The 57,671-nt window shown below is 43.2% G+C and carries 53 protein-coding genes and 1 other RNA gene (1 of these 54 running past the window's edge); 44 read left to right on the top strand and 10 right to left on the bottom strand.

Annotation, left to right across the window (positions count from 1 at the left end):
* The 3 genes from Q8O20_RS06665 to Q8O20_RS06655 form a co-directional block, all read right to left on the bottom strand.
* A protein-coding gene (locus Q8O20_RS06665; protein ID WP_305530526.1) for an ArsS family sensor histidine kinase crosses the window boundary here: on the bottom strand, window positions 1-979 show its 5' portion. The gene continues 281 nt to the left of window position 1, outside the view; the window shows 979 of its 1,260 coding nt (coding positions 1-979); it begins with the start codon at window positions 977-979; its stop codon lies beyond the left edge, outside the window.
* Complete coding sequence (locus Q8O20_RS06660; RefSeq protein WP_305530525.1) at window positions 972-1,640, bottom strand: response regulator transcription factor; 669 nt, start codon at window positions 1,638-1,640, stop codon at window positions 972-974. Before Q8O20_RS06660 ends, Q8O20_RS06665 begins: the two co-directional genes overlap by 8 nt.
* Window positions 1,641-1,701: 61 nt before the next feature.
* A complete protein-coding gene (locus tag Q8O20_RS06655) occupies window positions 1,702-2,346 on the bottom strand; it encodes an EF-hand domain-containing protein (protein ID WP_305530524.1) in 645 nt (214 codons plus the stop codon).
* A 145-nt stretch (window positions 2,347-2,491) separates the two neighbouring features.
* Between Q8O20_RS06655 and Q8O20_RS06650 the strand changes: the two genes are divergently transcribed.
* Window positions 2,492-3,409 (top strand): cation diffusion facilitator family transporter, encoded by a 918-nt coding sequence (locus Q8O20_RS06650; RefSeq protein ID WP_305530523.1) that lies wholly within the window; start codon window positions 2,492-2,494, stop codon window positions 3,407-3,409.
* On the opposite strand, the gene lolA is transcribed toward Q8O20_RS06650, so the two are convergent.
* Window positions 3,406-3,921 (bottom strand): LolA-like outer membrane lipoprotein chaperone, encoded by a 516-nt coding sequence (gene lolA, locus Q8O20_RS06645; RefSeq protein WP_305530522.1) that lies wholly within the window; start codon window positions 3,919-3,921, stop codon window positions 3,406-3,408. The genes Q8O20_RS06650 and lolA overlap by 4 nt on opposite strands.
* Window positions 3,922-4,039: 118 nt before the next feature.
* On the opposite strand from lolA, the gene secA reads away from it, so the two are divergent.
* Both secA and Q8O20_RS06635 read left to right on the top strand, forming a co-directional pair.
* Window positions 4,040-6,607 (top strand): preprotein translocase subunit SecA, encoded by a 2,568-nt coding sequence (gene secA / locus Q8O20_RS06640; RefSeq protein WP_305530521.1) that lies wholly within the window; start codon window positions 4,040-4,042, stop codon window positions 6,605-6,607.
* Entirely contained in the window at window positions 6,604-7,800 is a 1,197-nt protein-coding gene (locus tag Q8O20_RS06635; RefSeq protein ID WP_305530520.1) for an ABC transporter permease, read from the top strand. Before secA ends, Q8O20_RS06635 begins: the two co-directional genes overlap by 4 nt.
* Before the next feature lies 1 nt (window position 7,801).
* Here Q8O20_RS06635 and Q8O20_RS06630 read toward each other — a convergent pair whose 3' ends face one another.
* Window positions 7,802-10,972, bottom strand: a complete 3,171-nt coding sequence (locus Q8O20_RS06630; RefSeq protein WP_305530519.1) for an AsmA-like C-terminal domain-containing protein — start codon at window positions 10,970-10,972, stop codon at window positions 7,802-7,804.
* Here Q8O20_RS06630 and mltG point away from each other — a divergent pair.
* The 20 genes from mltG (at window position 10,971) to Q8O20_RS06530 (ending at window position 29,826) form a co-directional block, all read left to right on the top strand.
* Window positions 10,971-11,846, top strand: a complete 876-nt coding sequence (gene mltG / locus Q8O20_RS06625; RefSeq protein WP_305530518.1) for an endolytic transglycosylase MltG — start codon at window positions 10,971-10,973, stop codon at window positions 11,844-11,846. The two genes, Q8O20_RS06630 and mltG, sit on opposite strands and share 2 nt — an antisense overlap.
* Before the next feature lie 101 nt (window positions 11,847-11,947).
* On the top strand, window positions 11,948-14,143 hold the full coding sequence (locus Q8O20_RS06620; protein WP_305530517.1) for an NADP-dependent isocitrate dehydrogenase: 2,196 nt from the start codon (window positions 11,948-11,950) through the stop codon (window positions 14,141-14,143).
* A 138-nt stretch (window positions 14,144-14,281) separates the two neighbouring features.
* A complete protein-coding gene (mdh, locus tag Q8O20_RS06615) occupies window positions 14,282-15,241 on the top strand; it encodes a malate dehydrogenase (protein WP_304739670.1) in 960 nt (319 codons plus the stop codon).
* Window positions 15,241-16,632 (top strand): class II fumarate hydratase, encoded by a 1,392-nt coding sequence (fumC, locus tag Q8O20_RS06610; RefSeq protein WP_305530516.1) that lies wholly within the window; start codon window positions 15,241-15,243, stop codon window positions 16,630-16,632. The genes mdh and fumC overlap by 1 nt, the downstream gene beginning before the upstream one ends.
* A gap of 20 nt (window positions 16,633-16,652) precedes the next feature.
* Entirely contained in the window at window positions 16,653-17,822 is a 1,170-nt protein-coding gene (sucC, locus tag Q8O20_RS06605) for an ADP-forming succinate--CoA ligase subunit beta (protein ID WP_304742150.1), read from the top strand.
* Window positions 17,823-17,825: 3 nt separating this feature from the next.
* On the top strand, window positions 17,826-18,698 hold the full coding sequence (sucD, locus tag Q8O20_RS06600; protein ID WP_304742147.1) for a succinate--CoA ligase subunit alpha: 873 nt from the start codon (window positions 17,826-17,828) through the stop codon (window positions 18,696-18,698).
* Between the two features lie 2 nt (window positions 18,699-18,700).
* Entirely contained in the window at window positions 18,701-19,000 is a 300-nt protein-coding gene (locus Q8O20_RS06595; RefSeq protein ID WP_304742144.1) for a heavy-metal-associated domain-containing protein, read from the top strand.
* Between the two features lie 23 nt (window positions 19,001-19,023).
* The gene (locus tag Q8O20_RS06590) at window positions 19,024-19,353 is read left to right on the top strand and encodes a 4Fe-4S dicluster domain-containing protein (RefSeq protein ID WP_294895712.1); all 330 of its coding nucleotides are present in this window, start codon (window positions 19,024-19,026) and stop codon (window positions 19,351-19,353) included.
* Entirely contained in the window at window positions 19,353-20,504 is a 1,152-nt protein-coding gene (locus Q8O20_RS06585; RefSeq protein ID WP_304742139.1) for a 2-oxoglutarate synthase subunit alpha, read from the top strand. The genes Q8O20_RS06590 and Q8O20_RS06585 overlap by 1 nt, the downstream gene beginning before the upstream one ends.
* Window positions 20,504-21,358, top strand: a complete 855-nt coding sequence (locus tag Q8O20_RS06580) for a 2-oxoglutarate ferredoxin oxidoreductase subunit beta (protein WP_305530515.1) — start codon at window positions 20,504-20,506, stop codon at window positions 21,356-21,358. Before Q8O20_RS06585 ends, Q8O20_RS06580 begins: the two co-directional genes overlap by 1 nt.
* Before the next feature lie 9 nt (window positions 21,359-21,367).
* A complete protein-coding gene (locus Q8O20_RS06575) occupies window positions 21,368-21,931 on the top strand; it encodes a 2-oxoacid:acceptor oxidoreductase family protein (RefSeq protein ID WP_295051400.1) in 564 nt (187 codons plus the stop codon).
* Between the two features lie 127 nt (window positions 21,932-22,058).
* A complete protein-coding gene (locus Q8O20_RS06570; protein WP_305530514.1) occupies window positions 22,059-23,258 on the top strand; it encodes an ABC transporter substrate-binding protein in 1,200 nt (399 codons plus the stop codon).
* The gene (locus Q8O20_RS06565) at window positions 23,251-23,829 is read left to right on the top strand and encodes an SCO family protein (RefSeq protein WP_305530513.1); all 579 of its coding nucleotides are present in this window, start codon (window positions 23,251-23,253) and stop codon (window positions 23,827-23,829) included. Before Q8O20_RS06570 ends, Q8O20_RS06565 begins: the two co-directional genes overlap by 8 nt.
* Window positions 23,829-25,787 carry a bifunctional diguanylate cyclase/phosphodiesterase gene (locus Q8O20_RS06560; protein WP_305530512.1) on the top strand — a complete coding sequence of 653 codons (1,959 nt, stop codon included), beginning with the start codon at window positions 23,829-23,831 and terminating at the stop codon, window positions 25,785-25,787. The genes Q8O20_RS06565 and Q8O20_RS06560 overlap by 1 nt, the downstream gene beginning before the upstream one ends.
* Window positions 25,788-25,804: 17 nt before the next feature.
* Window positions 25,805-26,136: RNase P RNA component class A (gene rnpB / locus Q8O20_RS06555), an RNA gene on the top strand.
* Between the two features lie 50 nt (window positions 26,137-26,186).
* Complete coding sequence (locus tag Q8O20_RS06550) at window positions 26,187-26,852, top strand: hypothetical protein (protein ID WP_305530511.1); 666 nt, start codon at window positions 26,187-26,189, stop codon at window positions 26,850-26,852.
* 216 nt (window positions 26,853-27,068) lie between these two features.
* The gene (locus Q8O20_RS06545) at window positions 27,069-27,425 is read left to right on the top strand and encodes a helix-turn-helix transcriptional regulator (protein ID WP_305530510.1); all 357 of its coding nucleotides are present in this window, start codon (window positions 27,069-27,071) and stop codon (window positions 27,423-27,425) included.
* A 163-nt stretch (window positions 27,426-27,588) separates the two neighbouring features.
* Window positions 27,589-28,830, top strand: coding sequence for an EAL and HDOD domain-containing protein (locus tag Q8O20_RS06540; RefSeq protein ID WP_305530509.1), 1,242 nt, complete (start codon window positions 27,589-27,591; stop codon window positions 28,828-28,830).
* A gap of 86 nt (window positions 28,831-28,916) precedes the next feature.
* A complete protein-coding gene (locus tag Q8O20_RS06535; protein WP_305530508.1) occupies window positions 28,917-29,168 on the top strand; it encodes a hypothetical protein in 252 nt (83 codons plus the stop codon).
* A gap of 205 nt (window positions 29,169-29,373) precedes the next feature.
* On the top strand, window positions 29,374-29,826 hold the full coding sequence (locus Q8O20_RS06530; protein ID WP_305530507.1) for a globin: 453 nt from the start codon (window positions 29,374-29,376) through the stop codon (window positions 29,824-29,826).
* Here Q8O20_RS06530 and Q8O20_RS06525 read toward each other — a convergent pair whose 3' ends face one another.
* Entirely contained in the window at window positions 29,827-31,332 is a 1,506-nt protein-coding gene (locus Q8O20_RS06525; RefSeq protein ID WP_305530506.1) for an FAD-dependent oxidoreductase, read from the bottom strand.
* The gene (locus Q8O20_RS06520; protein WP_305530505.1) at window positions 31,329-33,998 is read right to left on the bottom strand and encodes a PAS domain S-box protein; all 2,670 of its coding nucleotides are present in this window, start codon (window positions 33,996-33,998) and stop codon (window positions 31,329-31,331) included. Before Q8O20_RS06520 ends, Q8O20_RS06525 begins: the two co-directional genes overlap by 4 nt.
* 138 nt (window positions 33,999-34,136) lie before the next feature.
* On the opposite strand from Q8O20_RS06520, the gene Q8O20_RS06515 reads away from it, so the two are divergent.
* Genes Q8O20_RS06515 through mrdA form a run of 19 tightly spaced genes read left to right on the top strand, consistent with a single transcriptional unit; the run spans window position 34,137 to window position 52,901 of the window.
* Complete coding sequence (locus Q8O20_RS06515; RefSeq protein WP_305530504.1) at window positions 34,137-35,405, top strand: citrate synthase; 1,269 nt, start codon at window positions 34,137-34,139, stop codon at window positions 35,403-35,405.
* Window positions 35,406-35,449: 44 nt separating this feature from the next.
* Entirely contained in the window at window positions 35,450-35,881 is a 432-nt protein-coding gene (locus Q8O20_RS06510; protein ID WP_304742107.1) for a CoA-binding protein, read from the top strand.
* 9 nt (window positions 35,882-35,890) lie between these two features.
* Entirely contained in the window at window positions 35,891-37,102 is a 1,212-nt protein-coding gene (ilvA, locus tag Q8O20_RS06505; RefSeq protein WP_305530503.1) for a threonine ammonia-lyase, read from the top strand.
* Window positions 37,103-37,113: 11 nt separating this feature from the next.
* Window positions 37,114-39,243, top strand: coding sequence for a WD40 repeat domain-containing protein (locus Q8O20_RS06500; RefSeq protein ID WP_305530502.1), 2,130 nt, complete (start codon window positions 37,114-37,116; stop codon window positions 39,241-39,243).
* A gap of 34 nt (window positions 39,244-39,277) precedes the next feature.
* Window positions 39,278-41,407 (top strand): WD40 repeat domain-containing protein, encoded by a 2,130-nt coding sequence (locus tag Q8O20_RS06495; protein WP_305530501.1) that lies wholly within the window; start codon window positions 39,278-39,280, stop codon window positions 41,405-41,407.
* The gene (locus Q8O20_RS06490; RefSeq protein ID WP_305530500.1) at window positions 41,408-42,277 is read left to right on the top strand and encodes a phosphatase; all 870 of its coding nucleotides are present in this window, start codon (window positions 41,408-41,410) and stop codon (window positions 42,275-42,277) included.
* 55 nt (window positions 42,278-42,332) lie between these two features.
* Window positions 42,333-43,190: an NAD(+)/NADH kinase gene (locus Q8O20_RS06485; RefSeq protein ID WP_370688084.1), complete on the top strand. Its 858-nt coding sequence runs from the start codon at window positions 42,333-42,335 to the stop codon at window positions 43,188-43,190.
* A 3-nt stretch (window positions 43,191-43,193) separates the two neighbouring features.
* Window positions 43,194-44,735 (top strand): AAA family ATPase, encoded by a 1,542-nt coding sequence (locus Q8O20_RS06480; RefSeq protein WP_305530499.1) that lies wholly within the window; start codon window positions 43,194-43,196, stop codon window positions 44,733-44,735.
* A complete protein-coding gene (locus Q8O20_RS06475) occupies window positions 44,732-45,508 on the top strand; it encodes a TatD family hydrolase (protein WP_305530498.1) in 777 nt (258 codons plus the stop codon). The genes Q8O20_RS06480 and Q8O20_RS06475 overlap by 4 nt, the downstream gene beginning before the upstream one ends.
* Before the next feature lie 15 nt (window positions 45,509-45,523).
* Entirely contained in the window at window positions 45,524-46,741 is a 1,218-nt protein-coding gene (locus Q8O20_RS06470; protein ID WP_305530497.1) for a lytic transglycosylase domain-containing protein, read from the top strand.
* A complete protein-coding gene (locus Q8O20_RS06465) occupies window positions 46,734-47,537 on the top strand; it encodes a septal ring lytic transglycosylase RlpA family protein (protein ID WP_305530496.1) in 804 nt (267 codons plus the stop codon). Before Q8O20_RS06470 ends, Q8O20_RS06465 begins: the two co-directional genes overlap by 8 nt.
* 1 nt (window position 47,538) lies before the next feature.
* Window positions 47,539-48,111 carry an imidazoleglycerol-phosphate dehydratase HisB gene (gene hisB, locus Q8O20_RS06460; protein WP_304742262.1) on the top strand — a complete coding sequence of 191 codons (573 nt, stop codon included), beginning with the start codon at window positions 47,539-47,541 and terminating at the stop codon, window positions 48,109-48,111.
* On the top strand, window positions 48,108-48,599 hold the full coding sequence (locus tag Q8O20_RS06455) for an HAD family hydrolase (RefSeq protein ID WP_305530495.1): 492 nt from the start codon (window positions 48,108-48,110) through the stop codon (window positions 48,597-48,599). The genes hisB and Q8O20_RS06455 overlap by 4 nt, the downstream gene beginning before the upstream one ends.
* Complete coding sequence (gene lptC, locus Q8O20_RS06450; protein WP_305530494.1) at window positions 48,600-49,109, top strand: LPS export ABC transporter periplasmic protein LptC; 510 nt, start codon at window positions 48,600-48,602, stop codon at window positions 49,107-49,109.
* Window positions 49,110-49,116: 7 nt separating this feature from the next.
* Window positions 49,117-49,611, top strand: a complete 495-nt coding sequence (gene lptA, locus Q8O20_RS06445; RefSeq protein WP_305530493.1) for a lipopolysaccharide transport periplasmic protein LptA — start codon at window positions 49,117-49,119, stop codon at window positions 49,609-49,611.
* Window positions 49,608-50,219, top strand: coding sequence for a ribosome biogenesis GTP-binding protein YihA/YsxC (gene yihA / locus Q8O20_RS06440; RefSeq protein ID WP_305530492.1), 612 nt, complete (start codon window positions 49,608-49,610; stop codon window positions 50,217-50,219). Before lptA ends, yihA begins: the two co-directional genes overlap by 4 nt.
* Entirely contained in the window at window positions 50,216-50,677 is a 462-nt protein-coding gene (locus Q8O20_RS06435; protein WP_305530491.1) for an N-acetyltransferase, read from the top strand. Before yihA ends, Q8O20_RS06435 begins: the two co-directional genes overlap by 4 nt.
* Window positions 50,678-50,727: 50 nt before the next feature.
* Window positions 50,728-51,099, top strand: coding sequence for a hypothetical protein (locus Q8O20_RS06430; RefSeq protein WP_305530490.1), 372 nt, complete (start codon window positions 50,728-50,730; stop codon window positions 51,097-51,099).
* Entirely contained in the window at window positions 51,096-52,901 is a 1,806-nt protein-coding gene (mrdA, locus tag Q8O20_RS06425) for a penicillin-binding protein 2 (protein ID WP_304742245.1), read from the top strand. The genes Q8O20_RS06430 and mrdA overlap by 4 nt, the downstream gene beginning before the upstream one ends.
* Here mrdA and ybeY read toward each other — a convergent pair whose 3' ends face one another.
* The gene (ybeY, locus tag Q8O20_RS06420; protein ID WP_305530489.1) at window positions 52,902-53,324 is read right to left on the bottom strand and encodes an rRNA maturation RNase YbeY; all 423 of its coding nucleotides are present in this window, start codon (window positions 53,322-53,324) and stop codon (window positions 52,902-52,904) included.
* Window positions 53,325-53,377: 53 nt separating this feature from the next.
* On the opposite strand from ybeY, the gene queC reads away from it, so the two are divergent.
* Both queC and Q8O20_RS06410 read left to right on the top strand, forming a co-directional pair.
* Window positions 53,378-54,043 carry a 7-cyano-7-deazaguanine synthase QueC gene (queC, locus tag Q8O20_RS06415; RefSeq protein ID WP_305530488.1) on the top strand — a complete coding sequence of 222 codons (666 nt, stop codon included), beginning with the start codon at window positions 53,378-53,380 and terminating at the stop codon, window positions 54,041-54,043.
* Window positions 54,036-54,674, top strand: a complete 639-nt coding sequence (locus Q8O20_RS06410) for a M48 family metallopeptidase (protein WP_305530487.1) — start codon at window positions 54,036-54,038, stop codon at window positions 54,672-54,674. Before queC ends, Q8O20_RS06410 begins: the two co-directional genes overlap by 8 nt.
* On the opposite strand, the gene Q8O20_RS06405 is transcribed toward Q8O20_RS06410, so the two are convergent.
* A complete protein-coding gene (locus Q8O20_RS06405) occupies window positions 54,671-55,675 on the bottom strand; it encodes a hypothetical protein (protein WP_305530486.1) in 1,005 nt (334 codons plus the stop codon). The genes Q8O20_RS06410 and Q8O20_RS06405 overlap by 4 nt on opposite strands.
* On the bottom strand, window positions 55,672-57,621 hold the full coding sequence (gene metG / locus Q8O20_RS06400) for a methionine--tRNA ligase (RefSeq protein WP_305530485.1): 1,950 nt from the start codon (window positions 57,619-57,621) through the stop codon (window positions 55,672-55,674). The genes Q8O20_RS06405 and metG overlap by 4 nt, the downstream gene beginning before the upstream one ends.
* Window positions 57,622-57,671: the final 50 nt, after the last annotated feature.

Here is a 57,671-nt window from a genome sequence, read left to right as displayed (position 1 = left end):
ATGCAATCGCAAACAGTTCAAAATCGACGTTGATAAGGAGGGCGGAATCTTCCCCTTTGATCGTAATGTTTTTTTTGTCGCACATTAAAATATCGCAGGTATGATCGAGGATATCGACGAAACGATACTCTCGGGCATTGATGTTGATCTCTCCGCTGCTAAAACGCTCCATTTTCGAAAATTCCCCGAGCAGATAATCCATACGGTTAAATATCCTCTTGAGCCTCTCTTGATTCTCAGAGGCTTCAAAGCAATCAGTCGTGAGAGAGCCTTTCATAATAGGTGTTTTAAGCTCATGCAAAATATTGCGCAGAAAAAGGGAACGTGCCTCTTTCATCGACGCGATTTTCTCTAATGCGAGGTTGAATTCCTGTGTGATTTGGGATATTTCGTCTTTCCCCTCTATCGGCACATCCAGATGGGTATCCCCCTCTTTAAAATTGATGATGGCATTTTTGAGACGGTGCAGGGGAGTGAGCTTTTTGAGTATGAAGCCGAAAAAGAGCAAAACAAGAATATCAATAACGATCATAACGCTCCACACACTGATTGACGATTCTTTTTTTAGGTCTTCTAAGACGATAGGAGAAAAATCACCCATAGGAGGCGGAGGCGGTAAAACGTGATCGAACATCGGAGGAGGGGGAAACGGAAATCTTGGTGGCAATGATTTTACAAAATAGACGTTACCGTTATAGCGGAGCATTTTTCCGAAGGGAAATTCCGCCATATTCTTTCCGTGAGATCGGAGGAAATCGGGTGAGAGAGATGAGGGAGCGATCATTAACTGCCGCAGTTCGGCATCAAAATTTCCGCTTTTATGATGTATAAGCCGCTCCGCCAAAGCAAAACGTCTCATTCTGTCCTCTTCCTGCTCTTTGGAGAAATGTTGATCTGCAATCCAAAATAACCCATTTATCAAGGCAAAAATGAGGAGAAAGAAGAGGGAAATTAGCCGTATAATGGAGTGATTATTCATTGACAAATTTGTATCCTACACCTCGTACCGAGACTATGTAATGGGGATTTTTGGGATCATCACCGATTTTTTGGCGGATACGTCCCATAATGACATCGATACTTTTGAGACTGCTCTCAAATTTAATCGAGCCGATATTCATCAGCAGCTCTTCGCGTGAAATAGCGTAGCGATCTTTTTTAATCATATATAAAACGATATCGTATTCGGCTTGTGTCAGGCGCAAGAGTATGCCGTGGCGGGTAATCTCGTGCCTGTTCTCATCCACTTCGAAAGGGGCAAACTTTTTAGGGAGTGTGGGGTGAAGACGCCGCATAATGGCATCGATCCGAAATATAAGCTCTTGCGGATCGTAAGGCTTGGGGAGATAATCATCCGCACCGCGTGAGAATCCCATCATTTTATCCCGTATGTCGGAGCGTGCGGAGGAGATGATTATAGGGATGGCACTCTCTTGGCGGATCAGGCGGCAAATCTCCATCCCGTCCATCTGCGGGAGTGAGAGATCAAGTACCAAAAGATCAAACTGCTTTGTTTGGAAAAGGGTGAGTCCCTCCAGCGGAGTGGGGGCGATGGTAACCTCAATCTCATCTTTATAGAGGCGTGATTGTAACAGCTGTGCTAGCTCAACATCATCTTCGATCATTAAAACCTGTATCATAAATCGATTATATCGGGGAGTAAGTAAATAAAAAGTAACATGCCCAATAGGGCATGTTTGCTTAAGCACTGATGCTTAAGAGGGAGGTGGAGTTGCTTGAAGAGGCATTACTGCCATAGTAGGAGAGAATTTTTTGAAGCATATCATTACGCATCGTTTTAAATGCGTCATCGGTTTCTGTCTCTGTCGAGGCAGTTGAGGCCGTTTCTGTAGAAGCGGTTGTACTCTCAGAAGATTTCTCTTCAAACAGTGCCATAAACTCCTCAGAACTGATCGTTCCGTCTTGATTGGTATCGAGTGCGGAGAAAATCTCATTTGTGCTTTCACTCTCTGAGGAAGAGGATGATGATTCACTCGGTGGTGGTGGAGGGGGCATTCCGCCAGACGGTGGAGGTGGCATTCCCCCTTCACTTTCCCCCTGAGACTGTTCAGGCGGCTTCATGTTTTTAAGTGCCGTTACAAACTCTTCGGTACTCATACTGCCGCTGCTGTCGGTATCGAGCAGAGAAAAGATATCGCCGGCATTTGAGTTGTTGGAAGCTGCAGTAGTAAACTCAGTGGAGCTAATAGAACCGTCACCATCTGTATCCATGCTGCTTAGCATCTCTGCCGCGATCTCTTCAAAATTCGGTTTAGACGTTTTTTCAGTTGAAGAGGTCGAAGAACCGTATGACGTGTATGAACTGTAATTCGTTCCGACTGTCATGGGAGACTCCTTATCAGGTGTAGCAAGAAAAAGTTTCTTACTCAGTTGAAAGGATAATTTTTATACAGTAACTATTGGGTAACATTTAGGCAAATACAAGCTACTTATGATAAAGTTTCTCAATTTCAATTTGGACAGTTTATTTATGGAACATCATCACCATCATCATCACCACGACAGTAGCATTAGCGGAGGAAAGCTTCTTTTTAGCGTTGTCCTTAACCTTCTTATTACGGTAGCGCAGTTTATAGGCGGAATACTCTCAGGGTCATTGGCATTGCTGAGCGACGCATTGCATAACTTTAGTGATGTGATGAGCCTCATCATCAGCTATTATGCCCATCGACTTTCACATCGACCTCAAAGTCTCACTCAAACATTCGGTTTTAAACGTGCCGAAATCCTTGCCGCTCTCTTCAATGCTTCGGTACTGATTGCTGTTTCGATTTACCTCATTATTGAATCGATTCAACGTTTTATTACACCTCAAGCGATTGAGTCTACCTGGGTGATGGGGCTTGCGGCATTGGGAATTGCGGTTAACGGACTATCGGCTTGGCTCCTTCACCGCGATGCGGGTCATAACCTTAATATCCGATCGGCCTATTTGCATCTGATGGGGGATTTGATGACCTCTTTTGCCGTATTGGCGGGTGGGGCTATGATCTATTTTTACGGTTGGTATTGGATCGATCCGCTGTTATCGCTCTTGATTTCGTTTTACCTTATCCGCTCATCGTACGGGATTGTGCGTGAATCAGGGGGGATGCTGATGCAGTTTTCACCTGAGCATATTAGTGTGGAAGCGATTGTCGAAAAAGTAAAAGAGTTTGACGCGATCGAGAGTATTCATCATATCCATCTGTGGCAGTTGGACGATGAGACGGTATTTCTCGAAGCACGACTCAATTTTCATCAGGACTTAATGCTAAGCGAAACGAACTGTATTCTCCATGATTTGACGCATGCGCTAGAAGATATCGGGATTGCTCATACAACGTTTCAATGCGAAGTAGGCAGAGACGGCAGAGATACGGTATTGGAGCGTTGCCGCCACCATTAACCTTTGATAATGTCGTACTCTGAGGGGATAGAGGGCTTGAATTTGCCCGAGTCAATCGGTTTGTTTTGTGTAGGGTTGTTAAAAAGGATCGTAACACGGTTATCGTATCCATCGGTGTAACTGATAGAATTTAAGAGGTCATTTTTAAAAGTAACCGTATAGGTTTGCCCTTTTACCGTAGCGGAATATTTTTCGTTATCCACTTTTTTAGCTTTTTGAATTATCTGCAAAAAGTCGATCTCCTCATCCAGAGTTCGGAGGGTGACTTGCTCGATACTCGGTTCAATAACGGTGATTTTCTGAGCGTTGATGTAAACACTTTTTTGGATCGGCTTTTGATAGACCCAAAGGGCATTTTGTGGCTTGCTTGCCCAAAGTTCACCGCTGTACACAATCTTTTTTCCGTTATCGTCGATAATGGTTTGAACAAATTTTCCGTTAAAAGAGTTGATCTCTTTCGGTGACGCCGCAAGGGTGAGGCTCAGAGCAAAAAGAAGTGGTAAAAAACGCACATAAATTCCTTCAATTGTGTAATATTGACATTGTACCCTAAGCTCATTAACCAAAACAATAGATTTCGTATGCTAAAATCAGCGACTTTTTCAATACTGTTCATAATGAAGGCTTTTAATGCTCCAAACGTTCCTCGGAAAAATTTTCGGTACCAAGAATGATCACGAAATCAAAAAATATATCAAACGTGTAGCTCAAATCAACGCTCGCGAATCCCATTTCTCAGCCTTAAGTGACAGTGAGCTCCAAGAAGCGTTTAGTGCACTCAGAGAGTCCGTACGGAGTCATGCGAAAACATTAGATGCCGTATTGGTTGATTCGTTTGCGATTACCCGTGAAGCGAGTAAACGTGTTTTGGGGATGCGTCATTTTGACGTTCAGCTCATCGGTGGAATGGTACTGCACGAGGGGCGCATTGCCGAGATGAAAACGGGGGAGGGGAAAACTCTTGTTGCTACTCTCGCGGTTATCTTGAACGCTATGACCGCCAATGGGGTTCATGTCGTCACCGTTAATGATTATCTCGCTTCGCGTGATGGAACTCAGATGTCTGAGCTTTACTCCTTTTTAGGCTACTCCACCGGTATTTTGGTAGAGAGCGGTTACAATCCGGCCTCGAAGCGTGAGCAGTACGGATGCGATATTACCTACGGTACGAATAATGAGTTCGGATTCGATTATCTTCGCGATAACATGACTTACAGTAAAGAGCATATGGTTCAGCGTGGTCATGCGTATGTTATCGTCGATGAAGTTGACTCGATTCTGATCGATGAAGCCCGCACACCGCTTATTATCTCAGGGCCGACAAACCGTACGTTGGAAAACTATACTCGTGCCGATGCGGTAGCGAAAGCACTTGTTATAGAGGAACACTTCACCGTTGATGAAAAAGACCGTCTAATCCTCATTACCGAAGAGGGGATAGGGCGTGCCGAAGAGCTTTTCGGAGTGGACAACCTCTACAGTATTGAAAATTCAGGTCTCTCACACCATCTCGATCAGGCGTTAAAAGCAAACTACATTTTTGAATGTGACGTCGATTACGTTATTCAAGAGGGTCAAATCGTAATTGTCGATGAGTTTACGGGACGTCTCTCTGAAGGGCGTCGCTACTCTGAGGGGCTTCATCAGGCATTAGAGGCGAAAGAGGGGGTCATCATCAAAGAAGAGACTCAAACTCTCGCCGATATCACTTATCAAAACTATTTCCGTATGTACTCCAAAATCGGCGGTATGACAGGGACGGCACAAACCGAAGCGACCGAGTTTGCCCAAATTTATAACCTCGATGTTATCTCCATTCCGACAAACGTTCCCGTTATCCGTCAAGATTTGAATGATTTGATTTACAAAACGGAAGCCGAAAAATTTGAAGCAGTTATTATCAAAGTAAAAGAGTTGCATGCCAAAGGTCAGCCGATCTTGATCGGTACGGCATCGATTGAAAAATCGGAAAAACTTCACCACCTTATCAAAGCGGAGAAAATTCCCCATACGGTATTGAATGCGAAAAATCATGCCCAAGAGGGTGAGATTATCAAAAATGCCGGTGAGAAGGGGGCAATTACCATTGCGACCAACATGGCAGGTCGTGGGGTCGATATCAAAGTCAGTGATGAGATCAAAGCCCTCGGCGGACTTTATATTCTCGGAACGGAGCGGCATGAAAATCGCCGTATCGACAACCAGCTGCGCGGTCGTGCAGGGCGTCAGGGCGATCCGGGAACGTCTCAATTTTATCTTTCACTCGAAGACAGCCTTTTACGTATTTTCGGCTCTGACAAGATCAAATCGATTATGGAACGTTTGGGTGTTGAAGACGGTGAGTACATCGAATCGTCTATGGTTACCCGTGCCGTTGAAAAAGCGCAGAAAAAAGTGGAAAACATGCACTTCGAAGGGCGTAAAAATATTGTTGAATATGATGATGTCGCTAACGAGCAACGTAAAATTGTCTATAAATTCCGTGGAGAGCTGCTTGACCCGACGTTTGCAATTGCGGATAAAATTGATCTGATCCGTCGTGACTATGTTGATCGTACGTTGACTTATTGCGGTATTTTTGAGGGGATTTCGGAAGAAGAGATCGATCTTGAGCGCCTTGTATTGACGATCAAAGAGGAGATGAATGCCGATATCGATGTTTCACTCTTTGGTGAGAAATCATTCGATCCGATTCACGATATTTTACTCTCTGCATTAAAAACTCAATACGACGCAAAAATGTCGGTGGTCGATGAGAAACTACGAAGCGAGATCGAGCGGGAGATTTACCTAAAAACCCTCGACACTGCGTGGCGTGAACACTTGTATCAAATGGACAGTATGAAAACAGGTATCCGCCTTCGTGCCTACAACCAAAAAGATCCGTTGGTCGAGTACAAAAAAGAGAGTTATAACCTCTTTAGCGAGCTGGTCGAGACAATCAAATACGATACGATTAAAACCCTTCATATTATCCGTTTTAAAGTGGATAATGCAGAAGAAGAGGCCGAAGCGTTTGCCCGTCAAATGGAGCTTGAAAAGAAGCAAGAAGCGTTTCGAATGAGCCTCAATCACCAAGAGCATGAGGGTGAAGAGAAAAAAATTGCCCGTAATGAAGAGTGTCCTTGCGGAAGCGGTCTCAAATACAAAAACTGCTGCGGTAAGTCAGGACCAAAAAAAGGGGTATTTGCCTCTTGAATATCGTCTCCTACCTTGTCAAACGGTTTTTACGCTTTGACAAAGAGCAGCCTTTTATCTTCCTCTCCGCACTCCTTGCATTCTCCGGAATCGCCCTTGGAGTGATGGTTCTTATCATCGCTATGGCACTTATGAACGGTTTTGACAACGAGTTCAAGAAAAAACTCACCGTTATGAACTATCCCCTCACGATTCAGCCCAAATTTTACGGTACCTGCGACACGGCTTTACTTGAAAATCTCCGAACCCAGTTTCCTGATCTCTCTTTCAGCCCCTATGTTACCTCTGCGGTACTTTCCCGCAACGGCGATCAGATGGAGGGGGGATATCTCTTCGGTGTCGATTTCGCCCAGGAAGCGAAGGTGAACCGTATCGTAGCCGAAGGGTTGCAATCGGGAGTACCCGATACATTTCAGGTTATGGTGGGGCAAACGCTCAAAGAGCAATTTGGTGTTAACGATGGGGATAAACTCACCTATATATTCACCCAAATGGAGCCGGGCGGTTTAGCCCTCACTCCGAAGATTAAACGTTTTGAAGTCGTTTCGACGTTTAATTCGGGTCTCAGTGCTTATGACAAAGGGTTCTCTTATACCTCTTTGGAATCGCTGCAGCGTATTTTAGGGATACCTGAAAACCTTTACGACGGTATTCATATCCACTCATCTAACCCTGAGGCTGATATCACACGGGTTGCGGCGGTTTTACCCGATACCGTATCGATTCGGGGATGGTGGGAAGACAACGCTAACTTCTTTGCCGCGTTGAAAATGGAGAAGATGTCACTCTTCATCGTTCTGATGCTCATCATCCTGATCGCCGCGATCAATATTATCTCCTCACTATTGATGACAGTGATGAACCGACGAAGCGAAATCGCTCTCTTGATATCATTGGGTGCCTCCAAGCAAGAGGTGAAGCGGGTCTTTTTGGTTCTTGGGATCGTGATCGGTGTTTTAGGGATTACGACGGGGGCAATTTTAGGCTTCTTAGGGATGTGGGTTCTCGGAACCTTTGAGATTATCTCCCTTCCTGCCGATGTCTATCCTACCTCGACGTTGCCGCTTGATTTGAGCGTGATTGATTTCTTCTCGATTATTATCGGTGCGTTTGTGATTGTTCTTCTCTCTGCATGGTATCCCGCGAAAAAAGCCTCTGAAGTAGATGTTCTGACCGTTTTACGAAACGAATAGCCTACTTTTCCTTCTTATCGTCCATCATCCATAAAAACGGATAAACCAACGTTCGCTTCAAAATGTTGAAGGGGGCGGTAACGATCTCTTTGGCGATAGCCGTATCTACTTTTGGATCATCCAGCTTTCCACTGAGGGTGAGGGTAGTAGAAAGTGAGCCGTCATCTCCTAGGAGAATGTATCCCACCATAGGTATTTTTCCAAGAGCTGAGCCCAAATCGGTTTTGAGCATTAAGACCCCGTCGAGCTGATTGGTATTGAAATCGGCACGTCCTGTACCGGTTATTTTTATCTCAGGAGAATTCAGGGTGAAGTTATCCACCGAAACGACCCCTTTTTGGTAGGCAAAGTGAGCGTATCCCTCATCTACGGGAAGTCCTTTTGAGTTATAGTTCGGAAGAGAAAACGTGGTTAAAGAGGGGACGGTATTAACAAATGCCAATACGTTATTGAGCACTTTATAATCTTTCATAATCGTATTTTCAACCCGCATCAATCCATCAAAAGAATCGGTTCTCCCTTTTGCGGCAAATGAAAATGTCCCTCCGCTGAAATCGCTTAATGCAAAGAGATGCTCCATAAATTTGTCGTTAAACCCTTGTCCGTCAATTGAAAAAAGATCATTGCGTATTTTGAGAATAGCAGATCCGTTCATATGATGGAGTGACGCGTCAAAATTATCATTTTGCAATGTCGCATCGAAGAGATCGGCGACGATTTTTCTCCCTTTCATCAAATACAAGTAGGAATTGGTCGCATGTATACGGACAGGGGTCGGAGCCTCTTTTTTAGATGAGGGCTCACTCTCTTCTTTGTGGGCAGAGAGAAATTTGAACAGTGCGGGCATATTAAGGCCGGTATTGTTGGCTCGGATATAAATATTATCCGGTGTATGGTTGATGATGAGGCGGTCATTTACCCGTATGGAGGAGATATTATTTTGATGAGATCCGCTAAATCGATAATGCGATACAGGTTCATCATTTACGAGCATAAGAGGATACGCATAGTCGATTTCTCCATTAAAGTGATAGCGGGAGCTCTCTCCGGTATAGTAAAGGTTCAAATATCCGTTGTTGATGTTGTAATGGCGTAAAATCGGGGATTTTTTAGAGAGACGCGAAATGTCGTCGAGGCCGATTTTCCACCCCTTTGGAACGGTTGAAAAATGGGCTTTTAGAGAGGGGGCATCGATTTTAATCGACTCATTTTTGGTATCGACTAAGAGCTCTAACGACTCTTTTGCTTCCATGATCGGTACCATTTTTGGGGTAAGGGGTATCATATTACTAAGCTGAATTGCCCCTTTTTCGGTATCGATATGGTAGGTACCGGAAAAATTTCCTTTGAAAAGATCGCCGAGTACCGTTTCGATATGTTCAAACGTTATAAGATCATTTTTAAGAGTCGCGTTGAAAGGGGAAATCAGTAATGGAAGTTGATGTACCGACCATGCTGAAGGATTTTTTACCTCCAATTGAGCCGTTTTATTACTGTAATGCAAATCGACATCAAAGGTAGATTGATGAAGTTCGACTTCACCGAGTTTAAAGCTATGTAACCGCATTGAGACATCCGTTTGTTTCTTGGTACCGTCAAATGTGGCATTGATTCTCCCTTTGACACTGTCTGAGAGGTTAAAAGGGACGGAACGGATGGCAGAGTAAGCACGATGATAATCAAACGGCGCGTGGAACGCATCAATCGTTAATTTTTCACCTAAAAGGTTCCATCGGGACTTGTTAACCTGCAAGGCATCTCCATCGGGCGCGATGATGTAAGTAACACGTAGCGGATCGAGGGGATCATAGAGGGTTAAATCTCCTGTTGTCGGAGAGATGGCATACGCATCGATAGAAACAATACCCCGCTCTGTTGCGGCATTGTATTCACCCCCCACCCGAGCATGCGCTACATCCTCTCCGTAATGGGCTATGAAGTTTTCAAATGTCACATGGTTACGATCAACTTTGACAATTCCCCCCTCGGTTTTGAGGGGGATTTGATCGAGAAGAATTTCAGAATTTCCCGGTTTAAAGACCCCATTTACTGAGGTATCAAAATTGTGCAAATTAACGGAGAGACGTAAATCTACGTCACACTCCCCCTTGAGTTGCTTGATCGGCAAATGGATAGTGTAGAACTCTAAAAGGGATAAAATCGGATCACTTAGTTTAGCATGAGCGGTTTTAATATAGACATCTAACATCGTATGGGGTGTCGTAAAATCGATAATGACACGACTCGCTTCGGTCGGAAGAGTATAAAAAATACCGTTTTGCGGGAATATGTGAAGTTTACCTTGGGCAAAACGGAGATCAATCCGTGGTGAACGGATCGGTTCAAAACCGGTTGCAAAAGTGTACTCACCCTCTATAAGGGTAGCATCGGCTCTGAGACTTTTAATAAGCTCTTCAGGCTGATCATAATGAAACAGACCCTCAAATCGGCTAATACGAATAGATGAAGCTTTGGCATAGTCGATTATCCACGGGGTCACTTCGGGGTCCAGATGTAAAAAGTCAATTAACGGCTTGATCGTACTTAACGTTGTCTGTGGTTTTGCAGAAAAACGGAGTGTGTCGATGTCACCTAACGCGGAGAGGGTAATAAGAGGTGTGTCGGGGAGATTCAGAGCGATATCAGAACGAAGGCTCTGATCGGTTAGGTTGATCGAGAGAACGGCGGATAAATTTGCCTCTTTTACGCGGCAAGAGGGCAATACAAGGCGAAAATCGGTCTCATTGAGATCAAGGGTCCCTTCACATCGAGTCGTGTCGTCTCCTAGGGTTACTTTACCGATACTATTTTTTTCAAAATGCAATGACCCTCTGAAACTTTTATATTGAATAACATTGACTTGAATGGAATCGACCCACCCCTCCATCCATTGGATGTAACGAGGCAATTTTGAGAGGGGCTTAAGCGTCAGAGGGGTATCGTCGCCGACGACATCGCTAAAATCTAATTTAGCAGCTTTAATATGGAGGGCTTTGTCCCATTTTAGGTATAATTTCTCAACTTTGACCCCTCCAAATCTGAGATGGTCAATACTAAATCCCTCTAGTAAAGCGACAAACGTGAAAAAGCCAAGAAAAAAAGTAAAAACTAAAAAAAGCAGAACACTCTTATGGGTTTTTGGAATTATTTTAGTGGTGATTGTATCTTTCATGACCTACCTATTCTCATCCGTTACATCACCCAAAATCGTCTACATACCCCAAGGTTCCGTCTTTAAAAGTATATCACACCTCCAAAGTGAAGGGGTAAATCTTTATAAAATTGATGCATTTATTTTACGTCTGATAGGGCAGCCGCAACAAGGATGGATTGATGTGAAAGAGGAAAAGATGTCTCGGATAGAGTATCTTTATCGCCTCACGACGGCAAAAGCGGCAACACGTCAGATTACATTAATTCCCGGTGAGACGAGTATTGTTTTCTTAGAACAGCTCTCAGAAACACTCTCCCTTGATAAAGAGAAATTAGTATCGGCGTATGAGACTCATGCCCCTTATAAAGAGGGAAATTTTGTCCCCGATACCTATAGTATCCCCAACGGAATCAGCGAAGAGGATTTGATTCTCCACCTGTTAAATGAATCTGAAAAGAAAATGCAAAGATGGGCAGAAGAACATAATACCCGCTTTGAGAAGGAAAAATGGTTACAAATCGTAACAAAAGCATCCGTTATTCAAAAAGAAGCGGCATCGCTCAGCGATATGCCCTATGTAAGCTCCGTTATTGATAATCGGATCAAAGAGGGGATGCGTCTCCAAATGGACGGGACGTTAAATTACGGAGAATACTCACATCAAAAAGTAACCGCTCGTCGAATTCGAACGGATAGAACTCCCTATAATACGTATAAGAACAAAGGTTTGCCTCAATACCCTGTCTGCAATGTTTCCAAAGAAGCTATCGATGCCGCACTCAACCCTGCACGGACGGATTACCTCTATTTCGTACGTGGCAAGAATGGGGAGCATATTTACAGTAGTTACTTTTCTACACACCGTAAAAACATAGTAAATGCTACAAAATGAAACACATTTGGAACTTCTTCGCCCCTTTAGAGCGTTAAATACAAAAAAACTCTCGTGAGAGTGTTATGATGCTCGTATAAAAAAAATGACAGGAGAACCTGATGGCAAAAATCATTTGGTCAGTAATTGATGAAGCTCCGGCGCTAGCGACATACTCGCTACTTCCGATCGTAAACGCATTCACACAAGCAGCAGGTGTAGAAGTCATAACAAGTGATATTTCACTTGCAGGTCGTGTTATTGCAACTTTTCCGGAAAGAATGAGCGACGCTCAACGCATCCCGGATAATCTTGCACAGTTGGGTGTTATTGCAACTCAGCCTGATGGCAATATCATCAAACTTCCAAATATCTCTGCTTCAATTCCACAGCTTAAAGCGTGTATTGAAGAGCTTCAATCTCAAGGTTACGATCTTCCTAACTATCCGGAAGAGCCTAAAACAGATGAAGAAAAAGAGATTTTTGCGCGTTATGCTACATGTCTGGGTTCTGCCGTTAATCCGGTTCTTCGTGAAGGTAACTCAGATCGTCGTGCGGCCGTTGCGGTTAAAAACTTTGCTAAGAATAACCCGCATAAACTTCGTGCATGGGATGAGGGTTCTAAAACTCGCGTTGCACACATGAATAGCGGCGATTTCTTTGCAAATGAGCAATCAATCACTAAAAAAGGTGATGGCAAAGTAACTATCGCTCTTAATGGTAAAGTTCTTAAAGAGATTAATACATTTGATAAAGAAGTTCTTGACGGTACATTCATGTCTGCAAAAGCACTTCGTGCATTTTTGGCTGAATCTATCGCGGAAGCGAAAGAAAAAAATATTCTTTGGTCGATTCACCTCAAAGCAACCATGATGAAGGTTTCTGACCCTATCATGTTCGGTCATGCAGTTTCTGTGTTCTTTAAAGATGTGTTTGAAAAATATGCGGCAGATTTCAAAGAGATTGGTGTTAATCCGAATCTTGGTCTTGGTGATCTTTACAAAAAGCTTGCTAAATTGCCAGCGGATAAAAAAGCAGAAATCGAAGCGGCTATTATGGCGGTTTATCCGACACAACCTTCAATGGCGATGGTTGACTCTGACAAAGGGATTACAAACCTTCATGCGTCTAACGACGTAATCATTGACGCTTCATTGCCGGTTGTCGTACGTGACGGCGGTAAAATGTGGAATCCGGCTGGTAAAGTTGAACAGTGTGTTGTGACTATTCCGGATCGTTGTTACGCAACCATGTACTCAGAGTGTATTGAAGATTGTAAGAAAAACGGACAATTCGACGTTACGACTATGGGTTCAGTATCGAATGTCGGTTTGATGGCTCAAAAAGCGGAAGAGTACGGCTCACATCCGACAACGTTTGAAATCGCAGAAGACGGTGTTGTAACGGTTAGCGATGATAGCGGCGTATTGATGACTTTCAACGTAGAAAAAGGTGATATTTGGCGTATGTCTCGTGCTAAAGATATCCCGATCAAAGACTGGGTACGTCTTGCGGTTGAGCGTGCAGAGATCGAAAATGTTCCGGTTGTGTTCTGGTTGGATGAAAACCGTGCACACGATGCTGAAATTATCAAAAAAGTGAACGCATACCTTCCTGAATTCAACAAATCAGGGATCGAGTACCACATTTTGGCGCCGGAAAAAGCGATGGCGTTCTCTTTGAAACGTGTACGTGCGGGTCAAAACACCATTTCAGCAACGGGTAACGTTCTTCGTGACTATTTGACCGACTTGTTCCCTATCTTAGAACTTGGAACATCGGCTAAAATGCTCTCTATCGTTCCATTACTTGCAGGCGGTGGATTGTTTGAAACAGGTGCGGGCGGATCGGCTCCGAAACACGTTGAGCAATTCGTAAACGAGGGTCACCTTCGTTGGGATTCATTGGGTGAGTTCTTGGCTCTTGCTGAGTCACTACGTCACATCAATAAAACGAAAAAAGACAACAAATTGAGCGCTCTTACTGCGGCTCTCGATGTTGCAAACGCGGCATATTTAGATAACAACAAAGAGCCTTCACGTAAAGCGGGTGAACCGGATAACAAAGCGAGTCACTTCTTCTTGGCTCAATACTGGGCAAAAGCGTTGGCTGAGCAAACTGTGGATGCAGAACTTGCATCAAAATTTGCTAACGTAGCTAAAGCATTGACTGAAAATGAAGCTAAAATCATGGAAGAACTTCTATCAGTAGAAGGGAAACCACAGGATATCGGCGGTTACTTCCATCCGGATGCTGTAAAAACTGAAAATGCAATGCGCCCAAGTGCAACACTAAACGCAATTATTGCCGCTATCTGAAGATAGTAACGATTGGGGATTTCCCCAGTCGCTTTTTATCTGTAGAAATATTTTCTATAGATAAAAGGCGATTCTATCGTCTTGTAGTTATCTTTTTTTTGGAGAGGATAATAGCAATATGACACAAGGAGTAGGAACATGGTAAAAGGAAAACGCGTCGGAATCGTAGGGGCGGGAAATGTCGGATCGACGATCGCCTACTCTCTTGCAATGCTTGGTTCGTGCCATGAGATTATTTTGCGTGATAACAAAATTGAAATCGCACGTGGTAAAGCGCTTGATATGTCTCAAGCAGCAGCGGCAGTCCGAAGCCACTCAACCGTCACCGTTGCGGAGACAATGGCGGATATGACCGATTGTGATGTCGTCGTTATCACCGCAGGTAGTCCTCGTCTTCCGGGAATGAGCCGAGATGATTTGTTGATGATTAACGCTAAAGTAACCCGTGAAGTGATCGAGGGAGTTGCAAAATATTCTCCGAATGCGATCGTAATCATGGTTTCCAATCCGTTGGATGCAATGACGTATGTGGCATTGCGTGAGAGTGGTTTTGACCGCAGCCGTGTTATTGGTATGGCGGGAGTATTGGACAGTGCACGTATGGCGGCATTTATTCAAGAAAAACTCGGATACGGCGGCGGTCAGATTCGTGCATCGGTTATGGGCGGACATGGGGATGACATGGTTCCTCTTCCGCGCTATTCGACGGTTGCGGGGGTTCCTCTCTCCGATGTCTTAACACAAAATGAGATCGATGAGATTGTTCAACGCACACGCAAAGGGGGAGCGGAAATCGTAGCGCTTCTCCAAACGGGATCAGCCTATTATGCTCCGGCAAAAGCAACTGCGATTATGGTAGAAGCGATCTTGAAAGACACCAAACAAATTCATCCGTGTGCCGTTTACCTCGAAGGGGAATACGGTTTTCATGATGTGGTGAGCGGAGTTCCTGTTATGTTGGGAGCCAACGGTGCCGAGAAAATTATCGAAGTAACTCTGAATGAGACGGAAAAGGCAATGTTCGCCGCATCATGTGCCTCGGTTCAAGGGTTGATCGATACGCTCAATACCAATAAATTTTTTGAAGGAGCCAAATAATGAGTTATCGCATCGAAAAAGATACGATGGGTGAAGTTCGAGTACCGAATGACACTTACTGGGGAGCGCAAACACAGCGTTCACTTGAGAACTTTCAAATCGGTGAAGAGAAAATGCCGTATGAAATTACAAGAGCATTTTCTCTTCTCAAAAAAGCGGTAGCGTTGGTTAACTGCGATCTTGGAATGTTGAGTAAAGAAAAAGCGGATGCTATCGCTCAGGCGGCAGATGAGATGCTCTTGGGAAAACTTGACGCTCATTATCCTCTTGTGGTATGGCAAACCGGTTCAGGTACACAGTCAAACATGAACAACAATGAAGTGTTGGCAAGCCGTGCAACCGAGATTCTCGGTGGGGACTTCCGTACTCAAAAATTGGTTCACCCGAACGATGACGTTAACAAATCACAAAGCTCAAACGATACCTATCCTACTGCATTGCACGTAGCGGCGGTTATCGCGGTAGAAACGCGTCTATTACCTGCAATCGATCATTTGCGTAAAACCTTGATCGCTAAAAGCGAAGCGTTCAGCGATATCGTCAAAATCGGACGTACCCACCTCCAAGACGCAACACCGCTCACTCTCGGTCAAGAGATCAGCGGTTGGGTAGAGATGCTTAACAAATGTGAAAAAATGGCAAAAGATTCTCTCGAATCGGTGCGTGAACTCGCTCTAGGCGGTACAGCGGTCGGAACGGGATTGAATGCGCACCCTGAGTTGGGGATGCGTGTAGCGGCAAAACTGACTGAATTAACAGGTCATAAATTTGTAACGGCACCTAATAAATTCCATGCGTTGACCTCTCATGACGCTCTTGTATTTGCACACGGTGCCCTCAAAGCACTTGCGGCGGATATGATGAAAATCGCCAACGACGTCCGTTGGTTGGCTTCAGGGCCGCGTTGTGGAATCGGCGAGATCACTATTCCTGAAAACGAGCCGGGTTCATCCATTATGCCGGGTAAAGTCAATCCGACGCAATCGGAAGCGGTGACGATGGTGACGTGCCAAGTTATGGGGAACGATGCCTGTATCGGTTTTGCAGCAAGTCAAGGTAATTTTGAGCTTAACGTCTTCAAACCGGTAATCGCTTACAACTTCTTGCAATCGGTTCGTTTGTTGGCTGATTCTATCGTCTCATTCAACGATAATTGTGCCGTCGGCATTGAGCCTGTACGTGATCAGATCGATGCGTATTTGAACAACTCATTGATGCTCGTTACGGCATTGAACCCGTACATCGGGTATGAAAATGCGGCAAAAATTGCTAAAACAGCACATAAAGAGAACTCTACACTGAAAGAGACCGCCATCAAACTCGGTCTCCTGAGTGCCGAAGAGTTCGATAAATACGTCATCCCTGAAGAGATGACAAGACCAATAGCGTAAACTTATAACAGGAGGAATTAATGAATATTCACGAATATCAAGCTAAAGAATTATTCAAAAAATACAATGTACCGACCTTGCGCGGTCACATTGCGTTTACACCAGACGAGGCGGTTAAAGCGGCTCAAGAACTCGGTGGAAATATCTGGGTTGTTAAAGCTCAAATCCATGCGGGTGGGCGTGGTTTAGGAGGCGGTGTTAAACTTGCTAAATCAACGTCTGAAGTACGTGAAATGGCAGCTCAGATTTTGGGTATGCAGCTCGTAACGCACCAAACAGGCCCAGAGGGTAAATTGGTTCAAAAAGTCTATATCGAAGAGGGTGCCGATATCAAAAAAGAGTACTATCTCGGACTCTTGCTTGATCGTGCACTTGAAATGCCGATCATGATGGCATCGACTGAGGGCGGTATGGCGATTGAAGAGGTTGCACACAATACTCCTGAAAAAATTATCAAAGTTTCGATCGATCCGTTGACAGGTTTCCAAAGCTTCCACGGCCGTAAATTAGCATTCGGTTTGGGTCTTCCGGTGGAAGAGATCAACACGTTTATCAAATTTGCATCTGCCCTATATAAAGTCTATATGGATCACGATGCGGAGATGATCGAGATCAATCCGTTGGTCAAAACGGGTGACGGTAAATTTTTGGCACTCGATGCAAAAATGGGATTTGATAATAACGCCCTTTACCGTCAGTCACAAGTGAACGAAATGCGTGATTTGAGTGAAGAAGAACCGACGGAGATCGAAGCGGGCAAATTCGGTCTTAGCTATATCAAACTTGACGGTGATGTCGGTTGTATGGTTAACGGTGCGGGACTTGCTATGGGAACGATGGATACCATCAACTACGAGGGCGGTAAACCGGCTAACTTCCTTGACGTCGGCGGAAGTGCGAGTGCGGAAACGGTGGCCAAAGGATTTGAAATTATCCTCAAAGATCCGAATGTTAAAGCGATTTTCGTCAACATTTTCGGTGGTATCGTACGATGTGATCGTGTTGCTAACGGGATTATCGAAGCAACAAAAATCACCAATGTTAATGTACCTGTTATCGTACGACTTGACGGTACGAATGCTATCGAAGCGGCAGAGATTTTAAACAATGCCGGTATCGCTAACATCGTAGCGGCAACCGATCTTGCAGACGGTGCACGTAAAGCCGTTGCAGCAGCTAAGGGAGAGTAATTAATGTCTATTTTGGTTAATAAAGATACAAAAGTTATCGTTCAAGGTTTCACAGGTAAAGAGGGTACATTCCATGCAGAACAGTGTATTGCATACGGAACAAAAATCGTCGGCGGCGTAACACCGGGTAAAGGGGGGCAAGAGCACCTCGGTCAACCGGTATTCAATACGGTAGCCGAAGCGGTCGCTAGTACCGGTGCTACGGTTTCTATGATTTTCGTTCCGCCGGCATTCGTTTCCGATGCGGTTATGGAAGCGGCAGATGCGGGAATCAGCCTTGCGGTTATTATTACCGAAGGAGCACCCGTAAAAGATATGATGTTTGCAAAAGCGTATGCGGTTAAAAAAGATATGATGACTATCGGGCCGAACTGTCCGGGAATTATCACGGCGGATGAGTGTAAAATCGGAATCATGCCGGGATTCATTTTCAAAAAAGGGAACATCGGTCTTATCTCTAAATCAGGCACGTTGACCTATGAATCAGCGAATCAGGTTGTTAAAGAGGGCTTCGGTATCACGACGGCAGTCGGTATCGGCGGTGACCCGATCATCGGTTTGAGCTACAAACAGCTCCTTCCGATGTTTGAAGCAGATCCGGAAACGCATGCGATTGTCATGATCGGTGAGATCGGGGGAGATTTGGAGATTCAAGCGGCGGCGTATATCAAAGAGCACATCACGAAACCGGTAGTTGCTTTTATCGCGGGTCAAACGGCACCTGCGGGGAAACGTATGGGCCACGCTGGGGCAATTATCTCCGGTGGCGCAGGGACTGCAGCTGAAAAAATGGCGGCTCTCGAAGCGGCAGGGGTAAAAGTTGTTGTTTCTCCGGCAGATATCGGTAAAGCTATTGCTGAAGTGATGGGGAAATAACGATGGAACAGAGCTTTGAGTTTGCCAATATACGATGTGGCGGATGTTCTGCCACTATCACCAAAGCGCTCAAAGAAGCAGGATTCGAGGGGGTCAGTGTTGACCTTTCGTGCGAGCCTCGTAAAGTAACAGCTGTTATTTCCGATGAGGCGCAACTAGCACAGTTTAAATCAATATTAAGAAACCTCGGTTATCCTCTAGTCGGTGAGGAAGAGGGTGTTATTGATAATGCCGCTCTTAAGCTCAAGAGTTTTGTCTCTTGTGCCGTTGGTAAATTTTCAACTGATAAAGAATCAGATTAATTTCAAAATTGTGAGGAGAACAGATGTTTAAAACGACCAATCCCGGTAACGTACCTGTATGGGTAAATACCGATAACTGTAAAGCATGTGATATTTGTGTATCGGTATGCCCATCGGGTGTACTCGGTATGCGTTATGAGCCGACATCAACCTTGGGTGCTATGATCTCGATCAATCATCCTGAGAGTTGCATCGGCTGTAATGAGTGCGAACTCACATGTCCTGACTTCGCTATTTATGTTGCAGATAAAGCAGATTATAAATTTGCAAAACTGACTGATGAAGCAAAAGCGCGTCAAGCGGCTATTATCGCTAATAAGTATATGTCACTAGACCAAGCAGGAGTGAAATAATGGCAAGAGAAGTAATTTCAACAGGTAACGAATTATCAGCACTCGGTGCTTTTGATGCGGGTTGTATGTTTTTCGGCGGATATCCGATTACTCCATCATCGGAAGTAATGCACGAGATGTCTGATCTTCTACCGACTGTCGGTGGTAAATTCATCCAAATGGAAGATGAGATCGCGGGTATCTCCGTTGCTCTCGGTGCATCCATGGCGGGTACAAAATCGATGACGGCAACCTCAGGTCCGGGGATTTCACTTAAGGCGGAACAGATCGGTTTGGCGTTTATCGCTGAAGTTCCTTTGGTTATCGTCAACGTAATGCGCGGAGGCCCATCAACCGGTCTTCCGACTCGTGTATCCCAAGCGGATATCGGTCAAGCGCAATATCCGACCCATGGAGATTACGCTTCTATCACGTTGTGTGCGGGATCACTCGAAGAGTGTTACACACAAACCGTACGCGGATTTAACTTGGCTGAGCGATACATGACTCCGGTATTCGTCCTTTTGGATGAGACGGTAGGTCACATGCACGGTAAAGCGATGCTCCCGGATCTCGAAGAGGTCAAAGCTTCAATCGTTACTCGTAAACGATTTGACGGAAAACCGGAAGATTATCGTCCGTACGACGTTCCGATGAACGAAGCGGCAGTACTTAATCCGATGTTCGAAGGGTACCGTTTCCACTTTACGGGACTTCATCACGGACCGACAGGTTTCCCTACGGAAGATGCGGCACAATGCCAATTCAATATCGAGCGTCTTGTCGGTAAAATCAACACGGTTGCGGCAGAAAACGACGGTTTGGATGATGAAGCCGATTATGAAGAATTTATGATGGAGGATGCCGAAGTATGTATGATCGCATACGGAAGTATCTCTCGCGGTGCTAAAGAAGCGGTTATGAAACTTCGTAATGACGGCATCAAAGCGGGTCTTTTCAGACCAATCGTATTGTGGCCGAGTCCGGCTAAAAAGCTCAAAGAGATCGGTCAAAAATTTGACAAAATTTTCGTTACTGAGCTCAATATGGGTCAATACCTCAAAGAGATTGAACGTGTAATGGGACGTAGCGATTTCGGTACGCTTCACAAAGCAAACGGTCGTCCAATCGCACCACTTGAAATGGTAGCAAAAGTTAAGGAGATGTTCTAATGGCTTTCAATTACGATCAATATTTACGTGTAGATAAAATGCCGACACTTTGGTGTTGGGGCTGTGGTGACGGTGTTATCCTTAAATCGGTTATCCGTGCTATCGACAAAATGGGCTGGGATATGGACAAAGTATGTGTCGTTTCCGGTATCGGATGCTCAGGCCGCTTTAGCTCATACATCAACTGTAATACGGTTCATACAACGCACGGTCGTACGATTGCGTATGCTACGGGGATTAAACTTACTCGTCCGGATGCACACGTTATTGTTGTAGCAGGTGACGGTGACGGACTTGCAATCGGTGGTAACCACACGATTCACGGATGCCGACGTAATATCGATTTGAATTTCATTCTTATCAATAACTTCATCTACGGTTTGACTAACTCTCAAATTTCTCCGACGACTCCGCAGGGTATGTGGTGTGTATCGGCGCAAAACGGGAATATCGATCCGACGTTCGATGCGTGTAAACTTGCTATCGGTGCGGGTGCGTCATTCGTAGCGCGTGAGACGATGCTAGATCCGAAAAAATTGGAAAAAATCCTTGTAAAAGGGTTCTCACACAGAGGGTTCTCTTTCTTTGATATTATGTCTAACTGCCATATCAACCTTGGCCGTAAAAACAAAATGTTGAGTGCTATGGAAAACCTTGAATGGATCGACAGTATTACGACTCCGTTGAAAAAATGGGAAGCGTTACCTGCGGAAGAGCAAATGAACAAATTCCCGACGGGTGTATTGCGTGAAGTTGAGCAAGCCGAGTATTGTGATATGTATGACATGGTCATCGAAGCGGCACAAGGCAAACGCGGAAAAATCACGCAAGACGACTTTGCGAAAAAAATCTAAGGAGAAACCATGAGACATACGATACGATTTACAGGCGTCGGTGGACAAGGGGTTCTTCTCGCCGGTGAGATTATGGCAGCAGCCAAGATCAAAATGGGTGGTCACGGGCTTAAAACAGCTACCTATACGTCACAAGTTCGCGGCGGTGCAACGGTTGTTGATATTACCCTTGATGACAATGAGATTTTTTACCCGTATGCGAATGAGGGTGAGATCGATTTTATGCTCTCGGTTGCTAACGTGAGTTATCAACAATTCAAAAACGGTGTAAAACCGGGCGGAATCATCGTTGTTGAGCCAAATTTGGTTCACCCAACCGAAGAAGATCGTCAAAAATGGATCATTGTAGAGATTCCGATCATCACCATTGCAAAAGAAGAAGTGGGTAATGTTATTACCCAATCGGTTGTTGCATTGGGTATTACCAATGAATTTACCGGTGTACTTGAGCCGGAAACATTGAAAGAAGTCATGCTTTCAAAAGTTCCTAAAAAAGTACACGAAGTTAACAATAAAGCTTGGGATTTGGGTATCAAATACGCCAAGGAAGCAAAAGCAAAAATTGGGATGTAAATCCCTCTTCCCGTTTCGACGGGAAAAACACTATATTTTACCTCTGCCCTATCTTTTTAGCGCAATAATTTTTCCTATTTCAACACTTTTGTGTTACTATAATTGTATTAGGCAAAGGTAAGATTTCATGTTTAAGTTTATCATTTTTCTTGCTGTCTCATTTTTCTTACTTCAGGCAGATACTCATCCAAAAAAGTCTATTTTTATCCTGCACTCGTATTCACAGGAGTATGGTTGGACTAAATTACAGCATGAGGGTTTCGTCGACAAGATAGAGAAGGACTCCTCCTCTGCGCTTGAAATTTCTGTCGAATATTTGGATACCAAACGGCTTGCTTTTTCGAAAGAGTATCAAACTTTCTTTGTGGCTTATTTGCAAAAAAAATATAAAAACTATCAACCCGATGCGATTTATGTCACCGATGATAATGCATTGAATTTTTTTGTACATCATAGCGGATCGTTATTTTCGGATGCTCCCCTCTTTTTTTCCGGTATCAATAATATTGCTTTATCACGTTCCCTTGATCCCCATAAATATGCAGGGGTCTATGAAACCAAAGATATTGTCCCCAATATTGAACTTATACGTCAATTCTCACCTCAAACCCGAGATATATGGATTGTGGGAGACGATTCAACAACCTACCGTTCGATTGAAGCGGATATCAGGTCTCAGATTTTTAAATACCCTAACCATACATTTCATTTTATTGCATCCCCACGAATCGATGCTATTAGGGCAAAACTTCCAAAGAGTACTAAATCCTTTGTTGTATTGACAACAATCGGCGGCCTAAGCGATGCAAGCGGGCGAAATTTAACACTGCAAGAGTCGATCGCACAACTGAAACAGAATAAGAATCTTATTTTATGCAGTATGGAAGATGCTTATGTATTCGGGGGTGTTATCGGAGGATATGTCACCAGCGGGAAACTTCAGGGAGAACGTGCGGCAGAACTGGCCATTCGTCATTTAAACGGTGAGCCTTTAAAAGATATTCATTCCGTTCTCAAAAGTCCGAATACTTATATGTTTGACCGCCACTCTTTGGTTGAATCGAGGTTAATACTTTCGGAGTATACGGCGCGTAATGCGATTATTTTATATGAGGATAAAACTTTTTTTGAAAAGTATCAAGGGGTAATTTTAAATTCTATGTTTATCTTTTTTATTTTCTTTTTTATCTTCTTGATCATAGTCTTTTTTCTGTTCATTCAAAAAAATGATCAGTTGAAAAAACTAAAAAAGGAGTTAGATGATACCTCCGCTGAATTATCGAGCGCCCCAAAAAGATTAGATTCGAGTGATGATGTCAATGAATAAAAAAATAATTCTGGGTACTCTTTTTTTCATTCTTTTGATCTTTATCCTTCCCTTGGGACACTCTTTATTATTCGCCGCACACTCTACGGGTAAAATAGAGATTAATCAGAAGATAAATGCTCCTTATTTGCAGAGTTCACAGCAGGAGCTGATGTTGGTATTTTTCGGATACGTAGGATGCGTCAAAGTATGTACGCCGATTTTGCATCAATTGGATGACTTGTATGATTCGAACTCTTTTGAACCGTATAAATCGTCGATCGGATTTAATTTTATCAATCTGATGCCGGAACTGGAGCCTCTCCAACCGGATATTTTCGCTAAGTCATTTAATCCACAGTTCCGCGGAGTCTATCTGCCTCAAAAAGAGTTGATGAACATTGATCGAGAATTGGGCGTGTTTTTTTCTAAAAATCTGACTGCCCCGGGTGAGATAGATCATAGCGACAATTTGTATTTAGTAAAGCGTGAGAAAAATGGTACACTGGTATTAAAATCTATTTATACTATGCACCCTTTGAATCATGACATGCTGATCCATGATATTTCTGAGCTACTAAAGGAAAAATAGTGAGTCATACTACGTTGGAAAATTTGTTCCGATTCCCAAAAGTACCTGAATTTGCCCAGAAAAATTTTACCGAGCATTTTTTGCATGCCGATAAAGTGATGTTGGTTTTGATCGTGATGCAGTGGGTCATTGCCACCTTCATTACCTCGATTAGCTACGGTACCTATCTTTACGGATTTGTGGGGGGAGGGCTGATCACCCTTGTTTTACTCTTGGCATACCGCACCTTCAAGGGTACGCAAGTTATGCGTGCATTGGTAGGGGTAGGGATGATGCTTTTTTCCCTGATTTATATCCAACAACATCTCGGCCGTATCGAGATGCATTTCCATGTATTTATTGCGTTAGCAATCCTTTCACTTTATAAAGATATTGTCCCTATTTTTGTAGCCGCAATCACAACGATTCTTCACCATGGCGTTTTTAATTTTTTGCAGTTGTCTGAAGTATCCCTTTTCGGAATGCCGGTCATGGTATTCAATTACGGATGCGGAATGGATATCGTTATTTTGCACGGTATTTTCGTCGTTGCTGAAGCTTTGGTCATCGGGTACATCGTAAAACTGCAGATTGAATACGGTGTCGAATTGAATCGTTCTGAGAATCAGGTACTTGGGCTCAATGAAGAACTCAGTTTTACCTCGCTCCATGATTCACTGACCGGTTTACCGAACCGTCACAATCTCTATACGCAGCTTAGACTTATGGTGGCCAATGCTAACCGATATGATCGTAAATTTGCGGTGTTGTTTTTGGATTTGGATCATTTTAAAAATATCAACGATACCCTTGGACATAATGTCGGCGATGCACTTTTAAAAGCGGTAGCACGTAAATTAAAATCAATCATTCGTGAAAATGACATTGTCGCACGGATCGGCGGTGATGAATTTATTATTATCTTGAATGATTTTACCGATACGGGGGCGATAGAGCCGGTAATTTCAAAAATTCTCGATATGTTCCATAAAGAGTGGAACATACAAAATCATTTCCTCCGTCTCTCAACCAGTATCGGAGTCGCTATCTATCCGGATGATTCCAAAGAGATTAATGAACTGATGAAATATGCGGATATCGCTATGTACAAAGCCAAAACAGAAGGGAGAGATCAATTTAGCTTCTTTACGGCAACGTTGAATGCCAAGGTACACGAAGAGGTTGATATTGCCAATGATATGCATCGCGCTTTCAATGCAAATGAATTTGAATTGTATTATCAACCCAAAATCCATATAGAGAGCGGAAAGATCATCGGTGCAGAGGCGTTGATTCGATGGAACCATTATGAGAAAGGGCTTATTCCTCCGGATCATTTTATCCATATTGCTGAGAATACAGGATTCATTTTAAAACTGGGGAAATGGGTTATCGAGGAGACTGTACGGGCGATTAAGCGATTGAGTGAGAGTGGATATGAGGATATTCATATCTCCTGTAATGTATCGACACGACAGTTTCAGAACATTAATCTTTATGCGGATATCGAGAATGCTGTTCACGATAGCGGCATTGATGCCAAGCTCTTGGCGATCGAAATTACCGAAAGCGTTATGCTGGAATATCTTGAAGTGACGTTGGAAGTATTAAAAAAGATTAAAAATCTCGGCGTACATATCTGTATGGATGATTTCGGTACCGGATACTCCTCTTTGTCCTATTTGCGCCATTTTCCTATAGACTCGTTAAAGATCGATAAGAGTTTTGTGGATGATATTACTCACAACAGCACGAATGAGCATATTTTGCTCAATACTATTATCGCGATGGGGCAGACGCTAAACTTGAAGGTTGTTGCCGAAGGGGTTGAAGAGATGTATCAGATGGAGTATTTGCGAGATCGCGGATGTGAGTTTTATCAAGGGTACTATTTTTCCAAACCGATTCCGGAGAAATTCTTTTTTGATTTACTCCTAAAAAATTGTGCTTCAAGCGGTACTGATAGGGATTTAATCTAATATCCCTTATAATTCGACAGGTACAACAGGTGATAGCTTGGAACTAGTAATCCCAAGAGGCAAAGTCCGGGCTGCCGTAGGACACGGTTCCATCTAACTGATGGCCATGGTAACATGAGGGATAGTGCAACAGAGAATAGACCGCCTCGCAAGAGGTAAGGGTGAAACGGCGGGGTAAGAGCCCACCAGTCTCTTAGGCAACTAGGAGAGCTATGTAAACCCAACCGCGCAGCAAGAAACAGATGGTTAGCGTCCTACATCGCTATTGTTTCGCTAGAGGCCTAGAGTAATCTAGGCAGTAGATTAATTATCACTTCATCCAGAACCCGGCTTACGTTGTACCTACCTTCATTTTCTGCTACACTCTCATTACATAATTTTTACCAAAGTCTGTTAAATATGAAAGAACATAAACCTTTTAGCATGAGGATATTTGTCTATCCCGCTTTGTTCATATTAGCCGTTGCGGTCTACAAAAACCACACGGCAAACAGTAATGTCATCCCCGTAAATAAGAATGTATCGCAGGTTCAAACGATCACAGTGCCACCGCCTAATGCGATCAAAGTCGGGGAGTTTTATGCACCGTATTACATCGATGAAAACAGCAAGCTCAACACGATCATAGAAAATTTAAAAGAGCGATGCAGTCGTGATGAAGTGTGTGAGGTCACTCAGGCATTTAAGTATGTATCTCAAATACCCTACATACGATCAGAAACGCATAGAACACCTGTCGATGTAATCGTAAAAAACGGTGGTGATTGTGATGAGAAAGCTCAGTTGTTCGCCATGATTCTTATAGAAACGAACCATAACTGCGTAGTAGTGTATACAAAAGATCATGCATTTATAGCGGTAGAGATAGAGAATACATCCAAAATCAATCGAAACAATGCACGGTTAAAAATCGAAAACAAAGACTATTTTTATGCCGAAACAACGGATAAAAATGGATACGTAGGAAAATTTAATGGGGTATATCCTGATGAAATACAAGGGATATATCACATCAATGAAAAAAGAAATATTCCAAAGGAAGAAATAGAATTTCTTTCGCTCTGAGATTAGATTTCTGTCAATCCCCCTTTCTTCATTATCTCAGTAATGCAACGTAGATGCAACACTACGGTACTACAATTAGAGAATATCAATAGGCAAATTATTTTTAATTGAACTTAAATTTTTAGAGTCAATGAATATAACCTTTGCTTCTACTACAAATGTGATATACAATCATGTTATGCATTAGCACAAGCATTAGGAAACCAAAGGGGGAATATGTCTTTTATTGATAAAAGAAAAATTACGTTTGAAGAAAGAGTAGAAGTTTATAAAGCTCTAGGAAATAAAACAAGACTTGAAATTTTCGAACAAATATTATCGAACGGTGATAAAAGCGTTCATGAAAACGGGATGATGTGTATCACCGATATCGCTTCATTGTTTACCTATTCTATGCCAACTATTTCGGCACATGTTGACATACTCAGAAAAGCCGGTTTGATCAAGAGTTATAAAGAAGGAAAAAAGATTTATGTCGATGTCGATATCGAAAAATGCAAAAAGCAATATGACGCATTTAGTAGTTTGATTTTGTCTTATGAAGAAAAAAAATTGAAACAAGACGTAATGTAAGTGTGATTTTCAAAAAAACCTACTTAACCCCGCGCCTCTAAAAATACCAAAAAATACCAAAAAAGTTACTATTCTATTACATTAAGTCAATTAGCTAACTAATTAAGTGATAATTTTCATTCCTTTTGATATGCTACAAATCAAATTTACTCATAGGCCCTATATGCAAAATATCTTTATCGGAAGACAACCTATTATTGACTTGAACGGAGATATCCACGGTTATGAATTATTGTTCCGTCATAGTTTCGATAATTATGCCCCCACAATTTCCTGCAATACACAGGCTACTTGTCGTGTTTTAGTCAATTCGCTCAATAACTTCGGTTCACGAAAACTTCTTGGAAAACATTACGGCTTTATTAATATCGATCATACTTTTTTTGAAACTCCTCTTTTTAGTGCGATACCGGCTGATAAATTTGTATTGGAAATTTTAGAGAATACTCTTGTTAATGATGTATTTGTGTCTAAAGTAAAAATCCTCAAAGAGCAAGGGTACACATTCGCATTGGATGATATGGATCTTAGTGAAGAGATGATTGAACGTTTTGAACCTCTCTTTGAGTATTTGTCCTATGTAAAAATCGATTTATTCTCTGCTACCAAAGAAAAAATACATGAAAAAATAAATTTATTTGAAGCGTATGATGAGATTAAACTGCTTGCAGAAAAAGTAGAAACAATCGAGGAGTACGAGTATTACAAAAAACTTGGATTTACCTATTTTCAAGGCTACTTTTACGAAAAGCCTACAGTGTTTGCACAAAAAAGATTTGATCCGTCTCATAGAGTCCTCTTAGAGGTTATTGCGCTGATAGATGCCAATGCGGATATGAAAGAGTTGGAAGCAAAACTTTTAAATTGTCCCCATTTGATTATGAATCTTTTGAAATACATTAACTCGGTTGAAGTAGGGATTAAGGAGCCGATTTCCTCTCTTCGGCATGCGATGTCGTTGCTCGGACAACAATCGTTAAAACAGTGGATTTTGTTATTTCTCTATGCGGATGCTACAGGATCAATGTTTTCAGAACCCATACATTTATCGGCGCTGTTTCGTGCAAAAATGATGAGCTGCTTAGTATCGTGTACCGCTATATCAATGCATGAAGAGGCATTTTTAACGGGATTGCTTTCATTGTTTGACGTCATGTTCGGATTGCCTATGAAAGAGGTACTTTCCGGTGTTAATCTGGATGATTCTATTTTATCCGCATTAATCAATAAAGAAGGGACACTGGGAGAGATGCTTGATCTGGTCATATCGATTGAGGAAGAAAATTTTTCAAATGTTCAAGCTAAGATAACAAAATTGGGTATTGACGAAGATAAATTAAGTGCGATAGCGACGGAGAGCTATAACTGGTCAAATGATTTTTATGAAGAACATATTGCGACATAATTTTATCATCCGCATGTAAAGTAATAATACGTATGTATGCACCTGAGATATAATGCTGCACATATAAATTAAACGAGGACTTCATAATGGATGAAAAAATAGTAATAGAACTCCAACAGTATATCGCGCAGGTTGTCGGGGATCATACGGCAAAAATGGCGTTGGCACTAAACAACTATGTCCTCGACACCTCCGCATCAACAGCGATCTACGCTATCGAAAAGTCAACAGGTAACAAACTTTCCAACGATGAAAAAGATAAAATTCTCGCTTCTATTATGAGTGCGATGGATGGAAAGCTCGAATTGTATATCCAACAAGCATACGGCGCCGAGTGATTTCTTACTATTGAGGTAATTTCCTCCTATCGGTTTTTAGGAATGAATTTTGCTTATATTCAGCATATTTTTCGTTCAAGGAACTCTTATGGGAATTGCTTTCTACAGTGTTTATTCGGCAATATTTGAATATATTGAGATTTTTGGCGAAGTATGGGCTGATAGACTTTTTTAGAATATCAAGATAATACCGAGGCAGATCAGGATGGATTTTACGATTAAAGAGAGTACCTTGGGTGTGGATTCTCCGATCATTAAGCCTAATCACGAGTTTTTTAATCAAGTAGGGGAAGAGCGTTTTCGCCAGCTGGTGGACGATCACTATGAAAATATCGCTCACAGTGATATTGCTTTTATGTTTCCGGTTGAGTATGAAGATGAGTTTGAAAAGGTCAAGAAGCACGCAGCCGATTTTTTCATACAGATTTGCGGCGGTCCCGATTATTTTGCGCAAACCCGTGGTGATCCGAGGATGCTGTCGCGTCATCAACGTTTTCGGATTGATGAGAGAGGGCGTCAGATTTGGCTGAACTCTTTTGCCACCCTTTTACCTCATTTGCAAGAGGAGGGGATATCCCCTGAACATATCCAATCGTTTTGGAACTATCTGGAGCGTTTTTCGAGTCTCCTCGTGAATATCCCAACCCCTAAAGTGTAATTATTTTTTTCTCCATAAACTGTGCGGTCGCTTCCAAAACGACTCGAGCGGCTTTCCGATATGGATCTCTTCATAATACTCTTTTTCATGAGCACTCATCGCATCACGAATTGCATTGACAGTCCGTTTTTGCTCTTCAATCGGTGCGGCGAGAACGCAGTACTCTCCATCGGTGAGTTCGTCATTAAATCGCTTCTCATCAAATGTTTTTCCCAAATACTGAACTACGTAGCGAAGATCACGTTCGGCATTGCCCAGACAGCTCGTTGCACCGGGGGAGGGGGTCATATTGAAAATTATCCCCTCTCCCGTGTTGATAGAGGCTTCCCCCAGCATCAGTTTGCGTTGATTTTTGTCGATTACCTGCGGACGTACCCCTCCGAATCCGTGGGCATATTCAAATTCATCAAGACGGAGGGAAGGGACTATTTTGCGGGCATCGTGTAAAAAAAGACGTTTGTTAATGTAGGGAATTTCAAAGAGAAAATTTCGGAAGATGTAGTTGCGGATATCACTTTCTCTTAGGAGTTTCCATAAGGCACTTAGGACATTAAAATCGAGTCTGAGGGTTTTCCAAAAATCGAGATAGGTTCCTTTGGTGAATCGCTCGAGCTTAGGGAGGACGAGGGCGGTCGGACCGAAGCGGGTATTTCCCTCTGCTAGAATATCGGGGTCGCCGTGAAGTGCGGCAAAGGGGAGTTTAGGATTTTGGATCATATAGACTTTGCCGTTGAGAAGATGTTGTGAAGTGAGATAGAAACTTCCCGCAACCGGTAGGCAAGAATAATCAAGGCCATGACCGATGGAATGTGCCAGATAGAGGCTGTGCGCTCCCGCATCGACAACCACGAAATCGGCGGTATAGATTCTTTCTTTGGTTTGGACACTGTACCCGCGGGTAGGATTCTTCTCGATACGGATTACGGGTGTGTTTAAAAAGAGGTCGACGGTCGTGTCCGGTTCATTTTTGGCATTGGTGATAAACGATTGCGCCATTTTTCCATAATCCACCGTCGTCCACTGATCCTTGGCGCCGATTCCGACGATGGTTTCGGGTCGTTCTTCTCCATGTTCATCGAATACGACACGGGGCTCGATTTTTTTAAGTTCCTCTTTATCCCACACTTCAAGGTAGGGGAATAGCTCGGAAAACTCCTCATAGCGGTTCAAGAGAAATTCCACCTCTTCTTCACCGATTCCGAGTGCCATTTTTTGGTGAGAAAAAAGGATACTGTTTTGGTAGCCGTACTGAAGGCAATATTTTTCGACCATTTTGGCGGTTCGCTTTGTGATGGCCGCTTTTGCAAGGGTATAGTTGGTTTCGATATCCCCCACATGGATGGTTTGGGAATTGGCGGTTCCTTTGGAGTTTAGTGTGGCGATGGATCCGTATTTTTCAACCAGAGCAATATTTGCAATATCGGTATAACGTGCCAACTCATAGACGAGAGCGCATCCCGATATGCCTCCTCCGACGATCAATACATCATAATGGTGTTTAGTCATGAAACTCTTTCATTCTCAGGGGATTTTTTTAACAACCTAATTTTAAAACATGCACCGTCATTACTGTTGTACGCTTCAATGACGCCGTGGAGATGGTCTTCGATAATCATTTTGCTCATATACAATCCCAATCCCGTACCTGTCTTCTCATCTTTTGTCGTGAAATACGGATCGAACAGTTTCGGAAGAATGGATTCACTGATTCCCCCTCCGTTGTCACAAATGGAGGTATTGATATACATCTCATCCTCATCGACACAGATATCAATAAGGGGATCTTTCGTCTGTTTAGAGAGTAATACATCTTTGGCATTGTTGATAATATTGACAAATACCTGCATCAGTTCCCGCGAGTATGCGTCCACCTTTGTATCGGTTAGATAGGAGGTTTTGATCTGGATTCCATTGTTTGTGAGGCTATCTTTGACAATGGTGAAAGTCTCCTCTAGGATCTCTCTGAGATTGACGGTTGAGACCGATTTATCGGGTTTGAAAAAATTTCTGAAATCATCGATAGTTTTGGAAAGGTGCTGCGTTTGATCCAATATATCTTCCGCATATGCGGTAGCGGATGTGTTATCAAATGACTCTAGCGCAATATCCAGTAATATGTTATTGGCGTTCATCGCGATACCGGAGATAGGCTGTCGCCATTGGTGCGCTATCATGCCTATCATCTCACCCATAGCCGCGTGGCGTGATTGTGCCATCATCAGCTGGTCTTTTCTCTTTAATTCGGTAATATCCATAGCCGTGGTGACGACCGTTCGTTTCCCATCAATAATTCCCAGCGGGGCTGAACTAAACTGCCAAATAAGGGTATTCCCCTCTTTGGTTGTCACCGATGCTTCTCCCATATCAATTTTGTGTTCCAAAGAGTACAGCTTGTCCATATACTCGCGCATAAGAGGTTTGTCTGTATCACATGCTTTGTTAGCCCATTTCTCTACGGTATCGATCTCCTCGAAGGTATAACCGCTGAGAGATTGCCATACACGGTTAACCATAATCACTTCGCCAGCTTCATTATGAAGCATGATAGGATTAGGTGCCTCTTGCAAGATTGTCTCCAGCTCTTTTTTCTTTTGCGTTAATGCCTCTTCTGCAATTCTTTGTTCCGTAACATCAGCAGAATTTCCGACTAATCCTAAAAGGGCACCTGCGGAATTGACGAGAGGTGATTTAACGGTAAACAGATAAACTTGCTTACCATCAGGATAGGTCACCCATTCGAAATTGGATTTGCTTGTATTCTCTTCAAACATTTTTACATCATGGATGCGAAAGAAATCGGCAACCTCTTTGTCAAATATCTCGTAGTCACTTTTTCCGATGATTTCATGGTTGGCTTTTCCGACAAACTTTTCGAATGCCTGATTACACACGGTATAGGTAAAGTTTATGTCTTTAACAAAAATAATATTATCGACACTGTCAATAATGTTTTCATAGAGCTCTTTAAAGTAACTAAGCGATTTTTCTTGCTCCATAAGGTGTTCTTGTGTTTCAAAATTATGAAGGGCATACGAGATATCACCGGCAACTTCCTCTAAGAGTGAAATTTCCTCTTTATCATGAATGTAGGCTTCATTAACGGAGAGAGAGATGTTTCCGTATACTTTGTCGTTATATTTTAGCTGAATACTTAATGCCCCTTTAGTCTGGTATCTATCGCTTAGTGGGCATTCCGGACAGCTTTGCTTTGTGTTTCTGATCAATAAATACCCTTCTTTTTGGTCAGCTACATTTTGAATACAAGGGGGTATCCATCCGCTCTCAATTTTCGTTTTAAATCCGGTGAAATTTCCCGACGCATCCGCACTGGCAATCGTGTCGATGCCTTTGTTCTCATCGTAGAGGACAATCAACGCATTGCCGTAGACGTGGTTAGAGACTAAAATATTACAGCTCTCCTGAATCAGTGTCTTTCTGCTTTTAACACGTACAATGAGTTGGTTGATGGCTCTGATAACAGAGAGAACACCCGTTAAATGGTCATTTTTAGCCGTATAGTTTGAAATCCTCCGGACGGTAAAATAGGCTAAAAAAGCATACAAAGTTAAAAATAAACTTCCTAGAACGATGACAGTAATCGATAACTTTTGATACATAGCATCTGAATTGTTTTTGAACTCAATGGCTCTTTTGTAGGCATGAAGATAAAGGTTTTGACTCGATTGTTCAAGTTTTAACACATGGTCGGCACCTTTATTCTTAGTAATGGCAATAGCTTTTGTTTGCTCACCGTTTTGTGCCAATCGAATCACTTCACTGCGAATCGGTTTCCACTCTCGAAACAACCTTTCCATCTGGTTGACAAGTTCTTTTCCTTCATCACTTTGGGTGTGGAGTCGGATACTGGCGAGATTACTGTAGACATGTTGTTCATGTTTGTCGACTTGATTGATATATCTTTGCAGCTCTGCATCGGATTGAGCTAAAATAATATCTTTCATATCCCGGTGCATTTTAAAGACTTCGGATTTGACTGCCAGTGCCGACATAGATACTTGAAAGGGACGATCATACATTGCATTGGTAATGCCATTCATAATGCGTAATTGATACAGCCCAAACAATTGAGAAAATGCTGTCAAAATAGCCAGTATGATAAAGATAATAATGATAAATCGGGTCTCAGTTCTGTTCTGTTTTGGATATTTCATTAGGATTCCTATCGGGTGAGCTTTCAATTTAATGAAAACATTAAACGCATTAGTATAGCAGGGGTTACAAAAAATGTTTTCAATCCTCATTTTTAAGCTATAGTTATAGAACGTTTTTGCTGCTATAGGAGATTTCCCTTGGATACTGTTACACTTACCGATAATCGCACCGGAAAAAGCTATGAATTCTCTATCCTTCACCCTACAGTGGGTCCTGATGTCATTGATGTACGCTCCCTCTACAAAGAGACGGGGATGTTTACGTATGATCCCGGGTTTACCTCTACGGCCAGTTGCAGCTCTTCCATCACCTATATTGACGGTGAAAAGGGGGAACTACTTTACCGTGGATACAATATTAGTGATTTGGCGACAAAAAAGAGCTATCTGGACGTTGCCTATCTCCTTTTGGTAGGGAAACTGCCGAATGAAAAAGAGCGGGCGGAGTTCGATATTGAGCTTCGAAAACGCTCCTTTGTCCATGAAGGATTAAAACGCCTTTTTGACGCCTTCCCCGACAAAGCTCATCCGATGGCAATGATGTCATCGGCGGTTTCGGCTCTTTCAACCTTTTATTTTGAACATCTCAATGTTACAACGGCGGATGAAGCGCAGATCATGGCACGCCGTATTATCGCCAAGATTCCTACTCTGGCGGCGTTTACCCATCGCCGAATGTTCGGCATACCCTATATATATCCCGATATTGAACGCCCCTTTACGGAGAATTTTCTCTATATGATGCGTGCCTATCCGGGTGAGAATCTCGAAATTCGTGATGTTGAGGTAAAAGCTCTTGATACGATCTTTACCCTCCATGCCGATCATGAACAAAATGCCTCAACCTCTACCGTACGGGCTGTCGCTTCAACGGGAGCGCACCCGTATGCATCGTTATCCGCCGGAATCAATGCACTCTGGGGAAGGGCGCATGGCGGAGCAAATGAGTCAGTGATCGCTCAACTCGAATACATAGGAAGTGTGGATAACGTGGATGAGTTTATCGCACGTGCGAAAGACCCGAACGATGAGTTCAAACTGATGGGATTCGGTCATCGGGTCTATAAAAACTTTGACCCCCGAGCCAAGATTCTCAAAAATCTCCTTGATCAGCTGAAAGATGAACTCGGGGTTAATAACGATTTATTGAAGATAGCGGAGAAGATTGAACAAATCGCATTAGCGGATGAGTATTTTATTCAGCGTAAACTCTATCCCAATATCGATTTTTATTCCGGTCTTATTTTGACGGCACTTAAAATTCCGAAATCGATGTTTACGATTATCTTTGTCATCGGTCGCTCTGTCGGATGGGTCACCCAATGGATCGAATTGAATAACGATCACGAAATGAAAATTGCGCGCCCACGGCAGCGCTACATCGGAGAAGTGAAAAAAGGTCTCTAAATAATTTGCTATAATAAGAAACTTTATATTTGACTGGAGCTTTAATGGAGTGTGAATTCCCCACTGTCAATGCTACGAATGATGAAATTAAAACGATTTTGGATGAGGTAAAAACGATTGCGGTTTTGGGTCTCTCCCCCGATGCGACAAAAGACAGCTACCGTGTAGCGGAATATCTCAAAAGCGTCGGATACACGATTATTCCCGTATATCCGAAAGAAGAGAGTATTTTAGGGGAAAAAGTGTACCGCAGTCTTGCCGAAATCCCCGGGAAGGTCGATATGGTTAATATCTTCCGTAAGCCTGATGCACTGAATGCGATTGCCGATGCGTGTATCGAGCGGGGCGATATTAAAGTCTTTTGGGCACAAAAAGGGATTGTCAATAATGAAGCGGCTGAACGTGTCCGCAATGCGGGGATGAAAGTAGTTCAGAACCATTGTTCGATGGTAGAACATCGAATCAGTCGCAGTTAAAGGGAAAGTTTGATCGATTTAAAAACGATATACGAAGCACGTGAACGTATTAAAGATGTTATTGTAAAAACAACCTTTTCGCATGCTCCTAGACTTAGTGAGGAATCAGGATGTCAGGTCTATCTCAAAAAAGAGAATCTGCAAGTCACGGGGGCGTTTAAAATTCGTGGGGCATACAATAAAATTGCCTCTCTGAGCCAAGAAGAGCGTGATCGTGGAGTTATTGCGGCCAGTGCGGGTAACCATGCGCAAGGGGTTGCGATGGCGGCTCAAATGTTTGGAGCGCGAGCGCTCATCGTTATGCCCGAATCGACACCGTTGACCAAAATTAACGGCGTCAGCTATTACGGTGCCGAAGTTATTTTGGCGGGCAGCAATTACGATGAAGCGTATGCGTATGCAGCCCGTTACGGTGAAGAACATGCAATGGTGTTTGTCCATCCGTTTGCCGATGAAGCGGTGATGGCGGGGCAGGGGACGATAGCGATTGAAATGCTTGAATGTATGGACGATCTCGACGCTATCGTGATCCCTGTGGGCGGTGGCGGACTCATTTCGGGGATGGCATCGGCGATCAAAGCGCTCTCCCCTCATATCCGTGTGATCGGTGTCGGTGCGGCAGGTGCTCCTGCCATGCGTGAATCGTATGAGGCCAAAAGGGTGATTGACAGTTTGGCGGTACGTACTATTGCCGATGGCATCGCGGTGCGAGATGCTTCGCCGGTTACCCTCTCTCATATACTTGAATCGGTTGATGAGTTTGTCAGCGTTGATGATGAAGAGATCGCCAATGCTATTTTATTTTTGCTGGAGCGGCAAAAACTGGTGGTAGAAGGGGCCGGAGCTGCCGGAGTAGCGGCACTGTTACATCACAAGTTAGAGCATTTGCGGGATAAAAAAGTGGGAGTTGTCCTCAGCGGCGGGAATATGGATGTGACATTGCTCTCCATTATTATCGAAAAAGGGCTTATTAAATCGGGTCGTAAGATGAAACTTACCGTCACATTGGTGGACAAACCGGGCGCCCTGATGCAGCTCACCCGTATGCTGCAGGATCTTAATGCCAATATCGTCCATATCGCTTATGATCGTACCTCTACGACGCTCGCGTATGGGGATGCAAACGTCATGATCCATTTGGAAACAAAAGGGCAAGCGCATCAGTCTCAAATTCGTGACTTACTGAAAGAACACCGCTATCTCAGTAGTGAAGAACATTGAGGAAATAGTGTATGGAAGTTTTAAAATTATTAAATTTTAAACAACCCATACTTCTTCTAAAAACACTCTCCAACGGAAACTTGGGAATCATTGACGCTCAAAACACCCTTCGAATACTCGATGGATCGACCTACGACATCCTAGACGGGTTTAAAACCAATATGCAATATGAACGCTATCTTGGCGGCTATGTCGATATGACGCTGGATGGCGAATACACTGTTTCAGCTCTTCTGGGGACACATAACGCCGGAATTTTCAGTTTATCAAAAAGAGAACTCCTCTATAAAGTCGGTCATCATCAAGGCGACGTTGAGAGTGTCGGTATTGATCCGAACGGACGCTATTTCGTTACATGCGGACAAGACGGTAAAGCATTCGCATGGGTTCTTAAAACCTCGCGCTTGGCATTTACCTTGCCGCCTCACGCAGATTATGTCAGTACGGTTGCCTTTAGTAATAACGGACAATGGATCGCTACGGGAAGCTACGACAAAACTATTATATTATTTAATATTTCAACGATGAATGAGCCTATTAAGCTGCATGGGCATACCGGTGTCATTGTAAAGATGCTCTTTTTGCCGGAAGCTAAACTTCTATCCGCCGATCGAGGCGGCGGTTTGATCGTATGGGACATCGGGAAAGGAAAAGTACTCAAACGGCTTTCAAAAATGAACGATGATATTACCTCTATGTGTATCAGCACGACAAATCGGTTTGTTTTTGTCGGAACAAAACTCGGTTATGTCGGCCTCTACGATATGCAGACAATGGAATTGGTGACTCAGCACTATATTAAAGTGCATGAGACGATAACCTCTTTGGCATTAGTGAATAATCCTAACCGTTTGGCTATCAGTACCCTGAACGGGAATCTTCATTTTTACTCCCTTTTAGGGGATGAGAAAAAATACAAAGAGATGCTGCGTGATGGAGAGTATAAAACATTTTATGATGCTCTTGAAGAGAATCCGATGCTCTATTATTCTAAACTCTATGAAGTGGCAGAAAAAATATGGCTGGACATAGTCGAAAAAGGGCGCTCTTATCTGGAAAAAAATGAGCGTCAAAAAGCAAAAGAATTGTTTGCCCCTTTTGCTGTTATTACGAAAAAACAGTCATTTATCACTCAGATGCTCAGCTCATATGAGAAATATGAACAATATAGAGTATCTGCCCAAGAGGGGCACCTCGCATTAGCATACTCTTTAGCCAAACAATATCCCTCCTTTCAAGACTCAGACATCTATCGAAAGATGGAAGCGAAATGGAAAAAGAATTTTTTCAAAGCCCAAGAGCTGATTTTAACCCCTAACGGAGAAGAGCAAGCTCGTGAATTATTGGGACAATATCGGGGGATATCGGAAAAGACCGTACTTATTCAGCAACTTTTTGAACAGCGTAAAATGTATGTATATTTCAAAAAAATGATTGCACAACACGATTATGTTAAATTTTTCGGACTTATAAAAATGTATCCGTTTTTGAAAGAGTTTGAAGAATACACCGATGTGATGGAGTATGCTGACAAACTCTATATTCAAACCCAAAAAGCATACGCAGACGGAGATTTTGCGACGGCGAGAAAAGGGTGTGAAATTTTGGTCTCTTTTCCCGATTATGCCCAAGAAGCTCATGAAGTAGGCGATACCATACGGATTAAACACCTCTTTTATGAAGCGATTTCATCCAATAACCTCTCAAATGCATTCTCCTACCTTAGTCTGTATCCTCTACTGTATGAGACACGTGAAGGACAGGAATTGGAACGCAAATGGAACAGTGCTGTGGATAAAGCACAGAAGTATGCGGCGGCGGGTAATGCGGCTGAAACCAGAGCCGTTTTTGAACCTTATTTCGGAATCCGTGATAAATTCAGAGCAATGGCAGGCGTTGTGTCACAAGCGTATTGTGTACAGCTCGAAGAAAAAATACGTCGTGATGCCCCCCTAGATATCATCGAACGGGGTATTCGCCAATATGTGACTCTTTTGGGGATTGATGAAGCTATTATGAGCATAGTAGATTTGCTAAAGCGCGTGACCCAATCTAAGATTGACCTTCAAGTGCTCAAAAAAGGTTCCCTAGAGACGTGGAGCCCTACGAGTCGTATTGATGATATCACGGCACGGGTATAAGATGAAACTCACGGTAGTACTGATAAAATAGTATATGGAAATAATTAAATCACTAAATTTTAAACTGCCGATACTTTTTGTTAAGACCCTTACCGATCGAAAATTGGGTGTAGTAGATTCACAAAATACCCTTCGTATTATTGATAGAGATACGTTTGCGGTGGTGGACGGGTTTAAAACAAACATTAAACATGAACGAAATTTGAGCAGCTATGTCGATTTGACGCCGGATGGCAAATATTTAGTTTCTGCTGTTGCAGATACGAATCAAGCCGCCATTTTTAGTTTATCAAAGAGAAAATTGATTTATAAAGCAGGTCGGCACGAAGGGGAAGTTGAGAGTGTCGCTATGGATCCAAACGGCCGCTATTTCATCACGTGCGGTCAAGATGGGAAGTCCTTTGCGTGGGTTCTTAAAACCTCCCGTTTAGCTTTTTCACTCCCCCCTCATGCTGATTTCATCAGCACGGTTTCCTTTGATGATGAGGGGCAGTGGATTGCAACCGGAAGTTACGACAAATCGATTAATCTACTCAACACCGCTACTATGAAAGAGCCGATAAAGCTGCGCGGACATTCGGATATGATCAAAGAGATTTTATTTTTGCCGGAAGCGAAACTTCTCTCGGTTGAGCGTTCAGGCGGTCTGATTGTATGGGATATGAGCAATGCTAAAGTACTAAAACGTCTTCCAAAAATGACGGATGAAGTTACGGCAATGTGTATCAGTCCGAGTAAGCAGTTTCTTTTCGTCGGAACCAAACTAGGGTACGTAGGGTTATACAATCTACATACTATGGAGCAAATTACCCCACGTTATATCAAAGAAAGTGAAGAGATAACATCCCTTGCGCTGTTCGATGATCCCATGTGTTTAGTTATCGGAACCGTAGCGGGAAATGTCCGTGTTTATTCACTTTTGAGCGATGAAATGAACTGCATGGAGATGATTCTCGACCGCCGATTTAAAGCGTTTTATACAGCGATTGAAGCTAATCCGATATTGGTTTACTCTAAAACTTATGAGGCGGCAGAGAAAATATGGTCACAGACCGTCGCCCAAGGGCGAGAGCTTCTTGAAAAAAATGAACGCGCATCGGCGAAAGAACTTTTTGCCCCTTTTACGGGTGTACCTAAAAAAAATACGGTTATCAATCAAATGCTCAGTTCGTATGAAAAATACGAGCAGTTTCAAGGGTATATAAAAGTGGGGAGACTCCCTTTAGCCTATTCATTAGCCAAACAATATCCCGCTTTTCAAGAATCGGAACTTTACTTTAAAATGGAGTTAGCGTGGAAAAAGCTTTTTGCTAAGGCGCAAGAGTTGATTTTATTGCCTAATGGAGAAGAACAGGCCAAAGCACTATTGGCACCGTACCGTGGAATATCGGATAAAACGGTGATGATTCAACAACTGTTCGAACAACGTCAAATGTATGAATATTTGAAAAAAACGATCGCACAGCATGATTATGTGAAGTTCTTCGGACTGGTTAATAAATACCCGTTTTTAAAAGAGTTTTCCGAGTACGCTTCAACTATGGAATATGGCGATATACTTTATATTCAATCCCAAAAAGCGTACGCAAAAAGTGATTATGCAACGGCACGAAAAGCGTGTAAGATTTTAATATCCTTTCCCGATTATGCGCATGAGGCTCAGGAGATGATCGAAACAATACGGATAAAACATCTTTTTTATCAGGCCATAGCTTCGAATGATCTCTCTAACGCTTTTTCCTATCTCAGCACCTATCCGCTTCTGTATGAAACACCTGAAGCACAGGTATTAGAGCGTCAATGGAACAGTATTGTTGATAAAGCACAACGGTTTGCATCAACAGGGAGTGCGCAAGAGATATTCGATGTTTTTGAACCCTATAGGGAGATACGTGATAAATACAGAGCAATAGCCGCTGTAATCGGACAAGCCTATTGTGTACAACTGGAGCAAAAAATACAATTTAAAGCGCCTCAAGAGAGTATCGAATACGGAGTCCGACAGTATGTTGAACTATTTGGAATAGATGAGGGGATGCGAAGTGTATGCGATTATTTTACACTATTGTATGAATCTACCATAGATCTTGAAACCCTCAAACAAGGCTCGCTAGAGTTATGGACACCATCCATGCGATTCTATGATATTACGCAGGGCGGGTAAATGGTCGCGATAGATTTAGGCTCCAATACGATTCGTTTTATCGAGTTTGACGGGTTGGTATGGGGAAAAAGTTTCGAGAAAATCGTACGAACGGCTGAAGGGCTTCATGAAACCCATTTAATTGGTAACAAAGCGCTGGATCGGATAATCGAAGCAATCGATGACGCCAAAAACATATTCGATTTTACCCAGCCGATTCGAGCTTATACGACCGCCGCAATGCGCCTTGCTTACAATTCGGACGAAGCAATCGGGCTGATTGCACGATCAACGGGGATAGTATTTGAGATCATAGATGCGGAAAAAGAGGGACTGTTGACCCTTGAAGCCGTCCGTAATCGTCTAAATGTATTGGGCAGTGTACCCTCATCGTTTGTATTAGCGGATATCGGGGGAGGTTCTACGGAGCTGAGCCGATACACTAATGCGGAGATAGAAACGGTGAGTCTCGATTTCGGAATCGTTACTCTCAGCGAAGCCGCAGAAAACACACTGGATGAGAAGATACAATCCTTTAAACACGCAGTCCGAGGGAGTATCAAGAATCAAACCGAACCGCTTGTACAGACAGCCGGAACGCCGACTACCATTGCGGCGTATGTGAACGGTATGGATTACACAACGTATAATCCGCAAAAAATTAACGGGTATCGGTTACGCTTAAGCGATTGCTATCGTGTGTATGATGAGTTATTGAGGATGGATGAAGCGGCTCGCACACGCTATGTCGGGATTGGGAGAGAGAATCTAATTATCGCGGGTGTTTTGATGGTCACTGCGATTTATGAGGCGATGGAGTGTGAGGAAGCGATCATCATCGATGACGGATTGCGAGAAGGTATCGCATTGGAATATTACAAATTGCACTAAAATTTTGTCCCTGAGTGGAAGTTAGCTATAATAGAAAACAAACAAAAGGGGCGGAATGTTGAAATTAACTAATATTAAACGCGTCGGAATGCTTCTGCGCCCCTCAACTCCTGAACTTAAAGAGATGTTTTTTGAAGCGAAGCGGATATTTGAATCACGCGGCATTGAAGTAATTATCGACAATATCAGCGGCGGAATGATCGATGTCATGGGTCAGCCATTCGATATGATGTGTCAAAATTGCGATTTTCTCGTAACGATCGGAGGGGATGGAACCCTCATCTCTGCCGTTCGCCGATCGTATCGTTATCAACTCCCCGTTTTAGGGATTCATGCCGGAAAATTAGGGTTTTTAGCCGATCTAGATTTCGCGGAACTCGAATCGTTTGTAGACAAAATGATCGAGGGAGAGTACCGTATCGATCAGCGCGCGGTATTGCAAGCGACGATAGTGACCCCAAACGGTGAGAGTCAGATTTTTGCGTTTAACGATATCGTATTGACCCGCCCCTCGATTGCAAAGATGATCCGTCTTGAGACCTATGTCGACGGACGAAGTTTTAACACCTATTACGGTGACGGTGTCGTCGTATCGACTCCGACGGGATCGACTGCCTATAATCTATCTGCAGGAGGACCTGTGCTGTTTCCTCTAACACAGGTATTTGCCCTTACCCCGATTTGTCCCCATTCGTTAACGCAGCGTCCTGTCGTTTTGCCGGGTCATTTTGAGATTGAGATGAAGACTCCCGATGCGAGTGCTTTGGTCATTGTGGACGGTCAGGATTTAGTCGAGATCAGTGATTGTGATACGGTTCATATAAAACTCGCAAGCGGTGCCGCACATTTGATCCACCGAAAAGAGTTTAACTATTTTGAAGTACTTAAAGAGAAATTAGGGTGGGGGAATTAATCGGTGATAGAGAGATTCTATTTAAAAGAGTTTTTGACCTTTAAAGAGGCAGATTTGGAGTTCCATCCGGGATTGGTGGTATTTACCGGCCCCAGCGGGAGCGGTAAATCGATTTTAATGCGTTCGATTTTAGCCTCGGTGGGTCTTGAAAATGTCGATGCGCAGGTGTGTGAATCGTCCGTTTCGTGGAGTATCGATGAGGATCGGTACGGACTACAAAATGAGTCTCTTAACATTTTTAGGCATGTTAAAAAAGAGAAAACCCGCTATTTTATCAACAACCAAAGCACCTCTAAATCATCGATGGAATCGATTAGCTCGGGGTATCTCCGTCATTTGAGCCTCAAAGATTACAGTGACTTTGAACCTTCCAGTCTTTTAAAAATGATTGATGAGCGTATCGGCGCTCATGTGCCTGAATATACCGCTGTTTTAGAAAATCATACTAAGAAATTCAGTAAATTCAAGCTTCTTTCCGATGAACTTCGAAGTATCGAAGATAAGGAGAAACACCTCTCAGAACTCAAAGAGTTTGCCCTTTATGAGATAACGAAGATTGATGCGATAAAACCCCGTATCGGTGAAGATGAGGAACTGAATATCATCAAAAAACAGCTCTCAAAAAAAGAGAAAATCCAGAACGCAATCACTGCGGCAGAAGCAATTTTTACCCACGAATCTGCTGTAAGTTCGGCACTCGGTCTTTTAGAAGCGGAGAGCGCTTTTTTTGATGATGCGATGAACGAGTTGCGTAGTATGTTTGAGAATGCATCGGAGCGGCTAGAAGAATTGGAAGAGATATCGGTTGAGTCGGTATTGGATCGTATCGAGCAGCTAGCCGAGCTCAAACGCCGCTACGGAAGTGTCGAAGAGGCATTGGCGTATCGTGATCAAAAAGAGCGTGAGCTTGAATCGTATGAGATAATCGAACATTCAAAAAGCGATTTGGTAAAACAGATCGCATCCTTGCAAGCTGAGTTAGATCATTCTGCACAAGAACTCTCAGTGCAGCGTCATTCTATCTTGAAAAGTACCCTTAAATCCCTTAACGACTATTTGGGGATGCTTTATCTTCGTGATGCGACACTGGAACTGGAAGCGTGTACTTTGAATGCAACAGGATGTGATAAAGCGGTACTGGGGCTGAACGGGACGAAACTCGATAAACTCAGCTCAGGGGAGTTTAATCGGCTTCGTCTTGCTTTGTTGGCTTTGGGGGTTGAGAGTATGCAAAGCAGCGGCGGAGTATTGATGCTCGATGAGATCGATGCGAATTTGAGCGGTGAAGAGTCGATGAGCGTGGCAAAAGTGCTTCGTCATCTCTCGTCTCGGTATCAGATTTTCGTTATCTCCCATCAGCCGCAGCTTACCTCCATGGGGGAACAACATTTCTTGATTTATAAAGACGATGAGAGCCGTGTACGTGAATTGAACGATACGGAGAGGGTCGAAGAGATTGCCCGAATTATCAGCGGTGACGCAATCAGTGATGAAGCACGCGGTTTCGCCAGAGACCTTTTTGAACGCTCAAGGGGTGTGGGATGATTATCGATACCCACATCCATTTGGATGATGAACGTTACCGTGACGATTTTGATGAAATGCTTCAACGTGCGCACGAGGCCGGGGTTGAGGCTTTTATTATTCCGGGGGCGCACCCCTCGACCTTGAAACGTGCGGTTGAGCTGTCCGAGCAGTATGATAATATCTATTTTGCGGTGGGAGTTCATCCCTATGATATGGAAACGATCGATACGGTTGATTTTGACTATTACGCAGCCCATCCCAAATGCGTAGCAATCGGCGAATGCGGACTTGATTATTTTCGGCTGGAGGGGAGTGATGAAGAAAAAGCACAAGAGAAACGACGTCAAGACGAAGTATTTCGAACCCATATCCGCTTTGCCAAAAAAGTAAAAAAACCTCTTATCGTCCATATCCGTGATGCAAGCCACGATGCGAAAATGATCCTTTTGGAAGAGGATTCCGGGGAAGTGGGGGGAGTACTCCACTGCTATAATGCCGATGATGAGCTTCTCAGCCTCGCAAATGAGAATTTTTATTTTGGAATCGGCGGTGTCGTAACGTTTCAAAATGCAAAGAAATTGGTGAATATTCTTCCCCGTATCCCCCGTGATAAGCTCCTGATTGAAACCGACGGTCCTTATCTCACCCCTCATCCCCATCGCGGTAGCCGAAATGAGAGTGCTTATACCCGTTTTATCGTTGAAAAAATGGGTGAGTTGTTGGGAGAGAAGGCAGAGTCCCTCGAATCATTAACGACCCAAAACGCAAAAAGTCTATTTGGTTTAGGATAGTACTATGGAGGGGATATGAAGTCTTTTTTCGCATTGCTGCTTATCCCCTTAGGGCTTTTAGCCTCCGGTTTTGATTCACATGATCAAAAAAAGATAGAAGTACTCAGACATTTTGATATCCCCGCCTCCTATTTAAAAGATCCCTATTTACATGATATGTATGCACAAAAAAAACGTGAATGTGTTTTGCAGGGATTTGCAGACTCTACTGAAAATGCCGATGTTTTTATTCCGATGCTGACTTCTCTGATTGCACAATCGGATTTGCCGAGTGAATTTTTATTTGTTACGTTGGTAGAGTCTCAGCTACACGGGAGTGCGACATCACGGCGCGGCGCGGCAGGATTGTGGCAATTTATGGAGAGTACGGGAAAACTGCATGGATTGCGTGTCAATCAGTTTGTGGATGAGCGAAGAGATCACATTAAATCAACCCGTGCGGCTATCACCTATTTAAGCGGTTTGAAAAAACAGTTTGGAAAATGGTATTTGGCTCTTATTGCTTATAATTGCGGTGATGGGAGACTCAGTCGTGCGATTGCAAAGGCAGGGACAAGCGATATCCACGTTTTGACCGATCCGAAACGGGGTCTTCTTCCCCCTGAGAGCCGCAAATATATTCGTAAAGTTATCGCTTTGTCCTTGTTGGCGACAGATGAGATTTTTTTGTCTAAAATTCAATTCGATACCTCTCTTGAGACGCCACAGGAAAACCCTATCGCTACTGTCTATTTACCGGAGGGGGAAAATATCGATCGTATTGCAGCGGTGCTCGAAATGCCCAAAAGCAATCTGGTCAAACTGAACACACATCTTAAAAAAGGGGTTACCCCTCCTAATGAACAATCGTATCCCGTCTATATCCCTAAAGAAAAGGTAGATGATTTTCGTCAAAAATTTCGCCCCAAAGGGGTACGCGGCTATTTTGTTATGCATCGTGTAAAATCAGGGGAGTCGCTCGAGCAGCTTTCCAAACGCTACAATGTCCCTAAAAACTCCATAATGATGGAAAACATGATCGGTGATAATGATGAACGAAATATCAATCGGCAGGTTAAAATTCCTATAAACAAACCGTTTTTGAAAAAACCGCGACTCCACAGTGCAAAATCGGGTGAAACCCTCGCTTCAGTCGCAACATTGTATAATGTAACTCTTGAACAACTCAGATTAAAAAATCCATTTATATCCAATGCGTTGCATGAAGGGGAGGAAGTAAAAATTGGTGATTAAAACCCTTTTGGCATTGCTAATTATTTTATTCGGAGGATGTACCACCAATAGCGGTTCTTACTCCTATCAGCCAAAACCCTCCCAAAAGTATCCCTCTGAGCAGTTGGCGATGGCTCCCTCAAATGTCTACAAAAAAAACGGTGAGCTTCACGCGACTATGCGTCCCTATACGGTCTTTGGAAAAGAGTATTATCCGACCGTTGTACGGGTAGGGGACAGTTTCAGCGGTCGAGCAAGCTGGTATGGTCCCGATTTTCACGGTAAATCGACTTCTAACGGGGAAGCGTACGATATGTATGCGATGACGGCTGCCCATAAAACATTACCGATGAATACCGTCGTTCGGGTGACGAATAGCGAAAACGGTGCGCAGACGGTGGTTCGGATTAATGACCGAGGTCCGTTTGTGGAGAGCCGTATCATCGATCTCTCTTATGCGGCTGCAGAGAAAATCGGGGTCAATAAAAAAGGGACAGCGCCCGTAACGTTAGAGGTTCTGGGTTTTGAACCGACATCTGCGCGCACCATTGATATGGGTCGTTTGGCAAAAGGGCCGCAACAATCAGTTTTAAATGCTTTTTTTGTTCAAATCGGCTCATATGAGCGGTTTGAAGGGGCTATGAGCACAAAGCAAAAGTATGCTTCTTATAACGGTTATTCTGCAATCATTAAAGATACAGAGTATAATAACAAACGTTTATTTCGTGTATGGCTCGGCGGATTTAAAAGTGAAGCCGAAGCGCGCGATTTCATTTCACGGGGCTATTTTGAAGGCTCCTTTATCATAAGGGAATAAGATGATCCAAAAAAAACGCCAAACTAAAGAGACCGATATTGACTTGTCCCTCACCATTGCGGGTGAAGGAAAAAGTACGATTTCTACCAAAGTAGGTTTTTTGGATCATATGTTGGAGAGTTTTTCCAAACATGCCCAGATCGATTTGAGTGTTACCTGTGAAGGTGATATCCATATCGATGATCACCACAGTGTCGAAGATATCGGGATTGTATTGGGGCAGGCACTGCGCGAAGCGATTTATCCGATAGAAAAAGTGGAGCGTTTCGGAAGTGCGGTTGTGGTTATGGATGAAGCGGCGGTGAGCTGCGATTTGGATTTGAGCAATCGACCTTTTTTAGTCTATGATGTTCCTGTTTCGGGGAAAATAGGCTCATTCGAAGCAGAACTTGCCGAAGAATTTTTCCGTGCCGTTATCTTTAATGCGGGAATTACTGCTCATATCGTTATGGTACGCGGTAAAAACAAACACCATATTATCGAAGCGGCGTTCAAATCACTCGCCGTTGCCCTTCGCCGAGCATTAGCCCCTAATGAGCGTGCCGGAGTTCCAAGTACCAAAGGAGTTTTATGATTAAACTCCTGATCTTGGATGTTGATGGGTGTATGAGTGATGGAAAAATCATCTATACTGCCGATGGACTAGAGCTTAAAAATTTCAATGTAAAAGACGGTTTTGCGATCAAAGCATGGGTAAAGATGGGACATAGTGCCGCTATCATTACCGGACGTGATTCCTCTATCGTTACCCATAGAGCCAAAGAACTCGATATCGCGCATCTCTATCAAGGGGTGAGGGACAAACGTGCCGTTGCGATTGCACTGTGCGCTGAGCTTGGGATTGAAGCGCACGAGGTAGCTGTTATCGGTGATGATCTTAACGATTATAATCTCTTGCAGTGGGCTGGGCAGGCGTATACACCGCAAGACGGTTCAGAGTATCTTAAAACGTTTGCGGAAGTGTTGGATCGCAAAGGCGGCGATGCGTGTGTTCGAGAGATGATAGAGAAAGTGATCCGTCGTAACGGTGAAGAAGAAAAATTTTTAGCGCTATGGATTTAAATGTCGATTAACCTTTTTTTTGTTTTGATTGTGGGCTTTCTAATGGGGATGTACGTCTATTTCACCCCAGATAATTCATTGACTCAAGATATGGGTGAAATCCCGAAAATAGAACTCTCTAACTTTACGTTGTATGAAATTTCCCATAAAGGGATCGATCATATATTATCGGGGGATGAGGGGAAAAAATTTGATGAATATTATGTGATAACATCAGCGAAATTTAGCGATAATACGAAAAATTTATTTCAATCCATCCGATCCGATGATGCCGAGTATCGAAATGATATTATTCAACTGGATGGGAATGTCCATTATGTTCGGGAAGACGGATTGGAATTTCGCTCACATGAGGGGAGCTATAACACCCAAAAGTCTTTAGTCCAGACACAAGGTTCTTTTGTCATTACTCAAAACGCAAATCGTGTTGAGGGGACGAGATTACTTTATAATACCGAGCTTGACACCGTATCCGCGAATCAGGTACGCGGCAGTTACCAATTAAAATAGGAAAATAATGATGATACGAAACTTACTCTTTTTAGCCCCTTTATTGTTTACCCTGACATGGGGTGAAGAGTTAAAAGTGATTTCAGACAATTTTAAAGGGGACCAGCTAAAAGGAATGTCGGTTTTTACCGGTAATGTAAAAGTGACCAAAGGGCTAGATGAGCTTAATGCCACAAAAGTGACTATTTATACCGATCAAGATAAAAAGCCGGTTAAATATTTTGCGGAGGGCGATGTCTCATTTTACATTGTTACCGAGCTAAAAGAGAGATACAAAGGGAAATCGCAAACGGCTATTTATTTCCCTGAGACAAGCGAATACCATTTTTACAAAAAGGTCGATTTGATCCGATTAGATGATTTTCGACGTGTAAAAGGGGACAAAGTCATTGTCAATACGATATCTGGACAAGCCGCTGCTGAGAGTGCGAACAATGAACCTGTCATTATGACCTTTACCGTGCAAGATAAAAAACCAAAAACAAAAAGTCCGGCAAAATGATCGAAATTATTGATTCATCGTTTGTTACATCGGCTCCCAATATCCGTCTGACCCCGGAAAATGAGTACCAAAATGAAGTTGCCTTTATGGCTCGTTCCAATACGGGGAAAAGCTCACTCCTTAACACCCTTACAAAACGAAAATCACTGGCCAAAGTCTCCGCAACTCCTGGGAAAACTCGACTTATTAACTATTTTGATGTTGTATTTGCAGATCGTGAAACCAATGAGCGTCTGAGTGCAAAATTTGTCGACTTACCGGGATTCGGATATGCTAAAGTTGCCAAATCACTTAAAACCGATTGGGAGAGCAATCTCACAGGGTTCATATCGGAACGGAAACAAATCCGTATATTTGTCCATCTTATCGATTGTCGTCATCCTGATTTGGAAATCGATCGATCGGTAGATACCTATTTACATGAAATATGTACTCCCGATCAAACAATCATGACCATTTTTACAAAAATCGACAAACTGAATCAAAAAGAGCTCTCTGAACTCAAAAAACGGTTTCCAGGTGCAATTATGGTTTCCAACTCCAAACGTCGCGGGGTAGATGCGATTGTTGAGCATTTATATCGACTGCTTAAAAGTGACAATGAATGAGTATTACGTATAAAAAACCGACTTTAAGTGATATACCCGCTATGCAACTGTTGGTTGAACCTGAGATCGAGAGCGGTGTTATTTTAGCGCGCAGCAACGATGAAATCGCAACCAACATTCGCTCTTATTTTTTAGCGATGGATGGGGATAAATTGGTCGGTTTTGTAGCGTTGCATATCCACTCTCCCGCATTGGCAGAACTTCGATCAATGATTATCGATACGGCGTATCGCGGGCGTAATATCGGTACAAGTTTAGTTGAAAACGCATGTGAAGAAGGGCGGCGTTTAGGATTAAAAGAGGTTTTGGCGTTGACATATCAACAACGCTTTTTTGAACGTTTGGGATTTGTTGAAATTCCAAAAGAGTCTATCCCTGAACATAAAATTTGGGCAGATTGTATTAAATGTAAACATTTTCCGGTATGCAACGAAGTTTCTCTTATCAAAACGTTATAAGTCGACTTTTTTTAGTCGCTCTTTTCGTTGTCTATATAAGCCTAAGCAGCATGTATCTTTTGCTGCCCCCTTTATTAGCGATTCTTTTTTTTCTGTACTATGATGCATTGACGAAAAATGATCTATTTTCTTTGGTAATTATTTCATTGATGCTACTGGTGTTTGAGGCCGAAAAAGGATTTTGGTTTGGAAGCAGTATTGTTTTCTTTACATTGCTCTCTCTGTATCTTCTTCCTAAAATTGAGCAAATGATTCAGTGTAAAATTTGTATGGCAGCAATTTTTGTGTTCCTTGCATACCCAGGATATTGGATGTTTATGTGGTTTGTTAATCAAGTGCTTCTCTTGAGTGTACCCGTCATTGATTGGCACGTCGGATTATATATGATTATTGAATTTTTAGTGGTTGCGGCATTAGTATGAAAATCAAAATATTACTCACTTTTTTTATTATTGTTTGGATCGGTTTAGTTGTCAGAGTATTTCACCTATCGGTTCAATTTAATGACTATTATGAAAATCTTTCAGAAAACAATAGTATCAAATCTGAACTCTCTGCTCCGGTACGGGGAGAGATATTGGATCGTAACAATGAACCGATAGCGATTAATGAACTAGGATTTAAAATTGCCTTCGCTCCCCATTTAACGAAGGGGAGCGATGCCACCTTGTTGGATAAGGAGATAGCCTATCTTCTCTCCGTGATCCCTACACTCGATGGTAAAAAGATAGCAAAGACCTACAAACAACAAGACTCCTACTATAATCATGCCTTTATCGATGTCGTTGATTTTGTTCCTCATGAGACGGTTATCCCCATATATGCACTAATGAACTTGCGGGAAACGATTAAGATATCACCTTCTCCGAAACGGCTATATCCCTATGGTCTCGTAGGCTCTCATCTTATAGGTTATGTGGCAAAAGCTAATCAAAAAGAGATTGATGCTGATCCCTCACTAAAACTTTTAGGGCATGTCGGCAAAAACGGTATCGAAAAATATTACAACAGTTATTTGCAAGGGGTCGCAGGTGAGCGACGGATTAAGGTTAATGCCCATAATGTCGAAATTGAAGAGATAGGTCGGAGTGCTACTAAGGAGAATCGAAACTTAATATTGAATATAGATATGAACCTTCAAAATTTTATTACACAAGCATTTGAAAAGCGTGTCGGTGCCATCGTAGTTATGGATATTCACGGTGCAGTGTATGCGGCTGGAAGCTATCCCGAATATGATCTCAATGCTTTTGTATCAGGGATTAGTTCGAGTGAATGGAATGCACTTATGTTAAGTGTGGATGCTCCGTTTACCAATAAACTGATTAATGGTCTCTATCCTCCCGGGTCAACGATTAAAACAGGTATGGGATTGATTTATACAACCTCAGGCCTTTTAAATGAACATAGCGAAGTACAGTGTAGTGGATCTTTGAAACTTGGAAATCGTGCATTTCGCTGTTGGAAAAATCATGGGCATGGAGCAACGGACTTATCAAAAGCAATTACGCAAAGTTGTGATGACTATTTTTACAAAGGTTCGTTGCAAGTGGGAATTGAGCGGATGAGTAACGGTATGCTCCGAATGGGATTAGGCAAAAAAAGCGGTGTTGATTTACCGAATGAATTTATCGGGACGGTTCCGAGCAGGGCGTGGAAACGGGAAAAATTTAAGAAACCTTGGTATCAGGGAGAAACACTCAATACATCGATCGGGCAGGGGGATTTTCTAGTGACACCGATGCAGATTGCACAGCAGACGGCGCTGATGGCTACCGGAGTCCTCCCCATTCCGCATATTGCAAAAAGGATCGGTAATAATCCTTATATGCCTAAGCCTTTGGATGTTTTAACACCGCAAGAGAAACTAAAACTCCCTATTGTTCAAAAAGCGATGCGAGGCGTCTGTAATGATCCCGGCGGTACGGCAAAAGCTTATGTTTACACACGATTTCCTATTGCCGGAAAGACCGGAACCGCACAGACGACAGGGATTGCACAAAATGTCAAACAACGTCAGAATGAACACTCAATGGATTATTTTAGCCGTTCCCATGCGTGGTTTACAACCTATGGACCTGCCGATAATCCGCAGTTTATTGTCACGGTTATGGTGGAACACGGAGGACACGGAGGAGAAGCTACCGGAGGAATGATTTCATCGATTTATAACAAACTCGACGATCTTGGGTATATTAAAAAAGCTCCCCCACTGGAGCAATAGTTACTCTTCGAGTGTTCGAACAATCAGGCTTTTAGGAAGATTAAACCGCTCAATCAGTTCTACCTCTTTTTGACGCATCTCCCCGTTATCGACTTCGTGGTCAAACCCAAGTAAATGGAGCATCCCGTGGATAAAGAGGAGGGCTATTTCATTATCTTCGCTGTGCCCTAACTCCTGTGCGACGCTCTGAACTTTGTTAACACTAATAACGATACTCCCCAACGGAGCACCGGGAAAGGGATCGCTCGGAAAACTGAGGACGTCGGTCGCTTTGTCGATATTTCGAAACTCGCGATTGATCTGTGCCATCTCATCGTTATCGGTGAGGATTAACTCAATCTCTTGGGTGCTTAGGGTATCGGCGATTTGCTCTAACAGGGCAAAACTATAGTTTTTATCGGTTCGGTTATCAAGTTCTATCATGGCGGTATTGTAGCATAAGGATTACGTCGGTACAATCACACACAAAGGTAATAATGATGAAAAAAGCACTTTGTATTATGAGCGGAGGGATGGATTCGACCCTTGTCGCCTACCTTATGCGCTCACGCGGCTATGAAATCGTAGCATTGCATTTTAACTACGGACAACGCACCGTGGCAAAAGAACTCTCCTGCTTTCGTGCTATTTGTGAGGATTTAGGGGTAAGCGAAAAATACGAAATCGATCTTGATTTTTTCAAAACTATCGGAGCATCGGCATTGACCGATCACAGCATTGATGTCCCTGTCGGTGGGATTGAAGCGGGCGTTCCGATCACCTACGTTCCGTTTCGCAACGGAATATTTCTCTCCATAGCGACCGCTATCGCCGAAAAAGAGGGGTGCTCCGCTATCGCTATCGGTGTTGTCGAAGAGGACAGTAGCGGTTATCCTGATTGTCGTGAAGCATTTATCGAAACATTTCAACATGCCGCAAATTTGGGAACCAAAGAGACTACAAATATTACGATAGAGATGCCACTGGTGCATCTGCAAAAATCTCAAATTGTTGAAGAGTCACTTCGACTGGGTGCACCGCTTCATCTTACGTGGAGCTGTTATCAAAGCGAAGAGATGGCGTGCGGTGTATGTGATAGTTGTCGCTTACGTCTACGTGGTTTTGAGCGAGCCGGAGCTATTGACCCTATAGTGTATGTTTGATTCTTACACTTCACCCATAACGATCCATTACCGCCCCCGCAATCGTAATACCTATATTACGATAACCCATAATGCAGAGGTGTGTGTACGAACACCGATCAAAGATGAGCGGCGTGTTCGTACACTTTTGCGAGAGAGGGAAGGGTGGATACAATCTAAACTTACGGCAATAGCTTCTCGATCAATACTGGAGCATACCCTCGGTGAATCGATTCGATTTAGGGGTGAATGTGTTGCAGTAACACAACTTCCCCATTTGATAAAAACACTCGAAAAAGCTAAAAATAGTATTGATATTGAAAAATATTACCATCATTTTTACAAAAATGAGGCACTTTTAACACTTCCATCACGCGTATCGCATTATGCGCGAAAGATGAATTTGCACCCCAAAGAGATACGTTTTAAAAAAATGCGGCGACGGTGGGGAAGTTGCAGTAGTCAGGGGATCGTAACCCTCAACACGATGATGATGCAGCTCTCGTATGAGCATATTGACTATATTATTGTTCATGAACTGGCCCATTTGCGACATATGAATCACTCGAGTGAATTTCATGCACTGGTGCGGACTATTTTGGAAAATGAGAGGTTGTTGCGTCGTGAGTTAAAAGAGATACGGATCGGTTAAAAATCGAGTTCCAGTTGTTTCATAGCCGAACGGGAAGGATTTAATATCCCTTTATCCACACCCGCGACGAGTGCAAAATGAAAGGATTTGGATTGCAAGATACTCAGTACCTCTTCACTGTAGCGATAGAAAAAGATATTCTCAATCCCTATGGTTATGGCTGAGCGCATCGATTCCGGGACTAAATAGATAATTTTTGCCCACGATGCCTGAGCATCGAGAAAATCAATCTGTTCATCGATCAGCTCGAGTAGGGGTTCGAAAATAACAACACGGTCACTGCTCCCGAACTCTTTGCTCTCTAATCGCGAATTCGTAAATACAGGGATAAAGTGTCCCATTTTACTAAATCCCCGTATTTGAAACGGTATCCGTAAAAAAGTATAGAAAAAAAGGATATGTTCGAGATAAGGGATAAAAAACGGTGAGAGCATCTGCCGCTCATAAAAGGTATCGTTATGTATAAATGACGTTTCAAACAACGTTTGCTCGATAATCGTAATCGTATTTTCCTGCGCTCGGATAAGCTGAGAGTGCTCGATAAAAATATCGGGATCGGTCAGGGCAGGTGAGAAGAGGACAATGGACTTTTTCTCAAGCGGCCAAAGCTTCTCCCAAATATCCCGCATAGACCCCTCAATATTACAAAAATTGGTAGGTGTCGAAATCATGGTTGAGAGATGCAAAGTGATCGGATCACATGCATAGGTTTGGAGTTCTTTTTCGAGAAGGTAAAAACGGAGGAGTTTTTTGAGGGCGTTATCGATATTATCGACTTTAATCCAAGCGATTTCACTGTCACTAATCTGGGTCGGTTTATCAAACATGACACCGTATGCACCGTTTAGGAGAGCTTCGGGGATGTCCTCAGGGGAATAGGCGATAAAAAATGATCCGCGCTTGACTTTTGAAGGTTCAAATACGACACTTTCAAAAATAGTGACAGAGGGATCTCCAAGGAGTGTCCCTTTGCTGAGTGCGAGGATATTTTCGACTCTCATCCCACCGAACTTCCGCTGATGCGCTGTTTTTCAGGTCGAACTAAACAAAGTCCTTCCGAATCCTTAGCCGCTAATATCATCCCCTCAGAGAGCAATCCCATAAGTTTGGCGGGTTTGAGGTTTGCAACAACACACACTTGGGTTCCGATCAGCGATTGGGCACTGTAATACTCACGGATACCTGCTACGATTTGACGTGGAGATTCTTCACCCAAATCAACTTGGAGTTTGAGAAGTTTTGAACTTTTCGGTACCTCTTCGGCATCCAAAACGGTTCCGATTTTGATCGAAGTTTGGAAAAACTGATCGATGGTAATGAGTCCCTCTTCGGAGACGGTTGTCTCTTTTTTATCTACCATTGCAGGTTTCGGTTCTGCTTGAGGAGCTTCGTTTGTCATCGCTTTTGGAGCTTCTTGCATCAACGGCTCATCCACACGCGGGAAAAGGGGCGGGATTTTTTTGATAGTAAACGTATCCAAAAGGCCTTTATTGATGATCAATTTAGTATAGCTTTGCGTTGTAATCTCAAATCCGAGAGCGTCGGCTATCGTAGCGGTAGTGGTTGGCATGATGGAGTGGAGCATCACGGAAGCTTTTGCCAAGAGATTGGCAACCAAAGCAACCGTAGCGAGTGCCTCATCGCTGCGACCTTCTTTGATCTTCACCCACGGAGCGTGTTCTTCGATCGCTTTGTTTCCGATGGTGAATACTTTCCAAAGCTCTTCAAGGTAACGATGGAGCTGAAGCTCACCTAGATAGGTCTCAAGAGAGTTTAGGATGGTATGGGCATCATTCAACTCTTTGGCATGGTATTTCTCTACATCACAGCTATTGATGACAAAGTCGGAGTATTTTTCACTCATCCCGATGATACGGTTAAGCAAGTTCCCCAAGTCGTTGGAGAGATCGGAATTCATGCGGTCGATCAATGCGCGTTGAGAGAAATCACCGTCTTGTCCGAACGGCACTTCTCGCATCATAAAATAGCGGAAATTTTCAACGCCGTAGTGCTTGGAAACCTCACGCGGATCGACAACATTCCCTTTGGATTTTGACATCTTTTCACCGTCGCGTGTCCACCAGCCGTGCGCGCCGATGTGTTTAGGGAGGGGAAGACCGAGGCTCATTAAAAATGCCGGCCAGTAGATCGCGTGGAAACGGAGAATATCTTTACCGACCAGTTGGGTCGTAGCAGGCCAGAACTCCATTTTTGCTTCATCAGAGCCGTATCCGAGTGCCGTGACGTAGTTCATAAGCGCATCAAGCCAAACGTACATAACGTGTTTCGGCTCATTCAACGATTCGGGCAAATGAACACCCCAGCTAAAGCTGGTTCGGGTGACGGAGAGATCATTCAGACCACCCTTAACAAAGCTGATCACTTCGTTACGACGTGATTTTGGGAGGATAAATTCGGGATGAGCTTCATAATACTCTAACAAAGGTTTTTCGTATTTGGAGAGACGGAAGAAATAGCTCTCCTCTTTTACGATAGTGGTTGCTCTGCCGCAGTCAGGACAGCCGCCGCCGTCCATGAGTTGAGATTCGGGAAAGAAGCTTTCACAGCTGACGCAATAGTTCCCCTCATAAAAATCTTTATAAATATCACCGTTCTCATGCATCTTTAAAAATGCGGCTTGAACCCCTTTTTTATGGGTTTCATCCGTGGTGCGGATAAATTGATCGTAACTAATATCAAACTCATCCCACAAAGTACGAAACGTAGCACTGATCTCATCGGCAAACTGCTGCGTCGGTTTGGAGAGGCTTTTTGCCGCCTCTTCAATCTTTTGTCCGTGTTCATCCGTTCCGGTAAGAAAATAGGTCTCATTGCCCAGAAGGCGTGAATGACGTGCCAACGTATCGGCGATGAACGTTGTGTACGCATGACCGATATGGGCTTCGCCGTTAACGTAATAAATAGGGGTAGTAATATAGTTTTTCATTGGTATCCTTAGACAAATTGACCGTGCGTACAGTATCGATGGAATAATTA

It is taken from the genome of Sulfuricurvum sp. (genome assembly GCF_030691015.1).
GTDB lineage: Bacteria > Campylobacterota > Campylobacteria > Campylobacterales > Sulfurimonadaceae > Sulfuricurvum.
The sequence above is the reverse complement of the archived record's forward strand: the minus strand, read 5'-3'. Positions and strand labels throughout refer to the sequence as shown.

Bases quoted from the DNA above. Each gene is read 5' to 3' on its own strand.
- Q8O20_RS06660 (WP_305530525.1), bottom strand. From the start codon at position 1,640: ATGATACAGGTTTTAATGATCGAAGATGATGTTGAGCTAGCACAGCTG.
- Q8O20_RS06655 (WP_305530524.1), bottom strand. From the start codon at position 2,346: ATGACAGTCGGAACGAATTACAGTTCATACACGTCATACGGTTCTTCG.
- Q8O20_RS06650 (WP_305530523.1), top strand. From the start codon at position 2,492: ATGGAACATCATCACCATCATCATCACCACGACAGTAGCATTAGCGGA.
- secA (WP_305530521.1), top strand. From the start codon at position 4,040: ATGCTCCAAACGTTCCTCGGAAAAATTTTCGGTACCAAGAATGATCAC.
- mltG (WP_305530518.1), top strand. From the start codon at position 10,971: ATGACCTACCTATTCTCATCCGTTACATCACCCAAAATCGTCTACATA.
- Q8O20_RS06630 (WP_305530519.1), bottom strand. From the start codon at position 10,972: ATGAAAGATACAATCACCACTAAAATAATTCCAAAAACCCATAAGAGT.
- Q8O20_RS06620 (WP_305530517.1), top strand. From the start codon at position 11,948: ATGGCAAAAATCATTTGGTCAGTAATTGATGAAGCTCCGGCGCTAGCG.
- mdh (WP_304739670.1), top strand. From the start codon at position 14,282: ATGGTAAAAGGAAAACGCGTCGGAATCGTAGGGGCGGGAAATGTCGGA.
- fumC (WP_305530516.1), top strand. From the start codon at position 15,241: ATGAGTTATCGCATCGAAAAAGATACGATGGGTGAAGTTCGAGTACCG.
- sucC (WP_304742150.1), top strand. From the start codon at position 16,653: ATGAATATTCACGAATATCAAGCTAAAGAATTATTCAAAAAATACAAT.
- sucD (WP_304742147.1), top strand. From the start codon at position 17,826: ATGTCTATTTTGGTTAATAAAGATACAAAAGTTATCGTTCAAGGTTTC.
- Q8O20_RS06595 (WP_304742144.1), top strand. From the start codon at position 18,701: ATGGAACAGAGCTTTGAGTTTGCCAATATACGATGTGGCGGATGTTCT.
- Q8O20_RS06590 (WP_294895712.1), top strand. From the start codon at position 19,024: ATGTTTAAAACGACCAATCCCGGTAACGTACCTGTATGGGTAAATACC.
- Q8O20_RS06585 (WP_304742139.1), top strand. From the start codon at position 19,353: ATGGCAAGAGAAGTAATTTCAACAGGTAACGAATTATCAGCACTCGGT.
- Q8O20_RS06580 (WP_305530515.1), top strand. From the start codon at position 20,504: ATGGCTTTCAATTACGATCAATATTTACGTGTAGATAAAATGCCGACA.
- Q8O20_RS06575 (WP_295051400.1), top strand. From the start codon at position 21,368: ATGAGACATACGATACGATTTACAGGCGTCGGTGGACAAGGGGTTCTT.
- Q8O20_RS06570 (WP_305530514.1), top strand. From the start codon at position 22,059: ATGTTTAAGTTTATCATTTTTCTTGCTGTCTCATTTTTCTTACTTCAG.
- Q8O20_RS06565 (WP_305530513.1), top strand. From the start codon at position 23,251: ATGAATAAAAAAATAATTCTGGGTACTCTTTTTTTCATTCTTTTGATC.
- Q8O20_RS06550 (WP_305530511.1), top strand. From the start codon at position 26,187: ATGAAAGAACATAAACCTTTTAGCATGAGGATATTTGTCTATCCCGCT.
- Q8O20_RS06545 (WP_305530510.1), top strand. From the start codon at position 27,069: ATGTCTTTTATTGATAAAAGAAAAATTACGTTTGAAGAAAGAGTAGAA.
- Q8O20_RS06540 (WP_305530509.1), top strand. From the start codon at position 27,589: ATGCAAAATATCTTTATCGGAAGACAACCTATTATTGACTTGAACGGA.
- Q8O20_RS06535 (WP_305530508.1), top strand. From the start codon at position 28,917: ATGGATGAAAAAATAGTAATAGAACTCCAACAGTATATCGCGCAGGTT.
- Q8O20_RS06530 (WP_305530507.1), top strand. From the start codon at position 29,374: ATGGATTTTACGATTAAAGAGAGTACCTTGGGTGTGGATTCTCCGATC.
- Q8O20_RS06525 (WP_305530506.1), bottom strand. From the start codon at position 31,332: ATGACTAAACACCATTATGATGTATTGATCGTCGGAGGAGGCATATCG.
- Q8O20_RS06520 (WP_305530505.1), bottom strand. From the start codon at position 33,998: ATGAAATATCCAAAACAGAACAGAACTGAGACCCGATTTATCATTATT.
- Q8O20_RS06510 (WP_304742107.1), top strand. From the start codon at position 35,450: ATGGAGTGTGAATTCCCCACTGTCAATGCTACGAATGATGAAATTAAA.
- Q8O20_RS06500 (WP_305530502.1), top strand. From the start codon at position 37,114: ATGGAAGTTTTAAAATTATTAAATTTTAAACAACCCATACTTCTTCTA.
- Q8O20_RS06495 (WP_305530501.1), top strand. From the start codon at position 39,278: ATGGAAATAATTAAATCACTAAATTTTAAACTGCCGATACTTTTTGTT.
- Q8O20_RS06490 (WP_305530500.1), top strand. From the start codon at position 41,408: ATGGTCGCGATAGATTTAGGCTCCAATACGATTCGTTTTATCGAGTTT.
- Q8O20_RS06485 (WP_370688084.1), top strand. From the start codon at position 42,333: ATGTTGAAATTAACTAATATTAAACGCGTCGGAATGCTTCTGCGCCCC.
- Q8O20_RS06475 (WP_305530498.1), top strand. From the start codon at position 44,732: ATGATTATCGATACCCACATCCATTTGGATGATGAACGTTACCGTGAC.
- Q8O20_RS06470 (WP_305530497.1), top strand. From the start codon at position 45,524: ATGAAGTCTTTTTTCGCATTGCTGCTTATCCCCTTAGGGCTTTTAGCC.
- hisB (WP_304742262.1), top strand. From the start codon at position 47,539: ATGATCCAAAAAAAACGCCAAACTAAAGAGACCGATATTGACTTGTCC.
- Q8O20_RS06455 (WP_305530495.1), top strand. From the start codon at position 48,108: ATGATTAAACTCCTGATCTTGGATGTTGATGGGTGTATGAGTGATGGA.
- lptC (WP_305530494.1), top strand. From the start codon at position 48,600: ATGTCGATTAACCTTTTTTTTGTTTTGATTGTGGGCTTTCTAATGGGG.
- lptA (WP_305530493.1), top strand. From the start codon at position 49,117: ATGATGATACGAAACTTACTCTTTTTAGCCCCTTTATTGTTTACCCTG.
- yihA (WP_305530492.1), top strand. From the start codon at position 49,608: ATGATCGAAATTATTGATTCATCGTTTGTTACATCGGCTCCCAATATC.
- Q8O20_RS06435 (WP_305530491.1), top strand. From the start codon at position 50,216: ATGAGTATTACGTATAAAAAACCGACTTTAAGTGATATACCCGCTATG.
- Q8O20_RS06430 (WP_305530490.1), top strand. From the start codon at position 50,728: ATGTATCTTTTGCTGCCCCCTTTATTAGCGATTCTTTTTTTTCTGTAC.
- mrdA (WP_304742245.1), top strand. From the start codon at position 51,096: ATGAAAATCAAAATATTACTCACTTTTTTTATTATTGTTTGGATCGGT.
- ybeY (WP_305530489.1), bottom strand. From the start codon at position 53,324: ATGATAGAACTTGATAACCGAACCGATAAAAACTATAGTTTTGCCCTG.
- queC (WP_305530488.1), top strand. From the start codon at position 53,378: ATGATGAAAAAAGCACTTTGTATTATGAGCGGAGGGATGGATTCGACC.
- Q8O20_RS06410 (WP_305530487.1), top strand. From the start codon at position 54,036: ATGTTTGATTCTTACACTTCACCCATAACGATCCATTACCGCCCCCGC.
- Q8O20_RS06405 (WP_305530486.1), bottom strand. From the start codon at position 55,675: ATGAGAGTCGAAAATATCCTCGCACTCAGCAAAGGGACACTCCTTGGA.
- metG (WP_305530485.1), bottom strand. From the start codon at position 57,621: ATGAAAAACTATATTACTACCCCTATTTATTACGTTAACGGCGAAGCC.